Raw genomic sequence first — 57671 nt, forward strand, 5'->3', positions numbered from 1 at the left:
TCTTCATGGAACCTCCTCGGGAAAGGGGACGAGAAAATTCCACTTCTGGCGTCAGCTAATGGGCGGGGGGATTACCAGGCGACCGCAGTCCGGGCCGACATTTCCATCGCGACCGAAGCACAGACATTGATCGAAGCTGCAGTGACGCATTTCGGCCGTCTCGACATCCTGGTCAACAACTCCGGGGTGTGGGATGTCGGCATGGTCGAACACATGAGCGAAGACCAATACCGCCGCTTGTTCGATGTCAATGTTCTGGGCATGTTGCTGACAACGCAGGCGGCGATCAAACACCTCAAAGACGAGGGCAGCATCGTCAACATCTCTTCGTCGATCACCACCCTGCGGTCTCCGGGAACATCGCTCTACACCGCCAGCAAGGCAGCAGTGAATGCAATTTCTGGCGTGGTGGCCAAGGAGCTGGCTCCACGGAAGATACGCGTCAACATCGTCAGTCCCGGTTTTGTGATTACCGAGGGCACGACCAACGCCGGCATTGTCGGCTCGCAAATGGCGGACGGTATCGTGGCGCAAACGCCGCTTGGGCGTGCTGGTCAGCCGGAAGACATCGCAAGCGTGGTGACATTCCTTGCCTCGGACGATGCCAGATTCATTACGGGCGAGGAGATTCTGGTGACCGGCGGACTGCGTTGATTGTTCCGCTTTGACAGCTGGCCTGCTCGGCCAGCTGCCCAGGCGCGGTCTAGCTGGAGGGAAGCACGGGTGCGGCGTAGACCACTACATGATGACGCGGACGCACCGATCTCCCAGGACGCTCGCTTGTACAGCGAAGTCATTGCTTGGCAAGAAAAAAGCGCGGGTCATGATGATTGCCTGTATCGACGATCTTCAAAGGCACTCATAACAAATGACCCCGCAGCTTGGAAGAGATGTCGCGGTCACGTCGTCTGGCAGTAACGGTGCCTGGATGCGGCTGGGCAACTTCAGCCCAAAGAATCGACCGAGTCCGATCAGTTCGAAACTGGGTACAAGATAGCGTCTTCATTGCGCGATCAATCGATCATCGCGCTTGATGCCCGCGAAAACTCCGGCGGCCCTTACGAATGGTTCATGTGAGTATTGCGTGCTCTGTATGGCAGCGACCATGCAAACACGGAAGCAGTGCAAACGTGGATCGACAAGATAGCGCTAGAACAATGAGGCCCGCACCGCTCCCGACGCCGCCCAATGGAAAAAAAGTTCTAAACGCGCCATTTCAGTAGCGCACTGACCACTGAAAATACAGCACCAAACTTCTCGCGTGCCGGAAGGGGAAGGCCGACGTCCAGTTTTTCCTATTTCACGATCTTCGTTCTCAATTCAGATGATGCGCGCGGCGTTTCATAGACGCAGACGTCGCTTGAACCAATAGCGTGGAAAGAAGCAGCCCACATCGCCCCATAACCGCAATTCGCAAAAACCAACCCGACTTCGCTTCGAACAACAATTCCCCAACATTGTTCTCGCAAGGTGTCAGGCCCAATTCATTGCAATGACTCCACTACCGCCAACGAGGTCGTCCTTGCGCCAGATCTTTAAGCTTCCGCTTGCCTTGGCATTGATGACAACCGTCGCTCAGCCGGCGATGCCAGCGCCAAGCACTGCTTCCGCCAGAACTGTCACGTCCCAACTACCACGGACAGTACGCCCTACACATTACACGCTGGACATAGTTCCGCATGCCGAAAAGCTTAGCTTCGACGGCAAGGCAGCGATCAACATCGTGGTGCTGCAGCCAACAGACAGCATCACCCTGAACTCAGCCGAACTTAGCTTCAAGCGAAGCACACTCTTGCGAACCGAGAATAGCAAGCTGCTGCGCGCGACGGTCAGCACCGACGCCGCCGCACAGACGGCCACCTTCGCCTTTGCCGAGTCCCTTCAGCCCGGCAACTATTTGCTATCGATCGACTACAGCGGTGTGATCAATACACGGTCCAACGGACTATTTTCCGCCGATTTCACAACACGGCAAGGCCAACGCCGCGCACTGCTTACCCAATTCGAGGTAGCCAGCGCACGTAGCTTCATCCCATCCTGGGACGAGCCTAATTACAAGGCAACCTTCGACCTGGCAGTGACTGTGCCGGCAACGCAGATGGCAGTCAGCAACATGCCGGTGGCCGCGACCACCCAGAGTGCTGGCGGATTGAAACGGGTGTTGTTCGAACGCTCACCCAAGATGTCGACCTACTTGTTGTTTTTGGGCGTCGGCGATTTCGAACGAACTACCATCAAGGCAAACGATGGCACACAGATAGGGGTGGTCGCGCAAAAAGGCAAGCATGGGCAGACCGGTTTTGCATTGGATTCTTCGCGCGCAATACTGCAGGAATACAACGATTACTTTGGCATTCCGTATCCTCTTCCAAAACTGGACAACATTGCAGCTCCCGCGCGTTTCACGGTGGCGATGGAAAACTGGGGCGCCATTCTCAGTGCTGAGCGGTACTTGTTGCTGGACCCAGCAACAGCCGACATCAAGGATAAGCAACTCATCTTCAGCATTGCCGCTCACGAAATCGCGCATCAGTGGTTCGGCAACCTAGTCACCATGGCGTGGTGGGACGACCTCTGGCTCAATGAAGGCTTCGCCAACTGGCTGGGCGCGCGCACCACCATGAAGTTGCACCCCGAATGGGATGCCGACAACACGTTTGCTGCAGAACGCAGCCGAAGGGCAATGCAATTGGACGCACTCGTGACCACACATCCGATAGTGCAGCATGTGGCCACCGTGCAGCAGGCGGATGAAGCGTTCGACCAGATTACCTACGACAAGGGGGAGGCCGTCATAGCCATGCTGGAAGACTACATCGGTGCCGATCACTGGCGCGATGGTGTGCGGCGTTATATCGCCCAGCATCGCTACGGCAACACGGCGACCAACGAGCTCTGGCAGCAACTCGACGCTGAAGCACCAGACAGACAGCTCATGCAGGTTGCGAATGACTTCACTCTGCAGCCAGGTGTTCCACTGATCAAAGTCAGCAGCCGCTGTGTTGCGGATCATACGGCCGTGACCCTTGAGCAGGGCGAATACACGATCGATCGGCCCGATAAATCGCCACTGCGCTGGCGTGTGCCGGTAGCACTTCGCAGCCATAGAGGCAGCTTGACGCGTACGCTGGTCGATGGTCGCGCACAGGTGCAGTTGCCCCGTTGCGACTCACCAGTGCTGATCAATGCCGGCCAAAGCGGCTATTACCGAACACTGTATGCGCCTGCCCTTTTCAAGGAACTCAGTACCGGCTTTTCCGCGCTGCCGGTGGTCGACCAGATGGGCGTGCTGATGGATGCCAGCGCACTTGTTGCGGCCGGCCTGCAGCCAGAAGCCGATCTGCTTGACCTCATCGACGGTGTGCACGTAAATGCATCGCCGGATCTGTGGGGAGAGATAGCGCAAACGCTTGTGGAGATAGACGCGTTGTTCGATGGCGACTCCAAGGGTCAGATCGCCTGGCGCAATCATGCGGTTGCAGTGCTGACCCCCGTTTTTTCTAAGCTTGGGTGGGACCCCCGTCCCGGTGAGACCAGCCAGACCAGACAGGCACGTGGCCAACTACTCACGACCCTGGGTGTGTTGGGTGATCCGGCAGTCATCGCCGAAGCGCGTCGCCGATTTATCGCCTTCCAGCTCGCGCCCGACGCGCTGTCAACAGACATGCGTAAACCTGTATTGCAGATAGTTGCACAGCATGCCGACGCAGCCACGTGGGACGCCTTACACGCTATGGCGAAGGGGGAAGCCAGTGCGTCGCTACGCGAGCAGTACTACAGTCTCCTCGGTAGCGTGCAAAATGCAGCTCTGGCGCAACGCGCGCTTGAGTTAGCACTCAGCGATGAACCCACCGGCAATATTGGAGTACGCGTACTAGTCGCAGTATCGCGACAGCATCCGGATCTGGCATTCGAATTTTCCGTCGCACATTTGCAGCAAGTGAACGCGCTGATCGCCGCGTCCCAAAGCAACTTCTACCCACGCTTGGCTAACGGCTCAGCCAACCTGCAGACTGCCGAGAAAGTCAGAGAATATGCGGAAAAAAATCTCGACCCCACCTCCCGTGGCGATGCTGAGGCCACGATCGCAGCGATTCAAACGCGTGCGAAGCTGCGCGAGCGGCGGGTACCGCAGATCCAGGCATGGTTGGAAGCCAGGAAGGCTTCTCAACCATTAAGAGTTGATAGATAAGGACTATAGAAGTTTTCCGAGACTTCGCTATAGCCCCCCTATTCCGTCCCACGGAATTGCTGCATCCAATGCGATCGACCAGCCTGACGGCCGCCCAATGTATCCACCCGCACGTTACCTCGCGCATGCACACGAATGATCTATGGAAAAGAGCCCCGGACCAAGCCGGGGCTCAGACCTTCATGCACAACCCAACACTTACTCCACCAGATTCTTGCCCGCCCCTGCGGTGGCGATCACCTTGGCCTTGACCTGTGCGGCCGGGGTGATGCTGTAGGTGTAGCCCAGCGGTTCGGGGAACACCTTGGTGGTGATCCAGTTGGTGGCGTTGGCGTAAGGCTTGCTGCCGTCCGGGGTGCTCCAGGTGATGCCGCTGCCGACGTAGTTGTTGATCAGGTCCCAGTAGCCGATCTCGCTGCTGTCGCGCGAGGTCACCGGGTTCTTGATGTTCTCGAAGTAGTTGGACTCGATCTTGGCCACCCCGCCCATGCGCACGTTGATGCCCGAGGTGGTGACGTTGTTGAAGTAGTTGTTGTAGATGTGGCTCAGCCCACGACGTTGCAACGGCACGCGCGATTCGACGTTCTCGAAGCGGTTGTGGTGATAGGTGGTGCGTGCAGCCGAATTCTTGGTGTCGCTGTCGCTGTATCCATTGAGCGCGACCTTTTGATAGTTATAAACGTAGTTGTAGGACACGGTGACGTGATGGGTGCCCTTCTTCATGTCGATGCCGCCATCGAAAGACGCATCGCCGGCACCCGAGCACTTGGTCAACGAGGCGAACACGGTGTTGTGGTCGACCCAGATCTTGGATGGCGAGCCGCTGGAATTGCCTTCCAGTGAGATCGAGTCGGCATCTTCGCCGCCCTGCAGCAGGCCGATGGTCATGTTCTGGATGATGACGTTGCTGGAATTACCCACCACCCATAGCCCGAAGTTGGCCGACGAGCCGTTGGCCCCCTTGATGGTGATGTTGCTCTTGTTCTTGATCTGCACGGTCTTGGCCGGCAATTTCCACTGAGCACAGACGTCCTTGATGGAGCTGAAGTCGAACTTGCCGGTGTAGTTGAGCACCAACCCACCGCTGCCGGAATAGCTGTCGATGGCCGCCTGCATCGCCTCGAAGGTAGCCACGTTGACCGGTGTCTTGTTGCCGCCGCCGGTGGTGGTGGCACCGTACCCGACCGGGCCGGCGATAGCGCCCGCAGCGCAGGCGGACAGTGCAAGCGCGAATGCGCCCTGGAATGTCTTGCTAATCATGCAGCCTCTCCCAAAGAAGTGGAAAAGCGATGCGTGCTGCCTGCGCCGGAGCGACGACAACAGCAAAGCGGTGCGTGGGGGCCGCATTCTTCGCGCGATTTAAAACATAAAACAATTATCCATAACTGAAACTTTGACGCACCACGGTGTTCTCCTCGCAGGACATGCAAAAGAGACAGCGAGGGACACCCGGGACAGGACACGGTTATGTCGTGTGCGCTGTTTTTTTATGTAGGCAGATGTGTTTTCCATGCATGCAAACGCAGACTGATGCTGGTTTGCTCACGCGCGCTTTCGACCGCAGTTGCTAGCGGCAAATGCGTTTTTCAGGCATCCACATGCACCACGGGATGTTGCGCAGTGGTAACTGCATACGAACGAGCGTTGTGAGTGTCATTGGTGTAGCAGCAGTGCCATCGCAGGCATGCGCGGTTGCGCGGCATCAGATGCCGGTGTGCTGGAGATAAGGCGTGATTGCGCTTTGGATCAATCGCGACAGTGGGCGAGCGCTGGCGCCATGACAAGTCTCTATCGACAAGTTCAGGCCACTTCAGCCCGACCACGTGGTGCGTCAGGTAATGCTCGACCGCAGCGTGGCGATCAGCATTGGATACGTGGATTCAGCGACACGCCGTTGCGGCGCAGCTGCGTGTCTCAAGACGACGACTCTTCAAACGTTGCCACACCGTCGCTTGCGATGCGCAGGCCGCAGCGCAGGCTCGATCGAGATGCGTCGCAGCAGCGCCTGGCAGGCCGAGCACGCGCAGATTCGCGTGCACTCACTACCCCGGCGCCCCATCCGCTCAAACCGCGCGGCTGGCCAGCATGGACGCATGCGCCAGTTCCGCGCCGGGCCACGGCGTGTGGTCGTCGAGGAAGTTGCCGACCAGGCGCATGCACGCCGGGCGCTCTTCCACATGCGGCATATGGCTGGAATTGGCGAACACATGCCACCGCGCGTCCGGGATCAGACGCGCGTACGGCTCCACCGTTTCCGGCGTGGCTTCGTCGTACTTGCCCGACAGCACCAGCGTCGGCACGCTGATGCGATGCAGGCGCTCGATGATGCTCCAGTTGCGCAGGCTGCCGACCACGTGGAATTCGGTCGGGCCATTCATGGCGTGGTACACGGTCGGGTCAGCATCGATGGCGGCGAAGGTGCGTGCCACGTCGGCAGGCCACGGCAACACGCGGCAGACGTGCTGGGCGTAGAACACCTGGCTTGCGGCGCGATAGGCCGGATCGTCCAGGGTGCCGGCCGCTTCGTGCGCGTCCAGCGCCGCCTGGATGTCCTCGGGCAGGCGCGCGCGCAGCCGTAGCGCGGCAGCGCGCCACAGGCCCATCGACGCCGGCGAGTTGGCAATCACCAACGCACGCAGGCCGGCCGGCCGCCGCACCGCATGCTCGGCCCCCAGCATCCCGCCCCAGGACTGCCCCAGCAGCGCGTACTGCGACAGCCCCAACTGTGTGATCAGTGCCTGCAACTCGTCCAGAAACAGCCCCACCGTCCAGAAACCGGGGTCTGCATTGGGAAGATGGGTGGACTTGCCGTTGCCGAGCTGGTCGTAATGGATCACCGCGCGGCCATTGGCGGCCAGGTCCTTGAAGCTGTCCACATAGTCATGGGTGCAGCCGGGGCCGCCGTGCAGCACGATCAGTGGGCAGGCGTCGCTGCGCAGGTCGCCGGTGATGCGGTACCAGGTCCGGTACCCACGAAATTGGACGTAACCTTCGGTGGACTGCATGACCTGCGCCTGCTAACGGCAAGAATGAGCGCCGAGCCTAGCGAGTGAACCGCCGTGCGTTAACTGGCAAAACTCCCAGGTTCGCGCTGCTTTCGAAGGTCCGAGCCCGATACGCGAGCGAGGCGACCCAGCTGAGCGCGCCGTTGGTCGCCAGGACGGCCATCGACCAGCACCGCGATTGCGCGCGCCGATCGCAGGTTTCCGCCATTACGAAATCGCCTATCGCTGGGCGCCGGCGCAGACGCTGAACACACCGCGCTTACGGCTCCAGCAACCGGTAATGCATGCCACGCACCACGGCCTCGACGCGATTGCGCGCGCCCAGCTTGCGTGCTGCCGAGTTCAGATGCAGGTTCACCGTGGCGGTGGACCGGTTGAGCGCGGCGGCAATGCTCTTGGCCGTCAGCCCCTTGGCCGAGTACTGCAGGCATTCGCGCTCGCGGCGGGTCAAGGCGATGTGGTGGCAGCGGCGTTCCTGCGGATCAAGCAACTCCTGCGCACGTGCCTGAAAGGTATGCGCCAGCAGCAGGAAGGGCGATAACTGCGCTTCGGCCAGCCGTGGCGCCTCGACCGCGACCGCGTCCACCGCAGCGCTGAATGTTGCGAACGCGCCGCCAGGCAGGTGCAACGGCACGGTGACACCGGTTCCCATGCCGCTATCGCACAAATAACGTGTGACCTGCCGATGCTGGCTGCCGACGTATTCCACGCCCTCCATGTCGCCATCGCTGCGATAGGACCACACGAATGGCGTGGTACGTCGCGTCGCACGCTGCTGAACCGGGTCGTGTTGGTAATAGCCGTGCTCGCACCAGACGTGCTGCATATCGCCTGGCGCATTGCGCTGCATGAACACTGATGGGGTGATCAAGGCACCTTCCAGACTCAGCGGCACCGGCGCGTAGTCGTAGACCAGCGACTGGAAGCCCAGCCCGCAGACGTCGGCGAACACCCGGTCCAGGCAGGCATTGAGCGTGTGCAGCGCCTGCAGATCGCGGCCCAGGCTGGCCAGAGTGTCGAACATGGTGGGTCCTTCGGTGTCGACGTATGCCGCTGGAGGGCATCCAGCATGGAAAACCTAGCACTTTTACCAATGGATGGGCTTGGCGGCCACATTATCGTCACAATGCCAGTCAGACAGCTGCACTGCAGCATTGACGTTCAGACGCTTCCACTGCGCCTGCGTTGCGACCCGGCATTCCTTTCAGCGGACACCTGCATGACCGACACCCCCCGCCGCGACGACGCGGCCGCGCTGGAACGCTTTGGCTACACCCAGGAACTCAAGCGGCAGCTCACGCTCAAGGATCTGCTGATCTACGGTCTGGTGTTCATGGTGCCGACCGCGCCGTTCTCCATTTTCGGCGGCGTGTTCGACATCAGCGCCGGGATGGTGCCTCTGACCTACCTGGTCGGCTTCGTGGCGATGCTGTTCACCGCGTTGAGCTATCAGCAGATGTCGCAGGCGTTTCCGGTCGCCGGCTCGGTATATGCGTATGTGGGGCGCGGCCTGAGCAGCGGCATGGGCTTTCTGGCCGGTTGGGCAATCCTGCTCGATTATCTGCTGGTGCCGACCCTGCTCTACGTGGTCGGCGCCAACGCCATGCACAACGTGCTGCCGGCGGTGCCGCAGCCGGCATGGGTCGCCTTCTTCGTGGTGCTCAACACGCTGGTCAACCTGCGCGGCATCGAAACCACCGCGCGTGCCAATCGCTTCTTCCTCTACGCGCAGCTGGTGGTGCTGGCGGTGTTCGTGGCGCTGGCCACCGTGGCGATCCAGCGTGGCGTCAATGGCGCGCACTGGAGCCTGCGTCCGTTCTACAACCCGCAGGCATTTTCGCCGCAGCTGATCTTCAGTGCCTTGTCGGTGGCGGTGGTGTCGTTCCTGGGCTTCGATGCGATCTCCACGTTGTCGGAAGAGGCCCGTGGCGGCAACCGCGTGGTCGGCCGGGCGACCCTGCTGGCGCTGTTGCTGGTGGCCGGCCTGTTCGTGCTGCAGACCTGGTTGGCCGCGCTGCTGCAACCCACCCTGCAACGCTATCCCAGCGCGCAGGCCTCCAACGATGCCTTCTTCGAGATCGGGCGCTTGATCGCCGGGCCGTGGTTGCAGGTCGTCATTGCGCTCACGGTCGCGATCAGTGCGGCGATCGCCAACTCACTGGTGGCGCAGGCCGCCACCTCGCGCCTGCTGTTCGCCATGGCACGTGACCGCCAGCTGCCCGCCTTTCTGCGCTACATCCATCCACGCACCGGCGTGCCGCAGCGCGCCATCCTGCTGGTGGCGGGCTTGAGCATGGTGCTGGGCGAAGTCTTCGTCGGACAGATCGCGCTGCTGTCCTCGTTGTGCAATGTCGGCGCGCTGACCGCCTTCATCCTGTTGCACGTGGCGGTGCTGTGGCATTTTCGCGGACAGGGCCGCAGCCTGCTGTTGCATGTCGCGACGCCGTTGATCGGCATCGTCATCCTGGCCTATGTGCTGATCAATGCCGACCGGCATGCACAACTCGGCGGTACCGCGTGGATGGTGGCCGGGCTTGCGGTCCTGGCGTTTTTGAAAGCCAGCGGCCGCTCGACCGAGTTCCGCGCCAGCGACGCGTTGGAATAAGCCGTCGCGACTCCGTATACAGGCGAGCTCACAGTCTGCGCCGACATACCGCCGGCAGCTGCGTAGCGCAGACCAGATTCAAGTCTGCAAGGGCTATGGGCGCAGGCCATCCCGCATGCGGCGTGCCTGCCTGTATCGCCTGACAGCTTGATCCAAGCGTCGCTGCAGATGCAGTGTGTATCGCATCGCCTTATGTGCGGCGGCGTGCGTGTTGCAGACGATCCCGGCGCACTCGCGCAGCGGCGATTGCGCATGCGTAAAGCGATGGCATGGCGTGCACACGCCGACCGCTGCACGCAGAACACGATTATCTTTTTATCGACTGCCAATCTCTGAACGAGATTTTCAGCACATATTCAGCTTTAAACATTCGCTAGTCTCGTTCGGCGCCAACGATGGCGCCCGCAGGGTGTGGCCCCCGCCGCAGCCTGTCGTTCCCTGACGAGAAGGACTACCCATGAATCGCAAGAATGCGTTGTACCTGGCGCTGTTTTCCGCCGTTTCCGGCTCCGCACTGGCAGCGCCACCGACCGAAATGGACGCGGCACCGGTGAGTACCGCGCCGCAAGCGGCCAAACTCGGCGCGGCGACATTGCAGTCGGCAAGTCTGCGGGGCGGCATCCTGCCCACGCGTGTGGTGCAACTCGCTGCGCCCACCAGCACCGAGATCAGTCGCGTGCGTGAGCGCCGCATCGCACAGGTCAAACATGGGCAGCCCTTGCAGATCGGTTTTTCGCGCGCGGTTGCCAAGCCCTTGGTCAACCTGGCCACGCTCGATTGGCAGATGGCCAAGGATGGCTCGCGCGTGGCGACCCTGAAGGTCGGCTCCGCACAGGCGGCCTCGCTACGAGCATCGCTGATCCTGCGTGGCGCCGGCGCCACGCCGGGCGATCCGTCCAAGGTGACGCTGCGCTTTGCCGGCGACGACGGCCGGGTGTTCGAGCAATCCGGTGCCAGCTTCGCCGCCAGCGGCGATGCGATCGGCTGGTCGCCCACCGTCAGCGGCGAGAACCTGCTGGTGGAACTGTCGCTGCCGGCCGGCCAGTATCCGGAGAACTTCAGCCTGAGCATCCCGCAACTGTAGCATCTGGACATCAGCCCCACCGCCAGCGCACGCGACATGATGACCATTGCCATCGGCGAGAGCGACTCCTGCCAGAACGATATCGTCTGCCGCGCCAATCCCACCGCCGGTTTTACCAATGCCGCAAAGGCGGTGGCGCGCATGGTGTTCACCACCAGCCAGGGCTCGTTCCTGTGCACCGGCACGCTGCTCAACAACACCAACTCGCCCAAGCGCAACCTGTTCTGGACTGCCGCGCACTGCATCAGCACGCAGACCGTTGCCAACTCGCTGCAGACCTACTGGTTCTACGATGCGGCCAGCTGCAACGGCAACACCGCCAGCGCGCAGGCCACCACCTTGACCGGTGGTGCGTTCCTGCGCCACGCCAACACCACGCGTGACACCGCGCTGCTGGAGCTGAAGACCGCACCGCCGAGCGGCGCGTTCTACGCGGCATGGAACAGCGCAGCGATCGGCGCGACCGGCACGGCGATCGTCGGCATCCATCACCCGTCCGGCGACGTCAAGAAGTATTCGCTGGGCACCGTCAATGGGCTGAGCACCACCATCGACGGCAAGAGCCCGCTGTATCGGGTGGTCTGGAACGACGGCGTCACCGAGGGTGGCTCGTCCGGCTCGGGCCTGTTCACCGTCGCCAGCGGTGGTGCGTACCAGCTGCGCGGCGGTCTGTACGGCGGCTACTCGTTCTGCACCGCCCAGACCGATCCGGACTACTACTCGCGCTTCTCGGACGTGTATTCCAGCATTTCCACCTACTTCGGCCCGTAAGCGGTTGCTGCACGTGGCAGGCGGGGTATCGCCTGCCACGTGCGATTGCGCTTGGCCTGCGTGCAACACAGTCGATTGATTGACGCATTTCGTGGATAAATCCGTGTGCGTTGATTTTTTTGTGCATCGACCTGTGGACGTTATCGAACACGTACATCGATCCGCGTGCGGTACTTCATCTGTATCGCCTTGATGATGCAGACTTGGCAGCTCCTCCTTTACCTGGATCGGCATGCCCATTCAACGCAATCTCCACATCATCGCCGCAGCTGCACTGCTGGCCTTGTCGCTACAGGTCACCGCCAGCGCAGCCGGCAGGCCGGCCAATCGCGACGACGTCAAGGCATACGCGCTGCAGCTGTGCCTGGACAACAACTACGAGCGCAGCGGCAAATACACTTCCGACCAGCTGCGCGACCGCTCGTATCTGCTGACGACCTATGCGCTCGACAATGCCAAGGTCGGCGCCACCGACCGGCTGCATCGCTATGTCGCCGAACAGACGGCAGACTTCCATCGCGCCGAGGTGCCGATGAAGGACGAAGCGCGCCGGGGCCCATTCAACAGGATCTTTGCACAATGCATGGCGTTCTATCGTTCGCCTGCGTTGAACGAGTTCATTGCACGAGAACTCTGAAGGCAATCGCTGCAAGCTCACCGTTCGATGGAGACGAACGGATCGGCGTGACGATTCGGCGCAATTCATCAGATAGATCACGCTACACGCAGGGTGCGCCGCGATTGCGGCTTCCTGGATCTGTGGCTGCGAGCCGTTGCCGCAACCACCTGACCCTTCTAGATGGTCCCGACCGTTGCCGGCCGCTGACGCGCATCCGGATGCGCGCATACCCTGGCGCCTTGCGTGACGCAGTCGCAAGCCCGACCACCTCACGATAGTCTGACGCAGTGCCGCTCGCCGCCTGGCACATCCTCTTCCCCGCTTCGACAGGAGCCGCAATGTCCGCATCTTCTCCACGCCCTTCCCGTCGCCAGATGCTGCGCATCGCGCTGGCCGCGGGCACGCTGAGTGTGGCGAGCCAGCTCGGTGCTGCACTACGGCGCGAGCCGAAGGAAGACCTTGCATCACCGGACCCGGCAGCGCCGGCGCCCTTCCCGGCCAACGGCAGCGTGCTGGTCCTGCTCGGCACCAAGGGTGGCCCCACCCCATCAGCGCTGCGCGCCGCAGCCGCCAATGCGCTGGTCATCGACGGGCAGCCCTACCTGATCGACTGCGGCAATGGCGTTGCACAGCAACTGGCCAAGGCCGGCATCCGCCTGCCTGCGCTGCGCGATATCTTTCTCACCCATCACCACTCCGACCACAACGCCGACCTGCTCAACGTGGTGTGGCTGGCGTGGGCCAGCGGGCTGCAGACGCCGGTGCATCTCTATGGCCCGCCCGGCATCGCCAGGATGGTGGATGCGTTTGTCGAGATGAATGCCATCGACATCGATGCGCGCATCCGCGAAGAAGGCCGCCCGCCGTTCAAGCAGCTGATCCATGTGCACGAGTTCGACCAGCCCGGCACGGTACTGCAGAACGACCAGGTCACCGTCACCGCCACGCTGGTGGATCACTACACGCTCAAGCCGGCGTTCGCCTACCGTTTCGCCGTGCGCGACCGCACGGTGGTGTTCTCCGGCGATACGCGCTACCTGCCTGCACTGGCCGAATTCGCGAAGGACACCGACATCCTGGTGCACGAGGTGATGTACCTGCCCGCGCTGGAAAAGATGCTCAAGACCAACGACAACGCACCGACCTTGCTCGATCATCTGCTCAAGAGCCACTCAACCAGCGAGGACGTCGGCAAGATCGCATCGGCAGCCGACGCGAAGATGCTCGTGCTCAATCATTTCGTGCCCGGCGGCGACCCGACAATCACCGATGCCATGTGGAGCGCAGGCGCGCGCAAGCACTACGCCGGGCCGATTGTGGTCGGCAAGGATTTGATGCGGTTGTAGCGGGATAAGTAGGCACTACCTGACTGCGCACCGCCGTCAACGTGCGCGATCTTTTGCCAGCCGTTTCAAGTCACCACCGGAGTGCGCAGGCTCCATACGCTCGCATCTGCCTTGCAATACGCGTCGATAAACGCCTGCTGTGAGGGCATCTGCTCCACCACCTGCCGGATCGGCTGGGCAATGCCGTCGAGCAGGCGACGCAGGTCGTGATCGGACAGCGCACGCGCCAGCGGGTGATGCTGCGCGGGCACGATCCCCTGCCCCATCAGCACATGGGTCCAGGAGTCGACGCGAAACAGTTCATCGGCCGCTTGCCAGGCATGTGCGCGTTCGCGCCAGGCGCGCAGGCGCAGCGCGAGCGATTCGGGCAGCTCCATCGCGCGGCACTGGCGCCACAGCGGCTCGTCGCGCCGGGTGGCGTGGTAGTGCAGGATGATGAAGTCGCGCACGTGTTCCATCTCGGCGCGGCTGATGTCATTGAACAGCTCCACCTGCGAGGACGCGATGCCGTCTGCCGGGAACAAGGTGATCAGGCGCACCACCGCGGCGATGGTGAGATGGATGCTGGTGGATTCCAGCGGTTCGATAAAGCCGCTGGCCAGGCCCAATGACACCACATTCCTGTTCCAAGCCTTGAGTCGACGACCGGTGCGGAACGGCACCAGCCAGGGGTCTTTCAGCGCAGGCGCGGCCACATCGCGTAGCAACTTGGCATGCGCCTCGTCGTCGGACAGGTGTTTGCTGGAAAACACCAGACCATTGCCGACGCGATGCTGCAGCGGGATATGCCAGCGCCACCCGGCTTCGTGCGCGATGGCGCGGGTGTACGGCACCGGTGGGCCAAGCGCTTCGGTCTGCACCGCAACGGCGCGATCGCACGGCAACCAATGGCTCCAGTCCTCGTAGCCGGTGTGCAACGCCTGCTCGATCAGCAGGCCGCGAAAACCGGTGCAATCGATGAACAGATCGCCCTCGAGCACCTGCCCGTCTTCCAGCAGCAGGCTGGCGACATCGCCACTGTCCGGTTGCAGCGTCACCTGCTGGATCCTGCCCTCGATGCGCCTGACACCGCAGGCCTCGCTGCGCGTGCGCAGGAACCTGGCATACAGCGCGGCATCCAGGTGATAGGCGTAATTGACCGCAGGCTCGCGCAACAGTGCGAAACGATCCAGGCGCGAGGCCACGGTTTCCAGGCAGTAGTCGCCAAAGCTGCCCGGCATGCCGCGGCGCTGGCTTTCCAGCCATAGATGATGGAAGGCGCACACCAGCGTGCTTTGCCCGGTGATGCCGAAGGGATGGATATAGCGCTCGCCCTGGCGGCGCCAATGCTCGAAGGAGATCGACAACTTGAAGGTGCCGGCCACCGCGCGCAAAAACTCCTGCTCGTCGATCTGCAGGAAGCGATGGAAGCTGCGGATCGGCGGCACCGTGGATTCGCCCACGCCCACGGTACCGATCTGCTCGGACTCGACCAGGGTGATCTCCAGCAGGTCGCGGAACTGATGCGACAGCGCGCAGGCGGCGATCCATCCGGCGGTGCCGCCGCCGGCGATGACGACCTTGCGAATCGGGCCCTGGCTCACTGCGCGCTCCTGTGTGATGGATCTGGGGTGGCCGACACAACGGCTTGATCGGTCGTCTGAGTAACGCGAAAGGCCTGCATGGAGCGGAACGCGTGAGTGGCACAGGCGAATGCCGCGCATCGACCCTGCCCGCCAGGCAGCTGCGCAATTGTCCGGCGAGTCGCCGTAAAGCCGATCTCGCGCATCAGCGGTTGAGTTTGCCGATCAGCATCGCGCGCAGCTGTCGCGCGAGGGTCGGATCGATCGGGCCCAGCGCATGCCGCGCCTGCTCGGGCAGGTGCTCGCCCGCGCGCTCAGCCGGGCCGAACACGTAGTAGTCGAACAGGGCGCGCCACGCTGCTTTCTCCGCTGCCGGACGGTCGCGGATGGCCCAAAGAGCGTGATACAGGGCGGGCATCGGCGCCGGCAGATGCGCGGGCACGCTGCTCCACCAGTAGTTGACCAGCACGTTGAATGGCTGCAGCGATTGCACGTGATGCCACCACATGCCGGGAATGAACAGGGCGTCGCCCGGCTCCAGCACGGTGGTGCGCGCCTGCGCCAGCGCGTCGGCAAATCGTGGATACCGCAGCAGATCCGGATTGGCGATATCCACCATGCTCACGACCTGCCCGCCCGGCGTGGGATCCAGCGGGCCGGGATACAGGTTGGCCACCTGCTCGGGCGGAAACAGCGTAAAGCGACGTTGCCCCACCGCACAGCACGCCAGGTTGTTGGGGACATCGTAATGGCAGGAGGCGATGACGCGATTGCCGATCCAGATGCTTGGCTGCACCGCGATGCCGCTGGCGGCGACATCCAGCTCATTGCCTGCGCGCAACCCTGGCAGGTTGTCGTCGATCGGCAACGAGGCCAGGTAGTAGGTGGGCGGCTGCGGGTCATCGCGATGCGTCACGATGGCCTCCAGCAAGCTGCTCAGGGTGCCGCGTTGCACCTCGAAATTCAGCGCGCTGCAATCGTCGCTGTAGAACGGGCGGCTGGCGATCTCCGGGCCGCCATGGGAATACTGCAGAGCACGCCCGCTATCGTGCGCGCGCAGCAGCGCCATCGCTTCGTCGGGGCTGCGCAGCCCGGCCTGCACCAGCGACCAGTCGCGTGCGATGCCACGCAGCACCACCGGCTCGGCCGCCTCGCACAGCGCGGCAAGCGGCAGCGCGTCGGGATGGCAATCGCGGCGCTCGGCGATGGGCGCAATGGAGGAGATGGCTGCGCCCGTGGTCATGCGCTCAGGCGAACGCGGCGGTCGCAGATGCAGCGTGCACCTGCTGCAGGCGGCGCTGCTTCTCGGCCATCAGCCGACGCACGTTGTGCAGCGAGGCCAGCATCAGGAATGCAGCCTCCAGATAGCCGGCCCGATGCAGTTGCTGCAACGACGACGCATCGAGTGCGGCAAGCCGCTCGCGGTCGATGGCGAACAGGCCTTCCAGCGTGGTGGCATGGGTGGCATCCAGCGTGACATCCAGCTGCACCGGCTGGATCAGCCCCAGCGTGTCGAAGGCGGCCGCCATCGCCTGGCCGGCATCCACACCGTCGCGAATGCCGCGCAGCACACCGATGACGTGCTCCAGATACGGGCTGTGGCCGCCCTGCGGCAGAAACACTGCCTCGCCTTCGTGGCGACTGACGCGTGGGTGCTCCAGATCGACGTGGATCACCGGCTCCTGCCCCAACACGCCATCGATGCGCTGCTCCTGGAAGCCGATCAGGAATGGCCCCTTGGCCACGATGCCCGGCAGATAGCTGGCAGCCCAGCGACCATCCTGCAGAAACAGATTCTCGTCCTGCGCAAAGCCCAGCAGTGCCACCGACTGGTAGCCGCCGGTGGCCGGATCCTTGCGAAAGAACAGCGGGTACTCGCGCTGCAGCTCGGCGTATTCGGTGACGAACGCAGGCACCAGGCCGAGCGCGTCGCCGAACTCGGCACCGAAGCGCAGGATGACGCGCAGATCGTGATGCGCCACGTTGTTGAGCACTGCGTATCGCGTCATCTGAAACTCCCACGGTGCGCCGCAAGGGAGCACCGCATCACGTGGAATGCGTCGATTGCGCGGCCAGGTGCCGCGCCTGCTGTGGCGAGCATTGCCAAAAAGCGACAGGCCGGCAAGCGGCACAGCAGAATGGGGATCGGCACGGCAGCAAGCTGCGTCGCTGCGGTGACCCGGCGGCCTTCCGGCTGCTGGCTGTAGCGGCCGTCAAGGGGAACGCACCGCGCGCCCGGAGCGGCGTGCACGTCGGCATCTGCCACGCCGCCCACCGGCTGCGCCCACCTGAGCTGAGCGCAGCCGGCCTGTCAGAACGCGTAGCGCACACCCAGCGTGTAGCGTGGCTGCTGGTCGATCAGGCGGATGATCTGCTTGTCCGAGCGCCCGTGCCAACGCACGTCTTCGCCGGTCAGGTTGATCGCCTCAAAGCCCACGGAAAGCTGCTTGCTGAAGCTGTAGCTGACGCTGAGATCCCACTGCTGATAGGCCTCGACGTAGTACGGATTTCGGTTGGCATTGTCCTGGTTGGCGGCGATCAGGTACTCGTCGCGCCAGTTCCAGGCCAGACGCGCACTCCAGCCGTATTTTTCGTACATCAGCATCACATTGGCGGTGTCGCTCAGACCGAGCAGCGCGAACTGGTCGCGATCGATCACGGTATTGTCGAAGCCCACATCGCCCTCGACGATGGTGTAGTTGGCATAGATGCCGAAGCCGGTGCTATCGAAGAAGTACTGCCCGCCCAATTCCCAGCCGTGGATATTGGCCTTGTTCTGATTGACCGGGCGCGACACATCGAACTGATACAGCGGGTCGGAGGCATTGCCGACGATGTCGTAGGCGTTCTCCAGTGCCAGGCTCTGCGCGGAGCTGCCGTTGTAGGCGGCCAGCCCGCCGGTGGCCGCGGCATTGCGCAGCAGCGCCATCGCCGCAAACAGCGCCGTGTCGTTGGCCGAGCACGCCGCCGCGACGTCGTTGCCCGACGCCCCCACTTGCGCTGCGCAGGCGCCGCTCTGCAGGAACGCCAGCGCGGCCTGCGCGTCAGGGCCGGAGGTGGGATCGCTCAGCCCGTACAGGGATTCGCGCGAGACCGTATTGCCGATGAAGTTGCTGACGCGCTTGTTCCAGAACGTGGCCGACACGTAGCTGGCATCGGCGAAGTACCACTCCAGCGCCAGGTCGAGGTTGTCCGATTCCAGCGGATCCAGCTGCGGATTCTGCGCGCTGCCGCCGGCCCGGTTGGAGGGATTGATCAGGATCGAGCCATTGGGCGTGTTCGGCGTCGGGCCAGCGATCAGGTTGTTGTAGGGCGCACGCGCGATGGTCTGGCCGAACGAGGCCCGTCCTTTCAGCTGATCGGAGATGTCGATGCTGAAGTCGAGATTGGGCAGGATGTAGTTGTAGCTGGTCTTCTCGCTGAAGGGCTGCTGCTCGGTGGAACGCAACAGCTGGAAGTCGTTATTGGCCTGCCACAGCAACGCCGTGGGCGTGGCCACCTGCGAGGTGGATTCCACATCGGTACGCTCGTAGCGCAGGCCCAGCCGGGTATTGGTGGTCATGCCGGAGATGTCGCCCTTCAGTTCCAGCTGCACATAAGCGGCGCGGGTCTTCTCTTCCACCTGGTTGTCGGCGCTGTATTGCGGGTTGTAGCGGGTGGTGGCGCCGTACTGGCTGCCACCCCACAGCGCCAGCTGATCGGCATCGCCGCGCCAGGCATTGGGCGCGGCGCCGTTGGCGTTGAAGTCCTTGAACATGCCGATGATGCTCACCGGCCGCAGCAGTGCCTGCATGCCGGGCTCGTTGCCGGCGTTTGCCACGCCCCAGTCGCCCAGCGTGGAGTTGGTGTCGCTGGTAAGCCGGTTCATGGTGGTATTGGCGCTACTCACGCCGAACTGGAAGCGCCCGTCCTCGAAGTCGAAGGTGCCGTCCATGCGGCCTTCCTTGATCTCGGTGACCTGCGATTGATAGAAGATGCGCAGGAACTGCGAGCCGAGCTCGGCGGGGGTGAAGTCCGGGTTGAGCACGCCGTTGGTGCCGGCCAGGGAATCGGCCGCGGTGGGGTACCAGGTGCGCGCGCCAATCGGCAGCCCGCCATTGAAGCGCAGCTCCTGCCCCCACTGGCCGCCGCAGGACGGGCCATTGCTGCAGTTGTTGGTGCCGGCGAAACTGAAATACGTGGCACTGCCGCCGGTGACCGGGTCGTTGGGCAGGCTCTTGGTCTTGGAGTTGTGCGCATCGAAGGACAGCTGGAAGCGGTCGTTCACCTGCCAATCGGCATTGAAGCCGAGCGAGCCGAGTGTGTACTTCTGCTCGTTGCGCTGCTGCTCCATGCCGAAGTCCTTGGCACCGTTGGGCACATCGCGCAGATACACCGGCGTGGCCACCGCCTGGCCGGTATCGAAGGTCAGATCGGTGAAGCTGTTGGCGCGCTGCAGCCAGATGCCCTGCTCGCCGCGCTCTTCGCGGATCTCGTTGGACGAATAGGTGTAGTCCAGCGTCAGGGTCAGGCTGTCGCTGGGGGCGAACTGCATCACCGCCTGGCCGTTGGTGCGCTCGCGCTGGAAGTCGGCGAAGGCATAGCGCAGGTCGTTGGGCATGCCGTACAGCTGGCCGATCGCCGGGGCGTTGGTCACCACCGCATCCGGACGCAAGGCCGGGTCGGTACCGGTCCAGCGCTGGATGTTCCAGGTGTTTTCGGTGGCCTGCACCGAGCCGCCGTGGCGCTTCTGGTAACTGCCGCTCAAGCCGATGCCGAAAGTCTTGTCGGGATTGGTATAGCTGAAGATGCCGGAGACTTCGGGGGTGAGCGAATCGCCGAACGGCTGCGAACGATCCGACACCATCTTGGCGCCGGCGTTGGCCACCACGCCGGAATGGTTGAACGGCTTGTCGGTCTGGATATTGATGGTCGCGCCGATCCCCCCGCTGGGTGCGGTGGCGCGGCTGGTCTTGTAGACCTCGATCCCGGTGATGGCCTCGGAGGCGAGCTGGGCGAAATTGAACGCACGCGTGCCCACATCCACGCCCCCGATCGGGGTCTGGCCCGGCGCACCGAACGCATCGGCACCGGGAATCAGGCGGCCGTTGAGGGTGACCGTATTGAACTGCGGGCCGAAGCCGCGTGCAGTGACCTGCGCGCCTTCGCCATCGCGGCGCTCGATCGAGATGCCGGTGATGCGTTGCAGCGACTCGGCCAGATTGGTGTCGGGAAATTTGCCGATGTCTTCTGCGCTGATTGCATCCACCACGCCGGCAGCGTCGCGCTTGATGCCCATCGACTGGTCCAGGCTGCTGCGGATGCCGGTCACGTTGACCGCATCAAGCGTGGTGGCGGTTTGTGCGCTGGACTGCGGCGGCGATACCTGCTGCGCAGCAGCGTCCTGCGCGAAGGCCGGATTGATCACCAACAGGCCACCGACGAAGGTGAACATGGCCTTCGACTTGAAATTGCTCAACGTACGACGCATCGATCTATCCTCGGGTCTGGTCCAACACCCACGGCCGTGGTCGCGGAATGCGACGCGGCGTTTGCCTGGCCACGCACCTTGGACGGCACGCGACATACATCCTTAGCAGCACTTCATCTGATCCCCCGTGTCGAACCGAACGACGGATCCCCCTGATGCCGACCGTGCGCGTGCAACCTCCGTGAAGGACGCTGACTGCGACGGTCTGTACAGCACGTGCGACTGCCTTCCCTACCCCTGAATCCGTGGCCGGCGCAGCCCTGTGCGCCACATCATTTCAATCGGCTGCCATCACTCCATCCCAGCGTGATAGCGCTACCACGCGGCGCAGACTAGTCACGCGTGCCGGCGCTTGTCACCCTGCGTTGCAGCAAACATGCAGCGACACATCCAGGCACAAAACACCGCGCGCGCTCGAGCTCGCACGGTAGACGCAGACCTGCCGTGGCTGTAAGCGTTATCAGCAGCGAGTGCAGCAATGACGCTTTGGTATGGGCCGTGCAGGACGTGGCGATGATCGCCACAATGCCGGTTTCAAAAGTTGCGCAAAGTGTCACGGCGATCGCAGCACGCGATCAGTGCATGGCGGCATTGCCAGCAATGCGAGGCAACCGGATCGAGCAACGATGCGAGCACATGCGTTGGATCAACGCCCTGCGTTGATGGCGATGTATGCAGAGACAACAACGGCGCAATCGCTGCAATCGATTGCGCCGTTGTTCGACACACTTCGCGTGTCTGCGCCCCGCTCGTCCGCGCCGTTGCAGCGCGGACGAGTGCATCGGCAACCGCTAGCCGATCGCATCCAGCTGGTTGTCGCCACGCTGGGCATCGGGCAACACATGGTCCGGATCCAGCGTCACATGCAGCACTTTCTGCGTGGTTGGCAGCGTCAGCTTGGGTGCGGTGTTCTGCAGCCAGGTTTCCACCGGCACGCGGCGGTCCAGATGGCTGCCGTCGGCCAGGTCCACCCGCACGGTGACCGGCATTACCAGTTTCTGGCTGCTGCGCAGCGTGAGTTGCAGGCCCTTGGCAGGATCGTGATCGATGTAATGGGCCTCGCTGATGCCCATATCCAGCTGCCAGTTGTTGAGATACCAGCCGCGCCACCACCAGGCCAGATTTTCGCCACTCTCGCTTTCCATCAGCCGGAAGAAATCCGATGGCGTGGGATGCTTGTAAGCCCAGGTCGCGATGTACTTGCGGAAGGCCGGATCGAAGCGCTCCGGCCCCAGGATCTGCTCGCGCAACAGCACCAACCCCAACGCACCCTTGAAATAGGTCAGCGAATGCCGGTAGGTCTCGCTGGTGGAATCGGCGTTGTCCATCAATGTCGGCGCACCGTCATCGGCCAGCAGCGGCAGGATTTCGTCGACCGGGTTGCCGCCCTTGGGCGCATATTCCGAATCGCGCTTGGGTGCGTACTCGCCCTTGTTGAAGGCATCGGATGCATAGACATCGATGAAGGTATTGAAGCCTTCGTCCATGAACGCGTGGCGGCGCTCGTTGGAGCCGACGATCATCGGGAACCAGGTGTGGCCGATCTCGTGCGCGGTGATCCAGAACAACTCCTTGCCGCTGTCTTCGAAGCCGTCGAAGACGATGCCGGGATACTCCATGCCCGCACCGTACCCGCCCAGGTTGATCGCGGCCGGCCACGGATACGGGTACCACTGCGAGAAATGTTCGATCGCGCCCTTGACGTATTCGGTGGAGCGGTTCCACTTGTCCGCGCCCACGCCCTCCAGCGGATACACCGACATCGCCAGCGACTGCTTGCCGCCCGGCAACTTGATGCGCGCGGCATCCCACACGAACGCAGGCGAGGCGGCAAACGCGACATCGCGGGTGTTGTCCATATGGAAGCGCCAGGTGCGCGTGGCGTTTCCCGCAGGTTTGGCTGCGCGCGCGCTCACTTCCTCGGGCGTGCGGATCAGCACCGTGCGATCGCTGCTGCGTGCCTGTTGCAGGCGTTGCTGCTCGCTGCGGCTGAGCACCTCGGCCGGATTGGTCAGCGCGCCGGAACCGGCAACCAGGAAGCCCTCCGGCACGGTCACCGCGTAGTCGAAGTCGCCGTACTCCAGATAGAACTCCGAGCCCAGATACGGCTGCGTGTCCCAGCCGCGCAGATCGTCGTAGACGGCCATGCGCGGATACCACTGTGCAATCTCGTAGATCTCGCCCTGCTTGCTGGCACTGACCGCAGTGCGCCCGCCCCAGGTGCCCGGAATCGTGTAGCGGTAGCGGATATGCACGGTCAGCGCCTTGCCCTGCCCCGCCAGCGGCTGCGGCAGGTCCACCCGCATGCGGGTGTCGTCGACGACGAAGTGCGCGGATCGGCGACGCCCGCCGTCATCGATTTCGACACTGGCGATCTGCATGCCGTCGGTGAACTGGGTACGGCGCGACGGCCGGCTGGCGGCAGCACGCGCATCGGCGCGGTAGATGTTCTGGTCCAGTTGCAGCCACAGCACGCTCAGCGTGTCCGGGCTGCGGTTGGTGTAGTGGATCGCCGCCTCGCCCGTGAGCGTGTGCGTTGCCGGGTCGATGCTGGCGTTGAGGGTGTAGTCGGCACGGTTCTGCCAGAACAACGGGCCGGGCACGCCGCTGCCACTGCGGTAGGCGTTGGGTGCGTCGGGCAGTTGCAGCGGCGCGAACAAGGCCAGCGGATCGAAGGTACTGGCTGGGGCGGCTGCGTTGGCTGCGGGCGCGGCATGCGCGTACGCGGTGATGCACGCCAGCGACAGCGCAACGGCGAGCGATCGGCGCAAGGTGGGGAACATGCGTGAGGTCCTGCGGCGGAGGGGATCCCCATCCTACGGTCGCCCTTGCCCGGCACGGCACTGCCATTGGTCCCGGTTGCGGCATCGAACTTCTCGACGGTGACAGACTGTCCGGGGCGCAGAAGCGGCGCAGCCGCCGCGGCCCGCACGCGACCTGCAGATGCCGATCACGCCATCCCTGCCCCGGCGGCGGCATAGCCCGCGCTTGCCACCTCAGTCGGCGGCAAGCCGCGACAGTCGCAACGCGCCATCCCCACCTTCGGCCAGCGTGTCGCCCGGATTGCTCAACCGGCAGCGGCGCAGCGACAGACAGCCGCAGCCAATGCAGTCGGTGAGCTGGTCGCGCAAGGCCTGCAGCTCGGCGATACGCGCATCCAGCTGCACACGCCAACGCGCCGACATGCGTGCCCATTCCGCACGCGTGGGCGTGCGCTGGTCCGGCAGCACCGAGAACGCGTCCAGCACCTGCTGCAACGGCACGCCGAGCCGTTGCGCGACGCGGATCACGGCGATGCGTCGCAGCACATCGCGCGCATAGCGGCGCTGGTTTCCTGCCGTGCGCAGGCTTTGGATCAGGCCTTTGCGCTCGTAAAAATGCAATGCCGACACCGCCACGCCACTACGCCTGGCCACTTCGCCCACGGATAACTCACGCTGCATTGCCTTGACCTCAACCTTGGTTGAGGCAGGATGCTGCGCGGCCACGACCGGTGCAAGCCCCATGGTCATGGCTCTACACACTTCAGTTTCTGGATGCTCGATGCCCGCCGATACCGCCCTGCCCGCCAGCTCACCCGGCGACAGCCGATCCAGCTCCATCCTTGCCGCTCCGTACCGCGCCGCAACGCTGGGCATGGTGGCGCTGGTGTCGCTCAATGCCTTCGAATCGCTGGCGGTGGCCGCCGCCATGCCGACCGTCGCGCGCGAATTGAATGGCTTGCCGCTGTACGCGCTGGCGTTCGGCGGCACCCTGGCGACCAGCGTGGTCGGCATGACCGCCGCCGGGCGCTGGAGCGACCGGCGTGGTCCCGGCGGAGCGCTGGCCTACGGCCTGCTGTGCTTCGTGATCGGCCTGCTGGTGGCAGGGCTGGCGCCGAGCATGCCGGTGCTGATTGCCGGCCGCCTGCTGCAGGGCCTGGGGGCTGGCGCGTATTCGGTGGCGCTGTACGTGATCGTCGGGCGCCTGTATCCGGAAGCCTTGCGGCCCGCGTGTTTGCTGCGTTTTCGGCCGGCTGGGTGGTGCCGTCGTTGATCGGGCCGGGCATCAGCGGGCTGATCGTGCAGCACGTGGGCTGGCGCTGGGTGTTCCTGTCGGTGCCGCTGCTGGCGATACCGGCCGGGCTGATGCTGTGGCCGGCGATCCGCGGGCGCACCTGGTCCAGCGACACAGCCGGCGCGTCGGACTCCGCATTGCGCTGGGCGGTGGGTGCGGCCTTGGGCGTGCTCGGCGTGTATCTGGGCGGACAGCTGCACGGCACGAGCGCGTTGCTGGCGATGCTGCCGGCACTGGCGCTCACCGTGTGCTGCGCCTGGCAGCTGTTGCCGGCCGGCACGCTGCGGCTTGCGCGCGGGCTGCCCAGCGTGATCGCGCTGCGCGGGATCGCGGCGGCCGCCTTCTTCGGCTTCGAGGCGTTCCTGCCGTTGCTGCTGTCGCGCGAGCGCGGCCTGTCGCCGCTGCTGGCCGGCGTGGCGCTGAGCGTCGGCGCGCTGGGCTGGTTCAGTGGCTCCTGGTACCAGGGCCATAGCCGCGCCGGCTGGTCGCGCCCACGCCTGCTCAAGACCGGTGCGTGCTTCATGTCGCTGGGCATCGTGATCAGCGCGGGAGCGGTGTGGCCGGTCATCCCGGTGCCAGTGGCAATTGCCGGCTGGGCGCTGACCGGCCTGGGCATGGGCCTGCTGTATCCGAGTCTGTCGGTATTGACGTTGTCGCTGTCGCCGCCAGCGCAGCAAGGCGCCAACAGTTCGGCGCTGCAGTTGAGTGAGGCGATCGCGGTGGCCGGCATGCTGGCGCTGGCCGGCGCCTTGTTCGCCGCGCTGCTGGCCTGGGCGACCGCGGCCGCGTACCTGAGCGTGTTCGCTCTGGCGTGGCTGCTCGCTGTGATGGGCTTTTTCGTGGCGCGGCGGGTGTGATGGGTATGCGGCGTGCGCACGGTGTCGAAGCAAGGGAGCACTGATGGCGGGCGCTGACGCGTCGCGGTCGGTCGACGTGTATCGCTCGCAGCGCATGCAGCACGCGTGCGGTCTGCACGACTTGCATGATCCGCATGCTCAGCACGTTGCGCTGGCATGGCGTACTGCAGGTCAGGACAGCGCAGCGACCAGGGCGCAAGCGACTTTGCCGATCCTGCCGGGATCGCTGCGATCGCGAGGGAGATACCTCGCCCGCGAGCGACTGGTCATTTTTTCGCCACCCATCTTGACAGCGTTGCAGGCTGGGGCCTGCACCCACTTGTCCACAGCCTTGTGCAAATTCCATCCACAGGGGGTGTGGAAAACCCGCGCTGCCCGGCGGGCTACGCGGGGCTTGCGCGCCACTGCAGCGTGTGTCAGGCGGTGCGGAGCGGCAGCTGCGTCAGGCAGCGCGAACCGTGGCGTCCGACGCGGCTAAGCACAAGACGATCCCCACGCATCACCAGACGCCAGGCAATAACGACACACGGCATCGCCACGTCGCAGCGGCGATGCGCAGTCACTGCTGCATCAGTCCACGATCACGTGCGGCACGAAGCGCGAGGTGTCGCGGGTGATCGGGCCATCGTCGTCGCGCATGCCCAGCCCGGCCGGACGATCGGCGACCACCCAACTGCCGACCAGGGCGTGCCGCCCATCGAACACCGGCAACGGATGGTGCGCCTGCAGGATCGACGGCCCTTCCACATACGGGCCGTCGGTGTGCGCAGCGTCGCCCAGTGCGGTGACCAGGGAGATATTGGCACCCTCGCGCGACAGCAGCGGCTTGCGTACCCAGCCTGCCGTCGGCGCTTCGCCGGCTTGCGCAAAGCGCGCCGGCAGCAGATTGGGATGGCCCTGATGCCGCTGCCACAGCAGCGGCAGGATGCCCTTGTTGCTCAGCACCGATTTCCACGCCGGCTCGATCAGGCGCACGCGGTTGGCAATCAATGCCGGGCCGAAGCGCTCTTCCATCATGAATTCCAGCGGATAGAGCTTGAACAGCGTATGGATCACCCGGTCCTGCTCATCGGTGAACCAGCCATCGGCGCTCAGGCCGATGTCCTCGATGGCCACTTCCTCGGTGCTGATGCCCACCTGGTGCGCGCAGTCGCGCAGGTAGCGCACCGTGGCGCGGTCTTCCAGCGAATCGCGCACCGCGGAGAAATGCATCTGCGCACCGAGCGCGCCATCAGCCGCCAACGCGCCCAGCGTCTCGCACAGCAGGTCCTGGATCAGGTTGTACTGATCGGTGCCCTTGGGCAGCGCACCGGCGACGATCTGCTGCTCCAGCCATAGCCACTGGAAATACGCCGATTCGTACAGCGAGGTCGGCGTGTCGTAATTGAGTTCGTACAACTTGGCCGGGCCGTTGCCGGCATAGGCCAGGTCCATGCGGCCGTACAGATGCGGGTCGCGGTTCTTCCACGAGGTGGCGATCCAGTCCCAGTAGAACGGCGGAATCGCCAACTGCGTCATCAGCTGTTCCGAGCCCACCACCTCGTCCACCAACTGCATCGCCATGTCGTGCAGTTCCTGCGTGGGCGCTTCGATGTCGTCCTCGATCTGCTGCAGCGTAAACGCGTAGTACGCGCTTTCGTCCCAGTACCGCTCGCCGTCGATGGTGTGGAAATGGAAGCCGAGCGATTCGGCCTGCTCGCGCCAGTCCGGGCGTTCGGCGATTGCGATCCGTTGCATGTCAGCCGCCGTACCCGGAGCTGCGCCCGCCGCTGCCGAACGAACTGCGCGCCGCCGCACTGGAGCCGAAACCCGAGCGCGACACGGTGATCGCCCGCGACGGCATGTCGATGGCGCCGCTGCGCCCGCGCACGGTGCCGACACGGTTGCTGGCCAGATCGCCATTGGGCTTGTAGTACCCACCGCTGCGGTAATCGCGGTACAGCGGAATCGAGCCGCCATAGCGGTAGCCGCCACCACCGGTCATGTTGCCCAACGCGTAGCCCAGCAGGAACCCGCCCATCGGCGGGATCCAGCTCTGCTGGCCCTGCACCGTCTGCACCGCCGTGCAACTGCCGAACTGCTCGTCGCACTCGTAGCGCGTGTTGAAGCGCGGCGCGGCCTGCTGATGCTTGGTCACCGCCTCGTCGTATGCCTTGAGGCATTGCTGGATGTCGGTCTGTTCCTGCTTGATCTGGTAGCAGTCGGAGGCCGACTGCAGCACCACGCCCGTCTCCGGTTCGGAACCGCAGCCGGTGACGAGGGCGGCCGGCAAGGCGGCCATCAAGGTGAGCTTGAGGTTGCGTGATCGCTTCATGCCTGCGCTCCGTTACGGCGTGATCGCCGCGGCATTGATCAGCCCGACCGCGATCGACACGCCGGCCGAGAAGATGCCGGCGGCGGTGACGTTGTCGGTGATCTGCCGCGAGATGCGCCCGGCCACCAGGTTGGCCAGCAGATACGCCACGATCTGGATGCCGCAGGCGACCGCGCCCCAGATCAGCGCATCGACCAGGCTCACCGAATGGGTGATGGCCGAATGCAGCGGCAATGCCACACCGATCAGGTTGCCGGCCAGGGCGGTGGCCGCCGCCACGTTGCCCTGCCGCAGCAGGGTGAAGTCCTTGTGCGGGGTGACCAGGGTCACCAGCACCACTGCGACGATCAACACGCCCAGGCCGGTGCCGAAGTAGGAAAGAAACGCGAGAAAACTCTGCAGGTTGATCGGGTTCATGACAGGACCAGGGTAAGTGGAGGACGAGCGCGCACGCTCAGGTGATATCCAGATCGGCAACGGTGACATCGATGCCGACCGCATAGGTGACGCAGAATTCATTGGGGCCGGAATCCTCGCCGGTGACCAGCAGGAATTCCTCGCGCTGCAACTCCGGCACATCGCGGCTGTAGAGCATGGCGTAGTGGGTCAGATCGCCATCGCGGCGCGGCGGCTGATAGCGGTACAGCACTTCGTCATAGGCAATCGGCGGGATCCGCGCGGCATCGTCGGTGGACTGGGTGGCGCGTTCCCAGCGCTTGCCCGCGTAGTCGATCTGCGCCGCACCAAGATGCGGATGCTGCATCACGAACTCCTGAAACGCCTGCTTGCTGGGCGGATTGACCGTCTCGCAATACACGAACGCCTTCATCGCCTCCAGATCGCCGCCCACGGTGGTGACCTGCAGGAACGCATCATCGTCCAGGTAGAACCGATGCAGGGAATAGCCATCGCCCAGATTGACGTGGCCGTAGCACGGGATGCCTTGATGGCCGCCCGGCAGCTCGGCGGTCATTGCCTCCGGCGCCATGCGATACAACGTGGTGTCGATCTCCACCTGGCCACCCACGCGCAGCCCCAGCGGCAGCGTGTGGCCGATTGCGCCGGTGCCGGACGTGGGCGCCGCTGGCGGTTGTGGTTGACCGAACAACTTGCTGAAAAAACTCATCGTCATGCACCTTGTGGCGATGGGGAATGGGGAACGGCAGCAGCGCGCAGGGCCTGCCATGCGATGGCATGCACGGGCACGCGCTGCTCGGCCAGGTAGTACAGCATGGCACCGGCCGGCACGGCGGTGTGTGCGGGCGGGTTCAAGCGCAGCGCGCCATCGGGCGCGCGCAGGCCCAGCAGTAGGCCGCCGCGCTGGCTGAAATCGGCGGCCAGCACGCGGTAATCCAGCGTTGGCACATCGGCCGGAACCAGCAGGCCGAACTGGGTTGGGCCATCGTCCACCGACAGCAACTCGGCGGTGATCGCCGCACTGCCCGGGTCCTGCGCAGCGCGGGCCAGGATCTCGGCGGTCATCGGCCGTGTGCATTCGATCGCCGGATAGTGGCAATTGACCAGCCGCGCGGCGCTGCCCGAGTCGAAGTGCGCCACGATGTGCGCACGCGGCGCATGCGCCATCAGCGCGAACACCGCCGCCAGGGTCTGATCGTCGGACGGCGGGTTGACGATCACCCGCGCCGCGCCCGCGATGCCGGCGCGCAGGTACACCTCGGTATGCGTGTACGACTCGGCGGCGATGAAGCGCATGTGGTCGGGCATCGGGTTCTCGGCCACGCCCTCGGCGATCAGCACCACGCCTTCGTCGTCGGTGGCGGTGTGCGAGAGCAACAGCTCCAGCAAACGCGCGGAGGCGGCGCCCTGCCAGCCGATCAGAATGGTGTGCCCGCGCAGATCGGCGTAAGCCATCTTGCCCATGTAGTGGCGCCTCCAGAAAGTGATGAGCACGCCGCTGGTCTTGGCCAGCACCGTGGCGAACAGCGCCACCGCGCCCGGCATCAACACGAACGCGGCGATATAGCGCCCGGCCACCGAGCCCGGCGACAGGTCGCCATAGCCGATGGTGGTGGCGGTGGTCATGTAGTAATACGGAAACGCGTCCAGGCCAACGAGCTTGTGCTCGCCAGCCATCAACAACAACGCCCAACTCACACCCATGTGGGCAAGCAGGGCCAGCGCCACCATGCCCCAGCTGACGCGGCGCACATGGCGCCGCAGTACCCGGATCAAGCGTCCGACGATGATCATGGCGCGTCCTGTGCCGTGGGGTGGATCAGCTGTCGCTGCGCGGAACCTGCTGCACGTCGCGCACCTGGCCGATCAGCGGCGCGCTGCCGCTGGCGCTGTCGTGGCCGAGCTGGGCCGGCTTCTTGAAGCGCGCCAGCACCGCGGCGGCGTTGGACTCGCCTTCCATCAGGCCGGCCGCGGCCAGACGCCGGTTCAGATCGCCATCACCGCTGGACGCTTCCAGCTCTTCGGCCGATTCGATGCGTGCGGAGGTTTCGGCCTGACGCGCCTTGATCCGCTCCAGCGATTCCAGTGCCGAGCCCATCTTGCTGCTGGCGCCGGAATGGCGCGCTGCAATCGCCGCCTGCGCCTTCTGCACCGCGTCGGTGGCCTTGACCGTGTCGATCTGCTGGCGCATGCCGCGCAGCTGGTTCTCGGTCTTCTGGATGGTGGCCTTGAGCGTCACCACCGACTGGTCCAGCGACGTCTTGGACGCCTTGTCGCCGGCATCCTCGCTTTCCAGCGCGGCCAGTTTGGTCGCCACATCGTGGGCCAGCGATTCGTCGCCCTTGGCCAGCGCACCTTCGATATAGCGCGTGTATTCGGCCATCTTGCCGGCGCGCGCGTCGATCTTCTGCTGGGCGAGCTTGCTCTGCGCCATCAGCTTGGTCAGCTCTTCGCGCGAGCGCGTGAGCTGGGCGCCCGCATCGCGCATTTCCTGGTCCAGGATGCGCAGCGCATTGGCGTCGACCGCCTTCTGGCCGGTTTCGTGTGCAGTGCCACGCAGCAGCGTGATCAGCTTTGAAAAGATACTCATGACAACACGCCTTTAGGAAAAGAACGGCTTGAGAGATTCGGCGGCATCCAGAGTATTGGCCGCCAGGGTCTGGATTTCTTCGTCGATCTGGTCCAGCGTGGATGACGCCGACAGTTCGCCGAAGACCACATAGCTATCCTTGCCGTCGACCTGCACCAGGCCCAGGTTGGACAAGGGGTTGAGCGGGTTCAGTCGCAGGCAGGCGTCGTTGAACGCCGCGCGGTCGCTGACCTGGTCGGCGTTGGCCAGCAACGTGGAAACGAACACCTGCGAGCCGGAGGCGGCGACCTGGATCTGCATGTCGCCGTGGTCGGCCAGGGTAAGGTTGATGGCCGGCTCCAGCCCATCGATCAGTTCGACCTCGATCGGCTGGTCGCGGTAGCGCTCGGCCAGCAGGCCGTGCAATTCGACAGTGGTGTACTGCGTCATACGATGTCCTGTCCTTTGGTCATGCAGCGGTGGTGTAGCAACTGCGGCGATGCAGCTGCGCTAATGCGGCAACAGTCGTGCAATGGGCGGACATACTACAGACTGTCCGCGACCGGCAGAAAGGGCCGGAAGTCAGCCGGTCAGGCCAGCTGCAGGCGGTAGTAGACCACCCGTTCAGTTGGCTCGAAGCCGCACGCCGCATGCGTCGCCTGGGCGCCGCTGTCTTCCAGCCGCGCATCGGAGGCCAGCTCCGTGCAACCCTGGTCTCGCCACCCGGCCTGCGTGCTCACGGATACAGCATCCGCTTGCTCCAGTGGCTGGCCGCATCGGCCTCGTAACGCCAGCGCTCGTGCAGGCGGAACCTGGCGCCGTACCAGAACTCGAACGCCTGCGGCACCACCCGGAACCCGCCCCAGCCATCCGGGCGCGGCACCGTGCGGCCTTCGAAGGTGGCTTCCACCTTGGCGATGGCCGCGTCGAACTCCTCGCGTGAGCCCAGCGTCTGCGACTGCAGCGAGGCCCAGGCACCGATCTGGCTCATGCGCGGGCGCGAGGCGAAGTAGGCATCGGCCTCCTCTGCACCGACCAGCTGCACGCCGCCTTCGATGCGCACCTGGATGCCGGCCTCGCGCAGGCTGCGCCACAGGAACAGCAGCGCGGCCTGTGGATGGGTCTGCAGGTCGCGGCCCTTGGCGCTGTCCAGATGGGTGTAGAACACGAACCCGCGCGCATCGAAGGCCTTGAGCAAGACGGTGCGTGCGCTCGGCCGGCCGTCGACGCTGGCGGTGGCCACGGTCATTGCGCTGGCTTCGAGCTCGGCGCCGGCCTGCGCCTCGGCGTACAGCGCGGTAAAGGTGGCAAGGGCTTCTGCGTACAGATCGGTCATGACGGTGCGAGGGCAGCAAGATTGGCGCCTATTGTGGGCGCATCGCGCCTGCTTCGCCTATGCGCGGCGATCGACAGCTCCGCGTTCGCCGCCGGGGACAGCGGCTGGCGCTTGAGAGCATCTAGCGCTCGTACACTTTCCTCGCGTCACCGACGCCCGGCCGCCAGGTACTCGCTACGCGTTACGCGCAGCCGATCCACCAGCTGTCGCCGCGGTCATCCTTCGCGCAGCGTGGGTGTCGCTGCTGCTGCGCGTAGCCAACGGTCACCGCGCAGGAATGGTTTCAGTCCATGCCGATCGGCCCGATGCGCGGGCCCGAATGCTACGATCCCTGCGCATGAACCCCGCTCCCAATCTCGTGATGGTCGGCCCGATGGGCGCCGGAAAAAGCTGCATCGGCCGCCGCCTGGCCGAGCGCTTCGGGCTGGAATTCGTCGATGTGGACCAGGCCATCGTCGAGCAGGTCGGCAGCAGCATCCCGGCCATTTTCGAACAGCACGGCGAAGCGCGGTTCCGGCAGCACGAGGTCCAGACCCTGCAGACGCTGCTGGAGCAGGACAACAAGCTGATTTCCACCGGCGGTGGCGCGGTACTGGATCCGCTCAACCGCCAGCGCATCCGCGAGCGCGGCTTTGTGGTGTACCTGCACGTCAGCGTGCCGGCACAGCTCACCCGGCTGGCACGCGACCGCAACCGGCCGCTGTTGCAACGCGCCGACCGCGAGCAGGTGCTGCACGCGATGGCCGCGCAGCGCACCCCGCTGTACCAGGAGGTCGCCGACCTCAGCCTGGAAACCGATCACTTCTCCCCCGCCGAGGCCACCGCGCAGCTGGTGCTGCGCCTGGCCGCGCAATGGCGCATGTCGAGTACCCCCGCATGACACTTCCCCGTTCTTCGCGCAGCGTCGATGTCGACGGCGCGCAGCCGTACACCATCACCATCGCGCCCGGCCTGCTGGCCGACGGCGCGCGCCTGGCCAGCCATGTGCGCGGCCGCCACGTACTGCTGCTCAGCGACTCGCAGGTGGCCCCGCATTACGCCGCCGGGGTGCGCAATGCGCTGCTGCAGGCGCGCCCGGACCTGCAGCTGGGCGAACTGGTGATCGCCGCCGGCGAAGCCTCCAAGACACTGGACAATTTCGGCGCCGCGATTGCGGCGTTGGCTGAGCTGGGCGCCACCCGCGACGCCTGCGTGTTCGCACTGGGCGGCGGTGTGGTCGGCGATCTGGCCGGGTTCGCGGCGGCCTGCTGGATGCGCGGGGTGGACTGCGTGCAACTGCCCACCAGCCTGCTGGCGATGGTGGATTCCTCGGTCGGCGGCAAGACCGCGGTGGACATCCCGCAGGGCAAGAACCTGGTCGGCGCGTTCCATCCGCCACGCGCCGTGATCGCCGATACCGACACCTTGCATACCCTGCCCGCGCGCGAGCTGCGCGCCGGGCTGGCCGAGGTGATCAAGTACGGCGCCATCCGCGACCCGTTGTTCTTCCAGTGGCTGCATGCCGAACGTCGGGCGTTGCTGGAGGGCGATGCCGACGCCCTGGCGCAGGCGATCGCACGCAGCTGCGAGCACAAGGCTGACATCGTGGCACGCGACCCGCTGGAGAAGGGCGAGCGCGCCCTGCTCAACCTGGGCCACACCTTCGGCCATGCGATCGAGACCGAACAAGGTTACGGCGCGCCCGGCAACGACAACCTCAACCATGGCGAAGCGGTCGCGGTGGGCATGGTGCTGGCGGCGCGGTTGTCGGCGGCATTAGGTATGAGCCAGGCGCAGGACACCGAGGCGCTGCGCGACCTGCTGCACGATTTCGACCTGCCGACCGAGATCCCCGCCGGACTGTCGCCACAGGCCTTGCTGGGGCGCATGCGGCTGGACAAGAAGAACATCGCCGGCCGCCTCCGACTGGTGCTGTGGCGCGGCATCGGCAAGGCCGAGGTAGTGCCTGATGTCGACGAGGCGGCGGTGCTGGAGATCCTGGCGGGCTGAGGGCGGCCGGGCACGTAGGGAACGCTGGATGGCCGCACGCAGCTGTCGTCGACCTCCCGACCCTCAGCTCTTCGTAGGAGCGCCCTCGGGCGCGATGGGGCCTTCCCGATAAATCCCCATCGCGCCCAGGTGCGCTCCTACGCAATGCCTGCCTGCCGATCGCCTGCGCGGGCGAGGCAGAACGTCGTTTGCGCAGGAACCCGCTGGCACGCGCGGCCCTTGCCGACGCGCCCTACTGCGTCCGCAGCGCCTATCCGCCACCACGCCGACAAGCTTTCACCAGCGTGGTGGATAGCCCCCGCTCAACGCGCCGGCCTGCGGACATCCACGAGACCGATTGCCAGCACTGCCCTCTGGACCTTCGCAACCGGAGCAATCCGGCGCGCCCACCGCCTCCCAGCCTTCAGCACGGCCCGGCTACAATCGGCGCTATGCGCATCCACTTGCAACACGATCCTGGCGGCAACGCGCCGCTCCGCTACGTCCAGCTGACCCTGCAACCGGATCTGTTCAGCGGCTGGGAGCTGCTGCGCGAGAGCGGCGAGATCGGTGGACGTTCGCAGTTGCGACGCGATCAATACCTGCTGCAGGACGAAGCGGACCGGGCCTTCGACAAGGCGCGCGACACCCACCTCAAACGCGGCTTCCAACTCATCACCGGCGGCGCCGACGCGCCGCTTTGAGGACATTTCTCCCCATGCTCAAGAACGATCGCCTGCTGCGCGCCCTCAACCGCCAGCCCGTGGACCGCACCCCCGTTTGGCTGATGCGCCAGGCCGGCCGATACCTGCCGGAATACCGCGCCACCCGCGCGCGTGCCGGCAGTTTCCTGGGCATGGCCAAGAACCCCGAGATCGCCTGCGAGGTCACCTTGCAGCCACTGCAACGCTTCCCGCTGGACGCGGCGATCCTGTTCTCCGACATCCTGACCATTCCCGATGCAATGGGCCTGGAGCTGTATTTCGTCGAAGGCGAAGGCCCCAAGTTCCGCCATCCGGTGCGCGACGCCGCCGCGATCCATCGGCTGGGCGTGCCGGACATGGAAACCGAGCTGCGTTACGTGATGGATGCGGTGCGCCTGATCCGCCGTGAGCTCGATGGCGCAGTGCCGCTGATCGGCTTCTCCGGCAGCCCGTGGACGCTGGCCTGCTACATGATCGAAGGCGGCGGCAGCAAGGAATACGCGCGCATCAAGGCCATGGCCTTCAACGCGCCGGACGTGCTGCATCACCTGCTCGGCACCGTCACCGATGCCGTGATCGCCTACCTGTCGGCACAACGCGCGGCCGGCGCGCAGGCGCTACAGGTGTTCGACACCTGGGGCGGCGTGCTGTCGCCGGCGATGTACCGCGAATTCTCGCTGCCCTACCTCACCCGCATCGCGCGCGAGCTGGAACGCGGCGACGGTGCCGAGCGCACCCCGTTGGTGTTGTTCGGCAAGGGCAACGGTGCCTACGTCAGCGAGCTGGCGGCCAGTGGCGCCGAAGCGGTAGGCGTGGACTGGACCATCGCGCTGGCCGACGCCGCCCAGCGTGCGGGCGGCCGCGTCGCGCTGCAGGGCAACCTGGACCCGGCCACCCTGTACGGCTCGCCCGAGGCGATCCGCGCCGAAGTCGGCAAGACCCTGGACAGCTACGCCCAGGGCAACGGCGGCTCGCGCGAAGGCCATGTCTTCAACCTTGGCCACGGCATGTCACCGGATATGAAGCCGGAACATGTGGGCGTGCTGGTGGAAGCGGTACAGACGCTGAGCAAGCGCTAATGCGCCACGCGACCAGCCGCGCGTAATGCGCGGTTGGTCGCCGCTAGATCCGGCATGACGCGCGGTGCGAGGCGATGGTCCATCCCGCGTGATGTGAAGGACTGATCGCAGGACACGCCTTGAATGCCTGGGCCGCAGATGCGCATGTTTTTCTGAGTTCCTGCACATCGGCACGGGGATAATGCGCTGTTCCTCGACAGTGGTCATCATGTCTCAGCCTGTCCTCACCTTGCGCGCCTACGACACCATCAAGCCGCTGCTGTGGCTGGTGTCGCTGGCGATCTTCATGCAGATGCTGGATGCAACCATCGTCAATACGGCATTGCCGTCGATGGCGCGCAGCCTGCACGAAAGCCCGCTGCAAATGCAGTCGGTGGTCTTCAGCTATGCGTTGGCAGTGGCGATGTTCATCCCCGCATCGGGCTGGATTGCCGACCGCTTCGGTACCCGGCGCACCTTCCTGGCGGCGATCATCGTGTTCACGCTGGGCTCGCTGCTATGCGCCGCCGCGCAACAGCTGCCGCAGCTGGTGGCAGCGCGCGTGGTGCAGGGCATCGGTGGGGCGATGCTGCTGCCGGTTGGCCGGCTGGCAGTGCTCAGGACCGTGGCGCGCGCCGACTTCCTGCGCGCGATGAGCTTCATCGCGATTCCTGCATTGATCGGCCCACTCATCGGCCCCACGCTGGGTGGCTACCTGGTGGAAGTCGCCTCGTGGCACTGGGTGTTCCTGATCAACCTGCCGATCGGCGTGCTCGGTTTCATCGCTGCGCTGAAGATCATGCCCGACCACTACGGCGATGCGCGCCAGCGTTTCGATCTGATCGGCTATCTGATGCTGGCGTTCGGCATGGTGGCGCTGTCGCTGGCGTTGGACGGCATCTCCGAGCTCGGCTTGCGCCACGCCTTTGTCATGCTGCTGGCAATCGGCGGCCTCGCTGCACTGGCCGGTTACTGGCTGCATGCGGCCAGTACGCCGGTGGCGTTATTTCCGCTGGCCTTGTTCAAGGTGGCCAGCTATCGCATCGGCATTCTGGGCAATCTGTTCGCGCGGGTGGGCAGCGGCTCGATGCCGTTCCTGATTCCGCTGCTGTTGCAGGTTGGCCTGGGCATGAGCCCGATGAATGCCGGGCTGATGATGGTGCCGGTGGCGTTGGCCGGCATGGCTGCCAAACGTGCCGCGGTGAAGCTGGTCGGTCGCTTCGGCTACCGCCGCGTATTGATGCTCAATACCGTGCTGGTGGGCCTGGCGATGGCCAGCTTCGCTTTGATCGATGCGGGCCAGCCGCTATGGCTGCGGCTGCTGCAGCTGGCCTGCTTTGGCGTGGTGAACTCGCTGCAGTTCACCGTCATGAACACCGTGACCCTGCGCGACCTGGATCGCGAGCAGGCCAGCCCCGGCAACAGCTTGTTGTCGATGGTGATGATGTTGGCCACCGGTTTCGGCGCGGCAGCGGCGGGCAGTCTGCTGGCCGCCTTCAACACGCATCTGGGCGACAGCCACGGCGCCACTGCCGCATTGCATGCGACCTTTTTGTGCGTCGGTGGAATCACCTTGTCCTCGACGCTGATCTTCTGGCAACTGGCCGAGACGCGGCCGCATCCCAGGCAGGTGGAGGAGGTCGCCGAGTAACGCGACCTCTGCGACATCGACCGGCGCAGTGCGCGAGCGCAGGGCAGCGCGCGATGTCAACCGCGGCACACGGTCTAGATTTCATCGTGCGGGCGTTCGCGCTGCAGTGCCTCGGCGATGGTGTCGGCCAGCATGTCGCCGGTCAGCGGCTTGCGCAGGAAACTGTCGAAGCCGGCGTCCTGTGCGGTGGGCTCGGCCTCTTCGTCCGAGCGTGCGGTCACCGCAATCAACGGCATGTCGTAACCGAACACGCGCAGCTGCCGTGCCAGCGCAAAGCCGTCCAACCCTGGAAGATCCAGGTCCAGCAAGGCCAGGTCGAAGGGGTTGTCGGCCGCTTCGGTCAGCGCGGCCAGCCCGTGCGGTGCATGCACCACCGAGTGACCCTGCGAACGCAGCAGGCCGACGATGACCTCGGCGATGGTGGGATCGTCTTCCACCAGCAGAATGCGCTGCGGGGCGACTGCGCCGCCGGTGCGTGCCACCTCGCCGCCGAGCGTGGCGTTGGAGGCGACCCAGCGCAGCGGCAGATCAACCACGAAGCGCGTGCCGGCGCCCAATCGGCTGATCACCTCGATATGCCCGCCCATCGCCATCGCCAGTTCCTGGCAGATGGCCAGGCCCAGACCGCTGCCGCCGTAGCGCGAGGTGGTCTTGGCGCCGTCACCTTGTTCGAAGCGCTGGAACAGCCGCGCTTTCTGATCGGCGTTGATGCCCGGCCCGGTATCGGCCACCTCGAAACGCAGCCCCTGGTACGACCCCAGCGTGGTCAGCTTGAGCCCCACCACCCCGCGCTCGGTGAACTTGATCGCATTGCTGAGCAGGTTGAGCAGGATCTGGCGGATGCGGGTGACATCGCCGCTGGCGGTGATGTCGCCAAGCAGCCCGACTTCCAGGCTGAAACGCAGGCCGCGCTCCTGCGCCAGTGGCGCCATCAAGCCCTCCACCTCGGCCACCAGCTGGCGTACCGAGAAGGGCTCCAGGTCCAGTTCCAGGCGCCCGGATTCGATCCGCGCCAGGTCCAGCGCATCGTTGACCAGGCGCAGCAGATGCGCGCCGGCACGGCGGATCGATTCGGTATAGCTGCGCTGTTTGTGGTCCAGCGAGGTCTTGAGCAACAGCTCGCTCATGCCCAGCACACCGGTCATCGGCGTACGCACCTCATGGCCGAGCGTGGCCAGGAAACGCGTCTTGGCCAACGACGCCTGCTCGGCCAGTTCCTGCTTGTGCACCGCCAGTTGCCAGGCATTCAAGCGCCGCAGGCGGCGGCGATACAACAGCACCGCCGCGGCAACGACGCACAGGGCGAGCACGCCCAGCAGGACCAGCCCCCACGGCGCCAGCCACCACGGCGGCAATACCTGGAAGCGCAGCGTCTGGCTGGCCGACCAGATCCCGTCGGCAGTGCGCCCCTGCACTTCCAGCGTGTAGTGCCCTGCGGGCAGTCGCGAAAACAGCCGTTCGCCACTGGGCCCGACATCGATCCAGTCCGGGTCGTAGCCACTCAGGCGGAAGCGGTAACTGTTGGACTCCGAATCGGCCAGGCTGAGCAGGCGCGCGACGATGTGCAGGTCGCGATCGTCGTCCTGCATCGTCAGCGGCTCTTGCCCGGTGATATCCAGGCCACGCTCCCCGCGCCGCAAGCCCACGCGTTCGATGATCAAGGGTGGCCGGCGTGTGCTGGGGCGCATCGTGGCCGGATCGAACACCACCACGCCGTCGGGCGATGCAGCCACGACCCGCCCGCTGCCGGCCTGCACCAGGGTATTGATCTGCAGCTGCTGGTTGGGGAGCCCGTCGTGCACCCCATACACACGCACCAGTCGGCTGCCGGGATCGATCCGGATCAGGCCGCGCTGACTGGACACCCAGGCCACGCCCCTGGCATCGACCACCAGGCCGTTGGGCGCCACCATCGGAAACTCCTGCTCTTTTCCGACCGTATCCAGGTGCTTGAGCCGCTTTCCGTCCCACAGATACCGCCGGATCTCGCCCGCCAACCCGGTCCAGACCACGCCCCCCTCTCCAAGCCGGAACAGATACGTCGGCAGGGACGGCGTGCCGTCGACGGGGACAAAGCGGTCGGCAGCGGGATCCCAACGGCGTAGACCGGCGTTATTGCTCAGCCATATCTGACCATCGGGGCCAAGCCGTATGTCCAGGATGGTCAATGCCTCCAGTCCATGGCTGCCATGGACGATAGTCCGCAGCAGCTGCCCCTCCTGGTTGCGGATTTGCAGGCCGTATTCCAGCACCGTCACCCACAGCCGGCCCTGCGCGTCCTCCGCCATCCAGCCCGGTCGGTCCGCGGCACCGTCGGGATCGGGCTCGACATCCTCACGCAACTGCCAGCGTTTGACTTGCCGGGTCTGCGGGTCATACCGGATCAGTTTTCCTTCGACGGCGATCCACACCAACCCGCGCCGGCTTTCGAGCATGGAGTCGGGCGGACGAGCGTCGATGGTGGCCAGGTGGGTCTGCAGTTGGCCGGTCACCGTATCGAGATATTCCAGCACGTGCCGTGAGCCGGCCAGCCAGACGCCGCCCGCAGCCGACGGCGCCGTCGCCAGCACGGACGGGTTAGTCAGCGACTGTGGATCGCCGCCGTGGGGGGCCACGACCGCAAAAGTGTCCCAATGCGGCGGCAGGTGCCACAGGCCGCCTTCGAGCGCTGCAAACCACAGCCCGCCCTCCCGATCTTCGTAGGCCGCAATCCAGTTCCGCCGGACCAGGCCGTGCGCCGACAGGCTGTAGACCGGCACGCTGCTGATGTCGGTTCCTGCGGTAGACAGGCCCAGGCCGCCGTCGGTGTCCAGCCAATAGCGCCCGTTGCGATCATGCAGCAGCACCCCCATGACCCGCCGCTTGCTCACCGCTTTCTGCCACGGCTGGGGCCGCGCCTGGCCATTGGCATCCACACCAAACGCATCGCCGACGACATCCGATACCCACAAGGTGTCGCCGTTGCGTTCCATGTACAGCCGATTGACCGCCTGCGTGGTTCCAGGCAGCGGCACCCGCTGAAAGTGCGCGCCGTCCCAGCGAGCCAGCCCGCCATGGGTGCCGATCCACAATGTCCCATCGGGCGCGACCGCGAACCCGATCACGCTGTCGGACGGCAGGCTGGTCGGGTCGCCGGGCACGTTGGAAAATCGCTGCATGCTGCCGTCGGGACGGCGCCGATACAGCCCGTGGGCAGCCGTGCCAAGCCAGACATCGCCGTTTGGCGTGTGGGCCAGCGCCCACACCGTGATTTCGCGCAGCTCCGGAAATTGCGGGCTCTCCAACCGCCTGAACGCGCGTGTCTTGGGCTCCAGAAAACCGGCGCCGCCGTTCTCGAACCCCATCCACACCCGATTGTCACGATCGACGCAGATGGTCCAGATCGCGTTGCTGGTCAGCCCTTCTTCCATCCGCCAGATGCGGTAGTTGCGTCCATCGAATCTGGCCAATCCGTCATCGCTGGCGATCCAGAGATAGCCCTGCTGGTCTTCGGCAAGCTCGCTGACGGTGTCCGAGGGCAGCCCGTCGGCAACCGTGATCTGGCTGGGGACCGGCGTCAGCAGCGCGCGCGAGCTCGCCCATGCAGGCTGCAGCGTGGCGCACAGACACAGCGACGCTGTCGCGATCAACCAATAGGAAAAACACAAAAAAAGGCGCACTGGACAGGTTTCACGACAAGTCGCCGCATAGTGCGGGCCACGCGCGGTGCGAGCAAGCCCGAGCGAGCTTGCCGCGTTGCTCATCCGTTTTCACTCCACGGCCCGAACCGGCGCATGCACCGGGTCTCGATCTGGTTCACCGCTGTTGCATCCGCGCCAAGCAGCCACCGTATGACGGGGCAAGCGACGACAGCTTAGTCGACGGCCGGGATGTCGTGCGCATCGGCGGCGTCGGCCAGCACCCGTGCCAGTGCCTGTGCCAGCAACTCGCCGGTGACCGGCTTGCGCAGGAAGCCATTGCAGCCGGCAGCCATCGCCTGCGGTTCTGCGTCGGCATCGGCACGTGCGGTGACCGCAACGATCGGAAAGCGCACGCCGCGCGCGCGCAACTGCGCCACCAACGCCGCACCGTCGATGCCCGGCAGGTCCAGATCGCACAGCCCCGCGTCGAAGCTGCGCGTACTCAGCTCGGCCAACGCCGCCAGACCATGCAGAACATGGGTGACCTGGTGGCCACGTGTCTGCAACAGGCCAACGATCACCTGCGCCACGGTCGGGTCATCTTCGACCAGCAGCAACTGCAATGGCGCCTGTGTGCGCGGCGAGCTTGCACGTGCAGGCACAGGCACCGTGGGGAGCGCACTCACCCAGCGCAGCGGCAGCTCGACCACAAAACACGCTCCCTGCCCCAGTTCACTGCTGACCGTCACTGCACCGCCCATCGCCGCCGCCAGTTCGCGGCAGATCGCCAGGCCCAGGCCGCTGCCGCCATGCCGGGCAAGCGTCACTGCACCTTCGGCCTGCTCGAAGCGCTGGAACAGGCGCCCGCGCTGTTCCGCGCTCATGCCCGGGCCGGTATCGCATATTTCGATCCGGATGCCTTGCCTGGGGCTTTGCGGCACCGCCGCCACACGCAGGCTGACGCTGCCACGCTCGGTGAACTTGACCGCATTGAACAACAGGTTGAGCAGGATCTGTTGCACCCGGCTGGCATCGCCGTGCAATGCCGGCGGCAGCGCGTCATCCAGTTCGCACGCAAAAGCCAGCTGCTTCTGCTCGGCGCTCGGGCGCACCAGCTCGGACACCTGCCTGATCAGCTGACGCAGGTCGAAGTCGCGATAATCCAACGGCAGCTTGCCGGCCTCGATCCGCGCCAGATCCAGGGCATCGTTGACCAGCCGCAGCAGATGCTTGCCTGCCGACTGGATCGCGCTGGCATAACCCTGCTGACGTCCATCCAATGGCGTCTGCAGCAGCAACTCGCTCATGCCCAGCACACCGGTCATCGGCGTGCGTACCTCGTGCCCGAGGGTCGCCAGAAAGCGCGTCTTGGCCAATGACGCCTGTTCGGCCAGCTCGCGCTTGTGCTGGGCCAGCTGCCATTGCGCACGCATGCGCACACGGCGGCGATAGGCGGCCGCAAGCAATGCGCCCAGCAGCAGCACAAGCAGGCAAATGAGCGCGATGCCTGCGTCACTACGCCACCATGGTGGATTGACCGAGAACCGCAGCGAGCGCATCTGTGAGCGATTGCCCAGCGGGTCCACCCCCTGCAGCGTGAGCTCGTAGCTACCGGCAGGCAAGCTGGCAAATTCTCGGATTCCCGCGTTGCCCGAGGTCTGCCATTCGGTGTCGAAGCCTTTCAAGAAACTGCGGTAACGATTGGACAGCGGGTCGCTGTACGACAGCAGACGGCTGACGATCTGCAGCTGCCGATCTCCAGGTCCCAGCTGAAACGGGCGATCCATTGGCAACGCGATGCGCGCACCATTGCGTAGCACGCTGACATGTTCCAGCTGCAGTGCCGGAACAAACGGTGCGACATCGGGCATTGCGGTATCCAGCAGCACGGTAGAGCCATCGCTGGTCGCCCCGATCAGGGTATCGCCCGCCATCAGCAGACAATGCTGAATGAACTCCTGGCTGGTCAATCCATCGCGTGTACCAATATTGCGTAGGCGTGCCGGCGTCACCGAAGGGTCGATCCGCCATAGCCCGCGCAAGCTGGAAATCCAGACCCTGCCACGCGGGTCGATCCGCATTGCGGATGCGTCGAACCCAGTCAGGCCGTCGGCCTGGCCCACCTGACGCACGCGCACCCAACGTGTTGCGGTTCTTTTCCATTGTTCTGCACCTACTGCCCGATACACCCACACCATCTCCGGCGATTGGCTGGCAAACGCCTGGATCTGCGTCCCTTCCAACCCTGTGACCGGCACGAACTGGTGTGACGCTTCGTCCCAGGCAAACATGCCGCCTTCGCCTGCAACCCAGACACGTCCGTCCGGGCCTTGCTCCAGCTGCTGTACGGCGATATCGCGCAAGCCGTGCAAGTCCTGCTGCGTGATGCGCTGCAAGACACGACCGCTACGCAAATCGCGCTGCTGCAGCATGTCGATGAAGGCCATCCACACCGTATCGCCATGCTCGATGATCCAGTCAGGCGCCGATAGCGCCGACGCCGGTTCAGGGCCATCGGACGGCCAGTGGATGAATTCACCGGTACGCAGGTCCATGCGGGAAAGGCCAAAGCTCAGATTGCCCAGCCAGACACGTTGCAGGCGATCCTCCAGCGCTGACACCAACTCCATGTCCTTGAGTTGCGACGACTGCAACCCTGTCTGAAACGTGTCGCCAGTGCTTGGATCGACGCGCAACAAGCGACCTTCCGCATCGACCTGCCACAAGCCACCAGAACGTGTGGCCGGGGCCAGGTTGCAATAGATGGCATCACCCGTCGGCACCGCCGGTTTGAGCACGGCTGTGCGCTTCCAGTCTGCCGGCAAATACCCAAGGCCGGTGCCATGCATCGGAACCCATAGCCCGCCATCAGCGGCTCCAAGCAGGCCAATGACATTACGGCGTGACAATGCCCCCTCTCCGCTGAAGGCAGGGACCGGTGGACGCTCGCCGCGGGTCCGCCACAGACCGCGTCCACTTCCCAACCAGAATTCGCCGTCCGGGGCAGCCACTGCACCCCAGAACTCGTTGCCGGTGCCGAACATCGTCCCCCAGGGCAGCGGCGGCCATCGATCGTCCGGGCCCATGACGTGCAACCCCGACTCGCTCCCCAGCCACAGACGGTCCCCCGCCCATTGCAGACCGAAGATGGCAGACTGACGGTTCGGTTCGTCCGGGACATAGACGCGGTGCAGATGTTTTCCGTCGTAGTACGCCAGTCCACTGCTGGTTCCGATCCACAGCCGCTGCCGGTTATCCGCCGCAAGATTCATGACCATGGCCTGGTCAAGGTCGCCATCGACCGCACCCAGATCCACCGACGACATCGCCCCAGAGGTATCGATGCGAATCAGCGCGCCGGTCGTGGTTCCGGCCCAGATATCGCCGTCGAACGCGGTGATGCTGTAGATCTCGCCGTCCTTCATCAACGGATAGTCGACCGTGCGGTAGTGCCGGAAATGGCCTCGTCCGGCATCCATGACGCTCAGCGTCTTGCCGCAGCCGATCCATATCCTGTCAAGCGCGTCGATGTGCAGCGCCTGGATCGCGTTGCAGGGCAACGATGCGGGGTCGGAAGGATCATGTCGCCAGGTCCTGAATCCTGCCCCGTCGTACCGCACCAGACCATCCAGGGTGCCAAGCCACAGATAACCGGCGCGATCCTGGTGGATCGCAACCACCATGGTCGATGGGAGTCCGTCGCTGGGACCCACGATCCGGAAACGCGGAATCTCCGGAATCTTCGCAACACTGGGCATTGCGCCCAGCAGCAAGACCAACAAAACAGCAAGCTCACGCATGTGGGCATCCTTTCCACGTCCAGCCCGCATGCTCGCAACGGATCGTTGCGAGCGCAAGCCAAGCGCGCTGCAGCGGGATATGTCTAGAATCCGCCCATGACAACCCTCGCCCGCCTGTTGCTGCTTCCCGCCCTGGCCGTGACCAGCCTTGCCGCAACCGCCGCGCCGGTGCGTTACGCGCTGGATCCGGTGCACACGCGGGTGCTGTTCGCGGTCGAACACGCCGGCTTTTCCAAGGCACTGGGCACCGTTTCCGGAAGCAGCGGCACGCTGGTGTTCGACCCGGACGACTGGGCCTCGGCACGGCTGGACGTGACCGTGCCGCTGCAGCGCGCCGACCTGGGCGATGCCAAGTGGAACGAGGCCACCCTGGCACGCAACCTACTTGACGCCGAGCGGTTTCCCGACGCGCATTTCGTCTCCACGCAGGTGGAAGCCAGCGGGCAGAACCACGCCAGGGTCACCGGCAACCTGACCCTGCACGGGGTCACCCGCCCGGTCACCCTGGATGTCACCCTCAATGCGCTCAAGCGCCATCCATTGCCGCCGTTCCGCCGCACCGCCGGGTTCTCCGCCACCGCCACGCTGAGCCGTGCGGAGTTCGGCATCGACGCGTGGAAATCGATGATCGGCGACACAGTGGAACTGCGCATCGAAGCCGAAGCCGTGCGCGAAGGCCGCGCCGAAGACGACGCGCCGCAGCCGCAGCCGCAGCCGCAAAGTGCACCTGCCTCCTCTGACACTGCCACCAGTCCGGAATCCTGAGCATGACCCTGAAGAACGTCGAACGCTGGGGCGGTCTCAGCCAGACCCTGCACTGGCTGATCGCACTGCTGATCCTGGTGCTGGGCATCGTCGGCCTGACCATGGGCGAATTGCCCAAGACGCCGAAATACTTCTGGGTCTACACCGCGCACAAATCGGTGGGCCTGACCGTGTTGGCACTGGTGATCGTCCGGCTGGGCTGGCGCGTCTACGCGGGCGCGCCGCCGCCGGTAGCCGGCACCCCGCGCTGGCAGGAGCGCATCGCCGGGCTGACCCACTGGCTGCTGTACGCGATGATCTTCGCGATGCCGCTGTCGGGCTGGTTGTACGACTCCACCAGCGGCCTGCGCCCATTCCGCTGGTTTGGCCTGTTTGCCGTGCCCAAGCTCAGCCCGCCGGACGAACAATTGCGCGCAATTGCGCACTTCATCCACGAGTGGGGCTTCTGGTTGTTGATTGCCGTGGTGCTGGCGCATGCCGGCGCCGCGCTCTACCACCACCTGATCCAGCGTGACGCCACCCTTGTGCGGATGTTGCCGCGCGGTTGGCTCTCTTCCAAACCCTAAAGGATTCCCCATGTCGTCCAGGTTGTTCACCTCTCCCCTGCTGGTCGCCGCCTCCCTCGTGGCCACGTTCGCCGCCGCGCCGGTCCTCGCTGCCGATTACGTGCAGGCACCCGGCTCGTCGCTGGTATTTGCCAGCAAGTACGACGGCGAAGTGTTTACCGGCAAGTTCCCCGGTTTCGACACCACGCTGAGTTTCGACCCGGCCAATCTTGCCGGCGCCAAGCTCGATGTGCGCATTCCGCTGGCCAGTGCCATCAGCGGCAACAACGACCGTGATTCGACCCTGCAGGGGCCGGACTTCTTCAACGTTGCCAAGTTCGCCACTGCGCGCTACCGCGCCGACAAGTTCCGCGCACTGGGCGGCAACCAGTACGCGGCCGACGGCACGCTGGAACTGCGCGGCGTCAGCAAGCCGGTCACGCTGACCTTCACCTGGACACCTGGCGCGCAGCCGGTGCTGGCCGGCAAGGCAGTGGTCAAGCGCCTGGACTTCGGCATTGGTGGCGGCGACTGGGCCGATACCAAGACCATTCCCAATGAAACCGCGATCAGCACCAAGGTCGTGTTCAAGGCGAAGTAACGCCACCGGCCGCAACCGGACGCGGCCATTGAACGGCGGACTACCTCGTCGGGTCCGCCGTTTTTTTATGCCTGGCGGCTGGATGACACCGCGCGACAGCTAGACTCGGCGTCCATCCCAGGGACGCCGACGATGCGCACACATGGAACCTTGACCCGCTGGAATACCGATCGCGGCTTCGGCTTCATCACGCCGGCACAGCCGGGCGATGATTTGTTCGTGCATATTTCCGCGTTTCCCCGCGGCTTCGAAACGCCGCAGATCGGCGAAGTAATCTCCTTCGAAACCGAGCCGGGTCCGGATGGTCGCCCGCGCGCGGTGCGCGTCGTGCGTGCCGGTACACACGCGCCCAGGCATGACGCCCCCGTGCGACGCAACGCGACACGCAGGGCACCAGCAAAAGGACGGATCGGGCTCGGCAAGGTCCTGCTCATGATGGTGGTGCTCGGTGGCGGCGCGTTCGCGTATCAGCAACGCGATTACCTGATCGATGCGTTTACTCCGGCACCGGCACCTGAGCAGACGCCACCGCTGGCGCGGCCCGCAGCAGCCGCCCCTGCATCTGCTCCCACCTCGCAATACAGCTGTGGCGGGCGCACGCATTGCTCGCAGATGACCTCCTGCGACGATGCCACTTACGTGTTGCAGCATTGTCCAAATACCGCAATGGACGGCGACCACGATGGCGTGCCATGCGAGCAGCAGTGGTGCCATTGAATCAACACGGCTGACACCTTGAACGGGCAACCGACAAGATTAGTTTGTTAGCCGCATCTTGTTAACAGTCAAAAGCCCAGGTCAAACGCTGAGTCGGTCCAGGGCGCGGTGCCCTCACCGCTCGCGGGACACGCCGTGAACCGAGCCATCAATCGGCGAGGACACCGCACCAGAAAATTTGCCGATTGCTCTGCTGAAAACCATGCAGACCGACCATCTCGACTGGTCCTTGCCCGCCCACCGTCGCGGGACCTTATGCGGCATGGATGCCGCAGAAGAGCTTACAGGGACGTACTTGCAGCGTGTCCCGCGATGGTGGGCGGGCAAGGGCCCTGCAGCCAAGTAGCAGATCGGCCGCCTTGCAGCGAAGGCCCAGATCGTCCGCTCCGCACCAGACCGGCACGAAGTCGTTTTCAGCCACTCCAGATCCAAAATCTGGCGCGTACCGAGTGCGCGCACGCCGCATCATCGCGTGCCGGCATTCAACCACTCGCGTAAACGCCGGCTGTCGAACGGCCAGTCCAACTCGCGCCCATCCTCATCGCGCAGCACCGGCACGCGCTCACCGCAAGCGGCCTCAAGCGCCGCATTGCCGTCGATGAAGACGCTACTGAACTCGCCTGCGCGTGCCTGCGCCAGCACTTCCACGGCCTGGTCGCACAGGTGGCAATCGTCGCGCTGGTACAGGATCAAGGCCATCGGGAAGTCTCATGCTGCGCTGCAGCCGTGCCGCAAGCGCCGAGCGACTAGAATAGCCGCCTTTACGCTCACCTCTCCGGCAAGCATGGCTGTCAGCACGTTCGACCTGTTCAAGATCGGCATCGGTCCGAGTTCCTCCCACACCGTGGGGCCGATGCGCGCGGCCGAGCGCTTCGTGCATCGCTGGCTGCTGGATGCCGGCCGCCTGCAGGACGTGGTGCGCATCCGCGCCGAAGTCTTCGGCTCGCTGGCCCTGACCGGCCGCGGCCACGGCACCGACAAGGCCGTACTGCTCGGCCTGGAAGGCCACCGCCCCAACCTGATCGATCCGGACATCATCCCCGCCGCGCTGGAACGCATCCGCGCCAGCAAGCGCATCAGCCTGATGGGCCAGCACGTCATTGCCTTCGACGAAAAGCGCGACCTGCCGATGAACAAGCGGCAGAAGCTGCCCTACCACACCAACGGCATGCGCTTCACCGCCTACGATGCCGATGAAGCGGTGATCGCCACGCGCGATTACTACTCGGTCGGCGGCGGCTTCGTGGTCAACCAGGACGATGCCGCCGACGACCGCATCGTGGCCGACGAAACGCCGCTGCCCTACCCCTTCCTCAGCGGCGACGAATTGCTCGCGCAATGCGCACGCAGCGGCCTGAGCATCGCCGCGCTGATGTTCGAAAACGAAAAGAGCTGGCGCAGCGAGGACGAGATTCGCGCCGGCCTGCGCGAGCTGTGGGCGGCAATGCAGTCCTGCGTGGAGCGCGGCATCCGCCAGGAGGGCACGCTGCCCGGTGGCCTGAACGTCTCGCGGCGCGCCCCGGCCTTGTATCTCGAGCTCTCCTCCAAACCGGAAGCGGCGATGCGCGATCCGCTGACCACGCTGGACTGGGTCAACCTGTACGCACTGGCCGTCAACGAGGAAAACGCGGCCGGTGGCCGTGTGGTCACCGCGCCCACCAACGGCGCGGCCGGCATCATCCCGGCGGTGCTGCATTACTTCGACCGTTTCTGCCCCGGCGCGTCCGAGCAGCGCATCTTCGACTTCCTGCTCACCGCTGCGGCCATCGGCATTCTCTACAAGGAAAACGCCTCCATTTCCGGCGCCGAGGTCGGCTGCCAGGGCGAAGTGGGCGTGGCCTGCTCGATGGCGGCCGGTGGCCTGGTCGCCGCGCTGGGCGGCAATCCCGGGCAGATCGAGAATGCCGCGGAAATCGGCATGGAACACAACCTGGGCCTGACCTGCGACCCGATCGGCGGCCTGGTGCAGATCCCGTGCATCGAGCGCAACGCGATGGGCGCGGTGAAGGCGATCAACGCCAGCCGCATGGCCATGCGCGGCGACGGCAAGCACAAGGTGTCGCTGGACAAGGTCATCAAGACCATGCGCGACACCGGCCGCGACATGCAGGACAAGTACAAGGAAACCAGCCGCGGCGGCCTGGCGGTCAACGTCATCGAATGCTGAGCATGGCGCGGCCCCGGGCCGCGCCATGCATCGCCACCGAGCGCAGCAACGCGGTGCGCACGCGTAAAAAAAAGACGCCCAAGCCCTTGCATCCCTGACAGGCGCAGAAAGCTGCGCAGATCGAGCAAGCTGTGAAAGTCCTGCCCTGCAACAAGTGTACCCAGCAGGCACCCGTCTCCCGCCTGCGGGGCAAGGGTTCCGACATGCGGATGGGGCATCGCCACCGCGATCATTATCGCTTGCCGGAAGCAGACATGCCGACACGCGGCGCAGCCATGCAACATGCTCTGCCACGGCATGATTGCAGTCACTGTCCAGACATCGCCAAACAGGGCAATGCGCCCAATTGCAGCGCCCGCTAACGCGGTCGCATGGCAGAGCTGTACGTCCCCACCACATGCCGCCGTGTACCGTTTGACGCTGGATTCCCACGGAGATCGCGATGCGACCGCTTGTTTGCACTCTCGCCCTGGCCCTGGCCTGCGGCCCATTGATGGCGCAGGAAACCAGCTATGGCCCGCGCCTGGAAGGCTTCGACTACCCCTATCCGGTCAAGACCTTCGCCTTCACTTCGCAACAGCAGCCGCTGGAAATGGCGTACCTGGATGTGGCGCCCACCGGCAAGCCCAATGGGCGTACCGCCGTGCTGCTGCATGGCAAGAACTTCTGCGCTGCCACCTGGGAGCAGACCATTACCGCGTTGAGCAGCGCCGGCTACCGCGTCATCGCGCCGGACCAGGTGGTTTTTTGCAAATCCAGCAAACCGGCCGCCTATCAATTTTCCTTCGCGCAGCTGGCCAGCAACACGCAGGCACTGCTGAAAAAACTGGGCATCGAACGTGCGGTGGTGGTCGGTCATTCGATGGGCGGCATGCTCGCCATCCGCTATGCGCTGATGTATCCGCAGGCCACCGAGGACCTGGCCTTGGTCGACCCGATCGGCCTGGAAGACTGGAAGGCCGAAGGCATTCCGTGGCGCAGCGTCGATGCCTGGTACGACAACGAGCTGAAGATCAGTTTCGAACGGATCAAGAAGTATCAGATGGAGGTCTATTACGCCGGCCAATGGAAGCCTGAGTTCGAACGCTGGGCGCGCATGCAGGCCGGCATGTCGCTGGGCAACGGCAAGCAGGCGGTTGCCTGGAACCAGGCGCTGACCTACGACATGGTATTCAACCAGCCGGTGGTGTACGAACTACCCAAACTCAGCGTGCCGACCACGCTGTTCATTGGCCTCAAGGACCGCACCGCGATCGGCAAGGACACCGCACCGCCCGAGGTCAAGGCACGTGTCGGCGATTACACCAGGCTAGGCAAGCGTGCAGCGGAGGCGATTCCAAACGCAAAGCTCGTCGAGTTCGCCGACCTCGGCCACTCGCCGCAGGTACAGGACCCGACACGTTTCAATGCCGCGTTGTTGAAGGCGATTGCGCAGTAAGCACTGCCGGCGGCAGTGCGATTGGCATGACAAAGGCGTCTATGGAAGCTGCAGCCTGCGAACAGGCGAGCTGCAGCTGGACGCGTTTGCAATGCACGCCGCAGACAGCAGGCTATCCGTGCAGTCGATCACGTAATAGACTGCACGCGCACCGGTAGCCGCCATCGAGCAGAGGCGGCGCTTTGCCACGCTCTCACCCTACTACCCAGCCACAATCCGCAACACATCATCCAGCAACGCCGCCGCCGTCACCTCGGCACCCGCGCCCGGCCCCTGGATCAGCAATGGCTGCTGGCGATAGCGATCGCTGCTGATGGCGACACGGTTATCGGTGCCGGCGCCGCCGGCCAGCGGGTGATCCAGCGCCAACTCGCGCAAGCCGACGCTGGCACCATGTGCGTCCACACGGCCGACGAAGCGCAGGCAACGCCCCGCGGCACGGGCCTGCTGCCAGCGCGCGCCGACCACCGCATCCAGCGCGCTCAGTTGCGCATCCAAGGCGTCAAGCGGCAACCGCGCAATGCTTGCGGGCACCAGCGATTCCACATGCACCTGTTCGGCTTCCAGCTGCCAGCCCGCTGCGCGCGCCAGGATCAGCAACTTGCGCCGCACGTCCTCGCCCGACAGGTCGATGCGCGGATCCGGCTCGGTATAGCCGGCTGCCATCGCCTCACGCACGCAATCGGAAAATGCGCCGGTGCCGTCGTAGCGATGGAACAGCCACGCCAGCGATCCGGACAACACCCCTTCGATCGAATGGATATGGTCGCCACCCGCCACCAGTGCGCGCACGCTGCTCAGCACCGGCAACCCCGCTCCAACAGTTGCGCTATCACCATAGTGCGCACCGCTGGCGTGACGCGCCGCGTGCAGCGCCTGCGCACGCGACAACGCGGTGCCCTGGCCCAACTTGTTGGCGGTGACCACGTGCACACCACGCAGCAGCCATTCCACATGCCAATCGGCAACGACATCGCTGGCAGTGGCGTCCACCAGCACATCGCCGGCACGCAAGGCGGTGGTCTCTGCCCAGGGTTGCAGCACGGCCTGGCCACGCGGTGCGGCGTTGGCCTGTTGCAAGGCCTGCACGGCGCTGGTGCCGCAATCGTGGGCAATCCGCGAATTGGCCAGCCAGTCGAAGCGCGGCAACTGCAGCTGGCGCTCCTGCAGCGCGGTATAGCGCGCCACGAACGCGCGCCCCACCGTCCCGGTGCCCAGCAAGGCCAGCCGTGGTGTGGGCGTCACCGCTGCCGCCGAAGCGCGGCGCGAAACAGGCAGCACGGTGCTCACGCGTCGACCTGTTTGCGGCTTGCGCTGGTCAGCGTTGCTTCGGCACGCGCCAGGCCGGCGCGCAGGTCGATCAACAGATCCTCGGCCGATTCGATCCCGATCGACAGCCGCAGCAGGCCATCGGAAATGCCGGCGGCAGCGCGTGCTTCGGCGGTCATCGCCGCATGCGTCATCGAGGCCGGATGCGCGATCAGGCTTTCCACACCGCCCAGCGACTCGGCCAGGGTGAAGTAGCGCAGGCCATCGACAAACGCGCGCACTGCGGCTTCGCCACCGTCGAGCTCGAAACTCATCATCGCGCCGAAGCCCTTCTGCTGGCGCGCGGCCAGTGCATGACCCGGATGCGCAGCCAAGCCGGGGAAATACACCTGATTGACCACCGCATGGCCGTCCAGCAGCTCGGCGATCGCGTCGGCGTTTTCCTGATGCACGCGCAGACGCGCATCCAGCGTGCGCAGACCGCGCAAGGTGAGGAAGGCATCGAACGGCGAACCGGTCAGGCCCAGCGCATTGGCCCACCACACCAGCTGCTGGTGCAGCTCGGCATCGCGCGCGACCACCGCACCGCCCACCACATCGCTGTGGCCGTTGATGTACTTGGTGGTGGAATGCAGCACCAGGTCCGCGCCGAACTCCAGCGGCTTCTGCAATGCCGGCGACAGGAAGGTGTTATCCACCACAGTCAGCGCCCCCACCTTCTTTGCCGCCTCGATGACGAAGCGCAGATCGGTAATGCGCAACAGCGGGTTGGACGGGGTTTCGATCAGCACCAGCCTGGGCGATTGCGCCAGCGCATCGGCCAGCGAACGCGGGTCGGTCAGGTCGGCGGTGACCAACGCAAAGTGGCCCTTCTTGGCCAGCGCATTGAACAGCCTCCAGCTGCCGCCGTAGGCATCGTGCGGCACCACCAGGGTGTCGCCCGGCTGCAGCAACGCATTGAGCACCAGGTTGATCGCACCCATGCCGGTGGAGGTGATCACCCCGCCGGCGCCACCTTCCAGCTCGGCCAGCGCTTCGCCGAGCAGATCGCGGGTCGGGTTGCCGCTGCGGGTGTAATCGTACTGGCGCTTGTTGCCGAAACCATCGAAAGAGAAGTTCGACGACAGCACGATCGGCGGCGTCACCGCGCCATAGGCGGTGTCGCGATCGATACCGGCACGGACGGCGGCGGTGGCAGCGGTACAGGGGGCGTCGGCGGGGTCACGAAAGCTCATGCGGTTTCTCCGGTGAGGCGAAGGGCAGTGGCGAGGATCGCGTCGATGCGATCGATTTCTTTCAGGAAGGCGTCGTGGCCATACGGCGAGCGCAATACGCGCAGGCTGCCGCGCGGCCCCAGGCCTTCGACCAGGCTGACCAGGTCGGCCAGCGGCACCAGGCGGTCGCCCTCCACCGCAACGACGACGGTGGGCACGCGCACCTGCGCCGGGTCGATGCGATGCAGGTCGATGGACTCGGACAGCCGCAAGTAGGCGGTCACCGGCGTGCGCGCGACGTACTGCGCGCCGGCGGCATCCAGGTAGTCTTCGGCGGCCACGCGCACGCGGCCATTGATCACTTCCGGCGGCGCGTCAAAGCGCTCGCTGAATTCTTCCGGGGTGCGGTAGCTGAGCATGGCGAACTGCCGTGCCAGCGCCAGCCCATGGTTTTCGGCGCATTGCAGCTGACCCAGCGCCACCGCGCGGCGCTGCAGTGCACGCCAGGCGGCGGCATACGGATGCGCGCGATGCGCACCACTGACCGCAACCAGGGTGCCGACGCGGGCGGCGTGGCGGCTGGCGAACTGCAAGCCGACCAGCGCGCCATACGAGTAGCCGACGAAGCCGTGCAACCGCGCGATACCCAGCGCATCCAGCAACGCGGCGATCGCATCGGCCTGGTCGGCAGTATCGATCGGCGCATCCAGCGTGCCGTCGGCGCCGAGAAAATCGAACGACAACAGGCGCCGCGAGGCCGGATCCAGCGCGCGGCCGGCACCGACCAGGCCATCCACCCAGCCCTTCTCGGGGAACAGGCCGCTGGCGGCCAGATGGCGATGTGCGGAAATCCCGCCGGCCACGAACACCACCGGTGCACTGGCGGCGCCGACTAGTTCATAGCGCAGCCGCAGCTCGCGCATGCCGGCATGGCGCATCGTCAAGGCAATGACAAGCTCGCCGCGCATGGCAATCAAGCCGTCGTCGGTGGCGGCGGGTGTATCTGCGTATTCGGTCGGTGTCGGCGATGCTGTATTCACGAGGCTCATGGCGATATCCGGGGTGGATCGGCCATCGAGCTTCGCGGGAGCTCGCGTTCGACGTGCGCAAGGCACGATTCGAACCATCTTTCGGCGGACGCGGAGGTCCCCGCAGGATTTGGCACCAAACGCGGGCGCTTGCGCGCTCCGCTGGCTGCCCCGGCATCAAAGGGCCTGTCCCTCCGCCGGTCTCGATGGTGAGGCTAAGATGCCACTGCCTTTTTGCGATGTCAATCTCTTCATGCGGATGGAAAGATATATTTTCATCCGATACCACTGCGGCCTGTGATGGACCGCATACTTGAGGCTCCTTTAGTTCGAGCCGATCACGTGCCCCACCACGTGCCTCGCAGCGCCCTGCCTGCCCTCGCCTGGCCTTTCTTGCTCGCGGTTCTGGCGTGTGCCGCACCTGCCAACGCGCAGCAACGCTGGCATTGGCCCGATGCCGCAAACACGACTGCGAGCTCGCCAACAGTCGCAACTGCGCAGACTGCGACCGCATCGCCCGGCACCGGCCCGTCCCTGCAGCTGGAATGGCAGGCTCCAGTCTATCTGGCCTGGGTCAGCAACCCGCTGGCCGGGCCCGCGCAGGTGCAGCTGAGCGCACCGGCCAGCGAGGATTACCGCGCCGTGCCGCAGTTGCCGCTGACGGTGCAACTGGCTGCGCATGAGCGTCGCCTGCTCGCCCGGCTGTATCCGGCCAGCAACCAGCGCAGCCTGGGCGGGCTTGGACTCAAGCTCGACGTGGTGCCCGGCGATCCGCAGGCCCGCCCGCAGCAGCAAGTGCGTTACCAGCTCCCGTTTCGCGATGCGCCGATCCAAGTGGACCAGGGCTTTGGTGGGGCCTTCAGCCATGCCGATGCGCCCAACTGGTACGCGGTGGACTTCGCGCTGCCGCAGGGCACGCCGGTGCTGGCAGCGCGCGAGGGCGTGGTGATGGAGGTACGGCAGGATGTCATCGAAGGCGGCCCGCAGGACCAGGCAGCTGGCGGCGGCAACCTGGTGCGGGTGCTGCATGCCGACGGCAGCATGGCCATCTACGCCCACCTGGCACCCAATGGCGTTGCGGCGCGGCCGGGCCAGGTGGTGCGCACCGGCGAGCGCCTGGGCACCTCGGGCAGTACCGGCTTCAGCACGGCCCCGCACCTGCATTTCGCGCTCCAGCGCAATGCGGACCTGCGCCTGATCGCGTTGCCGTTCCGGATGCTGGGCCCCCAGGGCGAGTTGCAGTTCCCCTCGCCGGCACCGTGAGTGACGGCCGCCCGGGGGAGCGCCGGGCTGCCGACCTGGAAGGCCCAGGCCCAGGGCCACAGAGGCCCGCCGCGGCGAAGCCGCTATAATCACCGGCTTCCTCAGTTTCCGCAGGCGTCCGACCGGGCGCGCTCAGCCCATGTCCGACGTCTCCAACGAAGCCGCGCGCCGCCGCACCTTCGCCATCATTTCCCACCCCGATGCGGGCAAGACCACGCTGACCGAAAAGCTGCTGCTGTTCGGCGGTGCGATCCAGATGGCCGGCTCGGTCAAGGGCCGCAAGGCCGCCCGTCACGCCACCTCGGACTGGATGGCGCTGGAAAAGGAGCGCGGCATCTCGGTCACCTCCTCGGTGATGCAGTTCCCGTACGAGGGCAAGATCGTCAATCTGCTCGACACCCCCGGCCACGCCGACTTCGGCGAGGACACCTACCGGGTGCTGACCGCCGTGGACTCGGCGCTGATGGTCATCGACGTCGCCAAGGGCGTGGAAGAACGCACCATCAAGCTGATGGAAGTCTGCCGCCTGCGCGACACCCCCATCATGACCTTCATCAACAAGCTCGATCGCGAGGGCAAGAACCCGATCGATCTACTGGATGAAGTCGAAACCGTGCTCGGCATCCAGTGCGCCCCGGTCACCTGGCCGATCGGCATGGGCCAGCGCCTGAAGGGCGTGGTGCACCTGATCACCGGCGAGGTGCACCTGTACGAACAGGGCCGCAACTTCACCCGCCAGGATTCGACCATCTTCCCGTCGCTGGATGCGCCGGGACTGGCCGAAAAGATCGGCGCGCAGATGCTGGCCGAGCTGCGCGACGAACTGGAACTGGTGCAGGGTGCCAGCAATCCGTTCGACCTGCAGGCCTACCGCGCCGGCCAGCAGACCCCGGTGTTCTTCGGCTCGGGCGTCAACAACTTCGGCGTGCAACCGCTGCTGGACTTCTTCATCGAGCACGCACCGCCGCCGCAGGCGCGCGACACCACCGGCCGCCGGGTCGAAGCGACCGAAGCCAAGCTCAGCGGCTTCGTCTTCAAGATCCAGGCCAACATGGACCCGCAGCATCGCGACCGCGTGGCCTTCATGCGCGTGTGTTCGGGCAAGTTCACCGCCGGCATGAAGGCACTGCACGTGCGCAGCGGCAAGGACGTCAAGCTGGCCAATGCGCTGACCTTCATGGCCTCCGACCGCGAGATCGCCGCCGAAGCCTGGCCGGGCGATGTCATCGGCATCCACAACCACGGCACCATCTCCATCGGCGACACGTTTACCGAAGGCGAAGCGCTGTCGTTCACCGGCATCCCCAACTTCGCACCGGAACTATTCCGGCGTGCGCGCCTGCGCGACCCGCTCAAGCTCAAGCAACTGCAAAAGGGCCTGGCACAGCTGTCCGAAGAAGGCGCCACGCAGTTCTTCCGCCCGTTGATGAGCAACGATCTGATCCTGGGCGCGGTGGGCGTGCTGCAGTTCGACGTGGTGGCCTACCGGCTCAAGGACGAATACGGCGTGGACGCGATCTTCGAGCCGGTCAGTGTCACCACCGCACGCTGGGTACATTGCGACAACGCCAAGAAGCTGGAGGAGTTCCGCGAGAAAAACGCCGGCAATCTGGGCATCGACGCGGCCGGCCAGCTGGTGTATCTCGCACCGACGCGGGTG

Annotated in this window: 42 protein-coding genes, 3 pseudogenes and 1 riboswitch (1 of these 46 running past the window's edge); of the genes and pseudogenes, 21 read left to right on the plus strand and 24 right to left on the minus strand. The window is 65.0% G+C overall.

All coding sequences use genetic code 11. The features are described from left to right. Together LL972_RS14625 and LL972_RS14630 are read left to right on the plus strand one after the other, a co-directional pair. The coding region (locus LL972_RS14625; protein WP_228328210.1) for an SDR family NAD(P)-dependent oxidoreductase at positions 1-654 on the plus strand (654 nt) is incomplete at its 5' end. A gap of 868 nt (positions 655-1522) precedes the next feature. Beyond that, on the plus strand, positions 1523-4192 hold the full coding sequence (locus LL972_RS14630; protein WP_228328211.1) for a M1 family metallopeptidase: 2670 nt from the start codon (positions 1523-1525) through the stop codon (positions 4190-4192). Between the two features lie 198 nt (positions 4193-4390). On the opposite strand, the gene LL972_RS14635 is transcribed toward LL972_RS14630, so the two are convergent. From LL972_RS14635 to LL972_RS14645, 3 genes are all read right to left on the minus strand, one after another. After that, positions 4391-5452 carry a pectate lyase family protein gene (locus LL972_RS14635; protein WP_228328212.1) on the minus strand — a complete coding sequence of 354 codons (1062 nt, stop codon included), beginning with the start codon at positions 5450-5452 and terminating at the stop codon, positions 4391-4393. Between the two features lie 803 nt (positions 5453-6255). Further along, positions 6256-7197 (minus strand): proline iminopeptidase-family hydrolase, encoded by a 942-nt coding sequence (locus LL972_RS14640; protein WP_228328213.1) that lies wholly within the window; start codon positions 7195-7197, stop codon positions 6256-6258. Between the two features lie 259 nt (positions 7198-7456). Then, on the minus strand, positions 7457-8221 hold the full coding sequence (locus LL972_RS14645) for a LuxR family transcriptional regulator (protein WP_212579950.1): 765 nt from the start codon (positions 8219-8221) through the stop codon (positions 7457-7459). A 195-nt stretch (positions 8222-8416) separates the two neighbouring features. Between LL972_RS14645 and LL972_RS14650 the strand changes: the two genes are divergently transcribed. From LL972_RS14650 to LL972_RS14665, 4 genes and pseudogenes are all read left to right on the plus strand, one after another. Beyond that, positions 8417-9802 carry an APC family permease gene (locus LL972_RS14650; protein WP_228328214.1) on the plus strand — a complete coding sequence of 462 codons (1386 nt, stop codon included), beginning with the start codon at positions 8417-8419 and terminating at the stop codon, positions 9800-9802. Positions 9803-10259: 457 nt separating this feature from the next. Beyond that, a pseudogene (locus LL972_RS14655) lies at positions 10260-11657 on the plus strand (trypsin-like serine peptidase). 232 nt (positions 11658-11889) lie between these two features. Continuing rightward, positions 11890-12294 carry a hypothetical protein gene (locus LL972_RS14660; protein WP_228328215.1) on the plus strand — a complete coding sequence of 135 codons (405 nt, stop codon included), beginning with the start codon at positions 11890-11892 and terminating at the stop codon, positions 12292-12294. Positions 12295-12614: 320 nt separating this feature from the next. After that, positions 12615-13622, plus strand: a complete 1008-nt coding sequence (locus LL972_RS14665; RefSeq protein ID WP_228328216.1) for an MBL fold metallo-hydrolase — start codon at positions 12615-12617, stop codon at positions 13620-13622. Between the two features lie 65 nt (positions 13623-13687). Here the strand turns inward: LL972_RS14665 and LL972_RS14670 are convergent, their stop codons facing one another. The 4 genes from LL972_RS14670 to LL972_RS14685 all read right to left on the minus strand — a co-directional run bounded on the left by LL972_RS14670 (position 13688) and on the right by LL972_RS14685 (position 20654). Then, positions 13688-15205 carry a tryptophan halogenase family protein gene (locus LL972_RS14670; protein WP_228328217.1) on the minus strand — a complete coding sequence of 506 codons (1518 nt, stop codon included), beginning with the start codon at positions 15203-15205 and terminating at the stop codon, positions 13688-13690. Between the two features lie 184 nt (positions 15206-15389). After that, positions 15390-16427, minus strand: coding sequence for a cupin-like domain-containing protein (locus LL972_RS14675; RefSeq protein WP_228328218.1), 1038 nt, complete (start codon positions 16425-16427; stop codon positions 15390-15392). Positions 16428-16431: 4 nt separating this feature from the next. Beyond that, positions 16432-17193, minus strand: a complete 762-nt coding sequence (locus LL972_RS14680; RefSeq protein WP_228328219.1) for a SapC family protein — start codon at positions 17191-17193, stop codon at positions 16432-16434. 302 nt (positions 17194-17495) lie between these two features. After that, positions 17496-20654: a TonB-dependent receptor gene (locus tag LL972_RS14685; RefSeq protein WP_228328220.1), complete on the minus strand. Its 3159-nt coding sequence runs from the start codon at positions 20652-20654 to the stop codon at positions 17496-17498. 513 nt (positions 20655-21167) lie between these two features. Here LL972_RS14685 and LL972_RS14690 point away from each other — a divergent pair. Then, positions 21168-21317 (plus strand): hypothetical protein, encoded by a 150-nt coding sequence (locus LL972_RS14690; protein ID WP_228328221.1) that lies wholly within the window; start codon positions 21168-21170, stop codon positions 21315-21317. Between the two features lie 128 nt (positions 21318-21445). Here LL972_RS14690 and LL972_RS14695 read toward each other — a convergent pair whose 3' ends face one another. Further along, positions 21446-23437, minus strand: a complete 1992-nt coding sequence (locus LL972_RS14695) for a M1 family metallopeptidase (protein WP_228328222.1) — start codon at positions 23435-23437, stop codon at positions 21446-21448. Positions 23438-23650: 213 nt separating this feature from the next. Continuing rightward, complete coding sequence (gene soxR, locus LL972_RS14700; RefSeq protein ID WP_228328244.1) at positions 23651-24097, minus strand: redox-sensitive transcriptional activator SoxR; 447 nt, start codon at positions 24095-24097, stop codon at positions 23651-23653. Between the two features lie 100 nt (positions 24098-24197). Between soxR and LL972_RS14705 the strand changes: the two are divergent. Further along, positions 24198-25567, plus strand: a pseudogene (locus LL972_RS14705) (MFS transporter). Between the two features lie 570 nt (positions 25568-26137). Here the strand turns inward: LL972_RS14705 and LL972_RS14710 are convergent. The 9 genes and pseudogenes from LL972_RS14710 to pdxH all read right to left on the minus strand — a co-directional run bounded on the left by LL972_RS14710 (position 26138) and on the right by pdxH (position 32203). Continuing rightward, positions 26138-27304, minus strand: a complete 1167-nt coding sequence (locus tag LL972_RS14710; RefSeq protein WP_228328223.1) for a glutathionylspermidine synthase family protein — start codon at positions 27302-27304, stop codon at positions 26138-26140. 1 nt (position 27305) lies between these two features. After that, a complete protein-coding gene (locus tag LL972_RS14715; protein WP_228328224.1) occupies positions 27306-27881 on the minus strand; it encodes a DUF1190 domain-containing protein in 576 nt (191 codons plus the stop codon). A 12-nt stretch (positions 27882-27893) separates the two neighbouring features. Further along, the gene (locus LL972_RS14720) at positions 27894-28298 is read right to left on the minus strand and encodes a DUF350 domain-containing protein (RefSeq protein WP_047126964.1); all 405 of its coding nucleotides are present in this window, start codon (positions 28296-28298) and stop codon (positions 27894-27896) included. A 37-nt stretch (positions 28299-28335) separates the two neighbouring features. Next, the gene (locus tag LL972_RS14725; RefSeq protein WP_006449071.1) at positions 28336-29013 is read right to left on the minus strand and encodes a YjfK family protein; all 678 of its coding nucleotides are present in this window, start codon (positions 29011-29013) and stop codon (positions 28336-28338) included. Beyond that, positions 29010-30092 (minus strand): ion channel, encoded by a 1083-nt coding sequence (locus LL972_RS14730; protein WP_228328225.1) that lies wholly within the window; start codon positions 30090-30092, stop codon positions 29010-29012. Before LL972_RS14730 ends, LL972_RS14725 begins: the two co-directional genes overlap by 4 nt. A 25-nt stretch (positions 30093-30117) precedes the next feature. Next, the gene (locus LL972_RS14735) at positions 30118-30888 is read right to left on the minus strand and encodes a PspA/IM30 family protein (RefSeq protein WP_104533992.1); all 771 of its coding nucleotides are present in this window, start codon (positions 30886-30888) and stop codon (positions 30118-30120) included. Between the two features lie 12 nt (positions 30889-30900). Beyond that, complete coding sequence (locus LL972_RS14740) at positions 30901-31317, minus strand: YjfI family protein (protein WP_005995044.1); 417 nt, start codon at positions 31315-31317, stop codon at positions 30901-30903. Positions 31318-31457: 140 nt separating this feature from the next. Then, positions 31458-31595, minus strand: a pseudogene (locus tag LL972_RS14745) (N-acetyltransferase); the annotation flags it as partial. Between the two features lie 8 nt (positions 31596-31603). After that, complete coding sequence (gene pdxH, locus LL972_RS14750) at positions 31604-32203, minus strand: pyridoxamine 5'-phosphate oxidase (RefSeq protein WP_228328226.1); 600 nt, start codon at positions 32201-32203, stop codon at positions 31604-31606. 337 nt (positions 32204-32540) lie between these two features. Between pdxH and LL972_RS14755 the strand changes: the two genes are divergently transcribed. The 5 genes from LL972_RS14755 (at position 32541) to mdtD (ending at position 37584) form a co-directional block, all read left to right on the plus strand. After that, positions 32541-33083 (plus strand): shikimate kinase, encoded by a 543-nt coding sequence (locus tag LL972_RS14755; RefSeq protein WP_102253688.1) that lies wholly within the window; start codon positions 32541-32543, stop codon positions 33081-33083. After that, positions 33080-34192 (plus strand): 3-dehydroquinate synthase, encoded by a 1113-nt coding sequence (aroB, locus tag LL972_RS14760; protein WP_228328227.1) that lies wholly within the window; start codon positions 33080-33082, stop codon positions 34190-34192. The genes LL972_RS14755 and aroB overlap by 4 nt, the downstream gene beginning before the upstream one ends. Before the next feature lie 431 nt (positions 34193-34623). Next, positions 34624-34875, plus strand: coding sequence for a WGR domain-containing protein (locus tag LL972_RS14765; RefSeq protein ID WP_228328228.1), 252 nt, complete (start codon positions 34624-34626; stop codon positions 34873-34875). Positions 34876-34889: 14 nt separating this feature from the next. Further along, entirely contained in the window at positions 34890-35954 is a 1065-nt protein-coding gene (hemE, locus tag LL972_RS14770) for a uroporphyrinogen decarboxylase (RefSeq protein WP_228328229.1), read from the plus strand. A 208-nt stretch (positions 35955-36162) separates the two neighbouring features. After that, positions 36163-37584 carry a multidrug transporter subunit MdtD gene (mdtD, locus tag LL972_RS14775; RefSeq protein WP_228328230.1) on the plus strand — a complete coding sequence of 474 codons (1422 nt, stop codon included), beginning with the start codon at positions 36163-36165 and terminating at the stop codon, positions 37582-37584. 74 nt (positions 37585-37658) lie between these two features. On the opposite strand, the gene LL972_RS14780 is transcribed toward mdtD, so the two are convergent. Then, on the minus strand, positions 37659-41231 hold the full coding sequence (locus tag LL972_RS14780; RefSeq protein ID WP_266104643.1) for a two-component regulator propeller domain-containing protein: 3573 nt from the start codon (positions 41229-41231) through the stop codon (positions 37659-37661). Between the two features lie 206 nt (positions 41232-41437). Then, a complete protein-coding gene (locus tag LL972_RS14785) occupies positions 41438-45004 on the minus strand; it encodes a hybrid sensor histidine kinase/response regulator (RefSeq protein ID WP_228328232.1) in 3567 nt (1188 codons plus the stop codon). Between the two features lie 96 nt (positions 45005-45100). Here LL972_RS14785 and LL972_RS14790 point away from each other — a divergent pair, with 96 nt between their 5' ends. The 4 genes from LL972_RS14790 (at position 45101) to LL972_RS14805 (ending at position 47632) form a co-directional block, all read left to right on the plus strand. Then, on the plus strand, positions 45101-45769 hold the full coding sequence (locus LL972_RS14790) for a YceI family protein (RefSeq protein ID WP_228328233.1): 669 nt from the start codon (positions 45101-45103) through the stop codon (positions 45767-45769). A gap of 2 nt (positions 45770-45771) precedes the next feature. Then, complete coding sequence (locus LL972_RS14795) at positions 45772-46335, plus strand: cytochrome b (protein ID WP_228328234.1); 564 nt, start codon at positions 45772-45774, stop codon at positions 46333-46335. 10 nt (positions 46336-46345) lie between these two features. Further along, positions 46346-46915: a YceI family protein gene (locus LL972_RS14800; RefSeq protein ID WP_228328235.1), complete on the plus strand. Its 570-nt coding sequence runs from the start codon at positions 46346-46348 to the stop codon at positions 46913-46915. Between the two features lie 132 nt (positions 46916-47047). Beyond that, a complete protein-coding gene (locus tag LL972_RS14805) occupies positions 47048-47632 on the plus strand; it encodes a cold shock domain-containing protein (protein WP_228328236.1) in 585 nt (194 codons plus the stop codon). 465 nt (positions 47633-48097) lie between these two features. Here LL972_RS14805 and LL972_RS14810 read toward each other — a convergent pair whose 3' ends face one another. Continuing rightward, complete coding sequence (locus LL972_RS14810; RefSeq protein ID WP_228328237.1) at positions 48098-48331, minus strand: glutaredoxin family protein; 234 nt, start codon at positions 48329-48331, stop codon at positions 48098-48100. An 85-nt stretch (positions 48332-48416) separates the two neighbouring features. Between LL972_RS14810 and LL972_RS14815 the strand changes: the two genes are divergently transcribed. Together LL972_RS14815 and LL972_RS14820 are read left to right on the plus strand one after the other, a co-directional pair. Then, positions 48417-49799 (plus strand): L-serine ammonia-lyase, encoded by a 1383-nt coding sequence (locus LL972_RS14815; RefSeq protein WP_228328238.1) that lies wholly within the window; start codon positions 48417-48419, stop codon positions 49797-49799. 442 nt (positions 49800-50241) lie between these two features. Further along, the gene (locus tag LL972_RS14820) at positions 50242-51237 is read left to right on the plus strand and encodes an alpha/beta fold hydrolase (RefSeq protein ID WP_228328239.1); all 996 of its coding nucleotides are present in this window, start codon (positions 50242-50244) and stop codon (positions 51235-51237) included. A 201-nt stretch (positions 51238-51438) separates the two neighbouring features. On the opposite strand, the gene LL972_RS14825 is transcribed toward LL972_RS14820, so the two are convergent. Genes LL972_RS14825 through metX form a run of 3 tightly spaced genes read right to left on the minus strand, consistent with a single transcriptional unit; the run spans position 51439 to position 54769 of the window. Beyond that, positions 51439-52527: a homoserine dehydrogenase gene (locus LL972_RS14825; RefSeq protein WP_228328240.1), complete on the minus strand. Its 1089-nt coding sequence runs from the start codon at positions 52525-52527 to the stop codon at positions 51439-51441. Continuing rightward, on the minus strand, positions 52524-53741 hold the full coding sequence (locus tag LL972_RS14830) for an O-succinylhomoserine (thiol)-lyase (protein ID WP_166765565.1): 1218 nt from the start codon (positions 53739-53741) through the stop codon (positions 52524-52526). The genes LL972_RS14825 and LL972_RS14830 overlap by 4 nt, the downstream gene beginning before the upstream one ends. Then, a complete protein-coding gene (gene metX / locus LL972_RS14835; protein WP_228328241.1) occupies positions 53738-54769 on the minus strand; it encodes a homoserine O-succinyltransferase MetX in 1032 nt (343 codons plus the stop codon). Before metX ends, LL972_RS14830 begins: the two co-directional genes overlap by 4 nt. Before the next feature lie 71 nt (positions 54770-54840). After that, positions 54841-54961, minus strand: a riboswitch (SAM riboswitch). 129 nt (positions 54962-55090) lie between these two features. On the opposite strand from metX, the gene LL972_RS14840 reads away from it, so the two are divergent. Then, the gene (locus LL972_RS14840; protein ID WP_228328242.1) at positions 55091-56011 is read left to right on the plus strand and encodes a M23 family metallopeptidase; all 921 of its coding nucleotides are present in this window, start codon (positions 55091-55093) and stop codon (positions 56009-56011) included. A gap of 139 nt (positions 56012-56150) precedes the next feature. Next, positions 56151-57671: the 5' portion of a peptide chain release factor 3 gene (locus tag LL972_RS14845; RefSeq protein WP_039519673.1), read on the plus strand. Its footprint extends 84 nt past the window's final position; 1521 of the gene's 1605 nt are visible here — the first part of the coding sequence; its start codon is at positions 56151-56153; its stop codon lies beyond the right edge, outside the window.

Source organism: Xanthomonas campestris pv. asclepiadis, from assembly GCF_020784175.1.
Classification (GTDB): domain Bacteria; phylum Pseudomonadota; class Gammaproteobacteria; order Xanthomonadales; family Xanthomonadaceae; genus Xanthomonas; species Xanthomonas campestris_D.

Coding starts and splice junctions, on each gene's coding strand:
- LL972_RS14635 (WP_228328212.1), bottom strand. CDS start 5,452: ATGATTAGCAAGACATTCCAGGGCGCATTCGCGCTTGCACTGTCCGCC.
- LL972_RS14640 (WP_228328213.1), bottom strand. CDS start 7,197: ATGCAGTCCACCGAAGGTTACGTCCAATTTCGTGGGTACCGGACCTGG.
- LL972_RS14645 (WP_212579950.1), bottom strand. CDS start 8,221: ATGTTCGACACTCTGGCCAGCCTGGGCCGCGATCTGCAGGCGCTGCAC.
- LL972_RS14650 (WP_228328214.1), top strand. CDS start 8,417: ATGACCGACACCCCCCGCCGCGACGACGCGGCCGCGCTGGAACGCTTT.
- LL972_RS14660 (WP_228328215.1), top strand. CDS start 11,890: ATGCCCATTCAACGCAATCTCCACATCATCGCCGCAGCTGCACTGCTG.
- LL972_RS14665 (WP_228328216.1), top strand. CDS start 12,615: ATGTCCGCATCTTCTCCACGCCCTTCCCGTCGCCAGATGCTGCGCATC.
- LL972_RS14675 (WP_228328218.1), bottom strand. CDS start 16,427: ATGACCACGGGCGCAGCCATCTCCTCCATTGCGCCCATCGCCGAGCGC.
- LL972_RS14680 (WP_228328219.1), bottom strand. CDS start 17,193: ATGACGCGATACGCAGTGCTCAACAACGTGGCGCATCACGATCTGCGC.
- LL972_RS14685 (WP_228328220.1), bottom strand. CDS start 20,654: ATGCGTCGTACGTTGAGCAATTTCAAGTCGAAGGCCATGTTCACCTTC.
- LL972_RS14690 (WP_228328221.1), top strand. CDS start 21,168: ATGATCGCCACAATGCCGGTTTCAAAAGTTGCGCAAAGTGTCACGGCG.
- LL972_RS14695 (WP_228328222.1), bottom strand. CDS start 23,437: ATGTTCCCCACCTTGCGCCGATCGCTCGCCGTTGCGCTGTCGCTGGCG.
- soxR (WP_228328244.1), bottom strand. CDS start 24,097: ATGCAGCGTGAGTTATCCGTGGGCGAAGTGGCCAGGCGTAGTGGCGTG.
- LL972_RS14710 (WP_228328223.1), bottom strand. CDS start 27,304: ATGCAACGGATCGCAATCGCCGAACGCCCGGACTGGCGCGAGCAGGCC.
- LL972_RS14715 (WP_228328224.1), bottom strand. CDS start 27,881: ATGAAGCGATCACGCAACCTCAAGCTCACCTTGATGGCCGCCTTGCCG.
- LL972_RS14720 (WP_047126964.1), bottom strand. CDS start 28,298: ATGAACCCGATCAACCTGCAGAGTTTTCTCGCGTTTCTTTCCTACTTC.
- LL972_RS14725 (WP_006449071.1), bottom strand. CDS start 29,013: ATGACGATGAGTTTTTTCAGCAAGTTGTTCGGTCAACCACAACCGCCA.
- LL972_RS14730 (WP_228328225.1), bottom strand. CDS start 30,092: ATGATCATCGTCGGACGCTTGATCCGGGTACTGCGGCGCCATGTGCGC.
- LL972_RS14735 (WP_104533992.1), bottom strand. CDS start 30,888: ATGAGTATCTTTTCAAAGCTGATCACGCTGCTGCGTGGCACTGCACAC.
- LL972_RS14740 (WP_005995044.1), bottom strand. CDS start 31,317: ATGACGCAGTACACCACTGTCGAATTGCACGGCCTGCTGGCCGAGCGC.
- pdxH (WP_228328226.1), bottom strand. CDS start 32,203: ATGACCGATCTGTACGCAGAAGCCCTTGCCACCTTTACCGCGCTGTAC.
- LL972_RS14755 (WP_102253688.1), top strand. CDS start 32,541: ATGAACCCCGCTCCCAATCTCGTGATGGTCGGCCCGATGGGCGCCGGA.
- aroB (WP_228328227.1), top strand. CDS start 33,080: ATGACACTTCCCCGTTCTTCGCGCAGCGTCGATGTCGACGGCGCGCAG.
- LL972_RS14765 (WP_228328228.1), top strand. CDS start 34,624: ATGCGCATCCACTTGCAACACGATCCTGGCGGCAACGCGCCGCTCCGC.
- hemE (WP_228328229.1), top strand. CDS start 34,890: ATGCTCAAGAACGATCGCCTGCTGCGCGCCCTCAACCGCCAGCCCGTG.
- mdtD (WP_228328230.1), top strand. CDS start 36,163: ATGTCTCAGCCTGTCCTCACCTTGCGCGCCTACGACACCATCAAGCCG.
- LL972_RS14785 (WP_228328232.1), bottom strand. CDS start 45,004: ATGCGTGAGCTTGCTGTTTTGTTGGTCTTGCTGCTGGGCGCAATGCCC.
- LL972_RS14790 (WP_228328233.1), top strand. CDS start 45,101: ATGACAACCCTCGCCCGCCTGTTGCTGCTTCCCGCCCTGGCCGTGACC.
- LL972_RS14795 (WP_228328234.1), top strand. CDS start 45,772: ATGACCCTGAAGAACGTCGAACGCTGGGGCGGTCTCAGCCAGACCCTG.
- LL972_RS14800 (WP_228328235.1), top strand. CDS start 46,346: ATGTCGTCCAGGTTGTTCACCTCTCCCCTGCTGGTCGCCGCCTCCCTC.
- LL972_RS14805 (WP_228328236.1), top strand. CDS start 47,048: ATGCGCACACATGGAACCTTGACCCGCTGGAATACCGATCGCGGCTTC.
- LL972_RS14810 (WP_228328237.1), bottom strand. CDS start 48,331: ATGGCCTTGATCCTGTACCAGCGCGACGATTGCCACCTGTGCGACCAG.
- LL972_RS14815 (WP_228328238.1), top strand. CDS start 48,417: ATGGCTGTCAGCACGTTCGACCTGTTCAAGATCGGCATCGGTCCGAGT.
- LL972_RS14820 (WP_228328239.1), top strand. CDS start 50,242: ATGCGACCGCTTGTTTGCACTCTCGCCCTGGCCCTGGCCTGCGGCCCA.
- LL972_RS14830 (WP_166765565.1), bottom strand. CDS start 53,741: ATGAGCTTTCGTGACCCCGCCGACGCCCCCTGTACCGCTGCCACCGCC.
- metX (WP_228328241.1), bottom strand. CDS start 54,769: ATGAGCCTCGTGAATACAGCATCGCCGACACCGACCGAATACGCAGAT.